Here is a 55,926-nt window from a genome sequence, read left to right as displayed (position 1 = left end):
GGCCTGCTGCAAACCCGCAACCGTCAGGACGTTTCGCAATTGCCCTGGATCGGCTCGGTGCCCGTGCTTGGAGCCCTGTTCAGCAGCAAGTCGTACCAGCAGGAGGAAACCGATCTCGTCATCATCGTGACGCCACGCCTGGTCGCGCCGGCCGCACCCGGTCAGCAACTGGCGTCGCCGCTCGACTCCCGCCTTCCGGCCAATGACGTTGATTTCTTCCTCAATGGCCAGATGGAAGTTCGCAAGCGTTACCATGACTACGTCAACTCCGGAGGCGAGGTGAAGGGACCGTATGGCCACATCATCGCGCCTGAACTCAGGGCCCCCGTCGTCGTCCCGGCCGCGAGTGCCGATCAGACGGTCGTCAAAACTCTAAACTAGAGGACGCGCGAGATGACGATCAGGTATCTGGCTCTGTTTGCGCCCTTCCTCCTCGGGGGATGTTACGGCGTCGCCGGTCATGACGAGGTGGATCGCTACTTTCAGCGTTCCGACACCATCACGATGAGTGCCGGCAATGCCAAGGAGGTCAACGCCGTCACCCATACAATCCATCCATGGCCGCGATACGTCGGCGATCGCCGGATCGCATACGATGCTCGACGCGTGGGCTCCGCAGTGACGCGTTACGGCAATCAGCAACAGCCGGTGGATCAGCTTCCCGACATGGGCGATCCGACCAAACTCATGGGCCAGCGGCCTCCGGTCACGCAGAATGTCAACGTAACTGGATTGGGTGCGGGAGCATCGGCGGGAGTATCGGTGCCAGTCGGCCGGGCAGAGGGCAGGTAGCGGCTTCAGGTAATTGAGTTGGGCGATGGGATATTTTGAGTGCGGTGCAGTGAGTCCGCTGGGCCGGGCGGGGACAAAATTATGCGACGTGCCATTTTACTGCTGACCTGTTGCTGGCTGGCGCCAGGCCTTGCTGCTTGTGACTATACCACGCGGGAGGCTGCCATCGTGGCTCCGGTCGAGCCACCGGGCGGAGACCCCGTGCAGGAGCCGACCGACGTCAAGTACTACCCGTCGGACGAGCCCGTGCGGCTGGGCCTGGAGCATTACAATCGCGGCAGTTACGGACTCTCACAGCGCTATTTCAAGGACGCCGTCGAGAAATCACCCAAGGACGTCACGGCCTGGATTGGACTTGCGGCGAGCTACGACAAGCTGCGTCGTTTCGACCTTGCTGACCAGGCCTATGCCCGAGCGATCCGGCTCGGCGGCGAAACTGTGCAAGTCCTAAATGACCAGGGATATTCGTACATGCTGCGCGGCAATCTGAGTGCGGCGCGCCGAAAGTTTGAGAAGGCCTATTCGCTCGATCCAGGCAACCCGGTTATCGCCAATAACCTCGAGCTTCTCAATGGCAGCCGGCGGTTCATTGAAAGACCACCAAACAACCAGCCTTAAGAGGGCGATCGGCTACTGCGATCGCGGCCAGTTCTCGTCAATTTGGCCCGATCACAGCATCAGCGTGACGGCTGCCGCTGCGGATGATGACAACAACGCCATTGCGAATGGTAAATCTTGCGCCGAGCAGTTTCCGCACCTTCTCCGTGATCGGAGAGGGAAAGGGAACGGTTTCTCCCACGACGGGATCGCCGACCCTTATCGTTTCAGTCGCGGGGCCCGCAACTGGTGCAGGCTTGATATGGTCTCGGATAAGCTGAATCTCTTCACGTGACAGGACAAGCGGAGCCTGGTCAGGTTGGGTCTCCAACGGCGGCCTGGGTGTTCCACTGCTTGCCTTTTCGCGGATCTCATTGGCGCTTGCGATCTGATCGAGGCTGGCTACGCGTAACTTGAGCGCGATGATATCACGTTGCAGTGTTGCGATCTCCAATTTGCGCGCGTTGACCTGCATGATGACAATGATCGCGCAAACGCAACTCACGACGAAGCCGACGCTCAGCAGTGCGATCAACCACCGCTCGAAGTTTCCCATCGACCCTCCGGTCGTCCGGGGGAGTTGATCGCGCTGGAGATGGCGCCGCCAGATGCGACGTGCTCGGTCGATCCAATTGGGAGATCCCGTTACGCCGGTCGCCGCCTGGCCCGACCCAAACTGCGCGGGCGACGAGGCGGCTTGCTCTCGGGCTGGATCAACGACCGACGCCGTGTCGACTTGCTCAAGCCCTCGATTCTCAGGGACGCGATCCGCCGTTGTCAGATGAGCGGCAGGGTGGAAGGGATCCATCTGCTTATCGAGCCGGCCCATCTCCGCTCTCCATGCGGCCATCCATCAACTTCAGCAGTTCCGCCGACGCAGCTAGAATAGGGTACCCGAGGACTCGATCAATCGGAACGGAAAAGGGCTCCAAACCGCCCCGTGAGTTGCTCTTAGAGTAGCTTCAAGAGATAGGCCGCCAACTAGATGCCAGGGTTCACCCCCGCGGATGCTCCGACCACGCGGATGCTGCGACCAGTAAGTTCATTGATTGTTCTCAACCCGAGGCTGCCTCTTAATCAGCGAGTCCCAGGTTCGAGCCCTGGTGCGCCCACCATCACGAAAGCGGTCTTATTCAATTAATTGCGGGAAGAACTGCCGAGCCCGAAACGGCTTTCGTGCGACCTTTCCCGCGGCCAGATTGCCGTGCGAATCTTCCTTCGTTTCATCATTTTCGCCCCTTTCCGATTGAGCAGATCGACCACGTGCTCGTCGTTAGAGGCGGTGTGTGCACAGGCGGCGGACGAGAGCCGGCGCGGTCTCACATGTCCGAAGTCTGTGGTCGCGACACGTCGGTTCGACTATCGCTCTCCGCCATCTTGCCAGCCGCACTCCGGGACCTTTACCTCGGGAAGTCTTGCCAATATTTGATATATCATGTATCAACGTTCGCAGACTATCTGCTCGAGATCTGCGGGACGCATGACGAAGCTTATCTTCGGGGTGGTGGCGGACGATTTGACCGGCGGCATGGAAACGGCCGCGATGCTGGTCGCTGCCGGCATCGAATGCGGATTTGTCACCGACCCCGATCTGGTTCGCGGCTGCGGCGATGTGCCGGCTATCGTGGTCGCGCAGAAGACGCGGGTGATCCCCGCGAGCGAAGCCGTCAGCATGACGGCGAAGGCGGCACGGGCGCTGCTTGCGCGGGGCGCGAGGCAAATCTTCTTCAAATATTGTGCGACGTTCGATTCCACCGACCAGGGGAATATCGGCCCCGTCTCCGACCTGCTGATGCAGCTGACCGGCGCCGAATACACCGCCTTTTGCCCGGCTTCTCCCGCCCTTCGAAGGAGTGTCTACAACGGTCATCTCTTTCTCGGCACCGAGCTGATCTCGGACTCGCCGAAACGCAATGATCCGCTGACGCCGATGACCGATCCCGATCTGGTCCGGGTTCTGCAGCGTCAAACGCGGGCCAAGGTCGGCCTTCTGGCGCATTCGCAGGTCAACGCCGGCGCGGACTCGGCCGGTCGCGCGATCGCGGAAGCGGCGGCTCGGGGTATCCGCTACTTCATTGCGGACACGATCTACGATCGGGATCTCGATACGCTTGCCACGCTCACCTGTGATTGGAAGCTGATGACAGGCAATGCGACGATCGTGCAGCACTACCCGGACATCTGGAAGGCGCGGGGGCTCATCGCCGCGGCCAGGAGACCGCCCAGTTTGCGCGCGGTTGGTGGCGGCGGCGTGGTTCTCGCCGGGAGTTGCGCCGAGCGGACGTTGGAGCAACTTGCTGAATTCGAGAAGAGCCATCCCTTGCTTCGCATCAATCTTCTGAACGCTGAAGATGCGGCGGCGACGGTTGGCGACGCGCTCGACTGGGCGCGGCCGCGGCTGCGGAATGGTCCTATCGGCTTCGCCACTTCGGACACGCCCGAGGCCGTCAAGATGGCTCAGGAGCGATACGGTCGTGAAGGCGCGGCGAAGCTCGCCGAGGCCATTCTTGGTCGATTCGCTGTCTCTCTTCGTAGCGTCGGCGTACGGCGCTTCGTGGTGGCCGGTGGCGAGACCTCTGGTGCGATCGTCGAGCAGCTCGGCATTCGACGTTTGCGGGTCGGTCCCTATGGCGGACCCGGCATCGGCACCGCGGTGACTGAAGACGAGGATCCGTTGGCCCTTTGTCTCAAGTCCGGCAAGCTGGGCCCCGTTGACCTGTTCGCGACGACGCTCGAAGCAATGTTGAATCCGGAGGCAGCCAATTGAACGAACGCGAACTCAGGCAATCCGTGCTGGATATCGTGGCCCGCCTCGAGGCCAAGGGCTTCAACCACGGCAGCAGCGGAAATGTCAGCACTCGCATCGGAGGAGACATTCTCATTACGCCGACCGGCGGCAATAGCAGCAACACGACCATCGACGGTGTCGTCCATTTGAAGCGCGACGGGACGGTGATTGGAGACGGCTTGCCCTCCAGTGAATGGCACATGCATCTGGCGATCCTCAACGCCTATCCGCAAGTGAACGCGGTGGTGCACACCCATGCCGATTGCTGCGTCGCGCTGTCCTGCCTCGCAAAGCCAATCCCGGCATTCCACTACATGGTCGCCAGTTTTGGTGGCAACGATGTGCCTTGCGCACCCTACGCCACGTTCGGCACCAGGGCTCTCGCCGACGGCGCCGTCGCGGCGCTGAAACAACGCAAGGCCTGCCTGCTCGCGAACCACGGGATGATTGCCGTCGGCAAAGGGCTGCAGGCGGCCTTCGACCTCACCGTGAGGCTCGAAACCCTTGCCCGGCAGTATCTGCTCGCCTGTCAGGCCGGCGCACCCGCGATCCTTGCCGACGACGAAATGGCGCGGGTGGTCGAACGCTATGGCAGTTACGGCCGCGCTGCTCTGCCGGCCTGAGAAGGACTAGTCCATGGAGATCACCGGCAAGACCAAGATCATGTTTGTGCTCGCCGACCCGATCGATCATGTGCGGGCGAGTGCGGTCATGAATGCCTATTTCGGATCGATCGGCGAGGATCTGGCGGTGTCGCCGATCCATGTCCTGCCCGGCGATCTTGGCCAGGTCGCCGCAAGCATCAGGCTCATGCGCAACGTCTTCGGCTTCGGCGTCACGATCCCGCACAAGACCGGCGTGATCGAGCATCTGGATGAGATGACGCAGGCGGCACGGTTGATTGGTGCGGTCAATTTCGTCAAGCGGACGGCGGAAGGGCGCCTCGTTGGCGACAATCTGGATGCAAGGGGATTCATCGCCAGCCTCGCGCAGCATGAAATTGCGGTGCGCGATCGGAAAGTGCTCCAGGTCGGTGCCGGTGGCGCGGGACGCGCCACTGCATTCGGTCTGGCGGAGGCCGGTGCGCGCGAACTCACGATCATGAACCGGGATGAGGAGAAAGCTCGTGCGCTTGCGGCTGCCGTGGCGGCGCATTATCCCACCACGAAGGTCAGCGCCGGCCGCGCGGAGGCGCGCGCATTCGATCTCATCGTCAATACGACGTCGCTCGGCATGAAGCCGGATGATCCACTTCCGCTCGACATCGAAGGTGTCGGTCCCGGCGCCACCGTCAGCGACATTATCGTCAATCCAGCAGTAACCCGCCTTCTTGCAAGGGCGGCTGCGCAGGGCGCAAAGGTCGTCGGCGGAAAGCCTATGCTCGTCGCGCAGATGGCCCTTGTCGCAGGGTTCATCGCGCGATAGCCTGATATATCAAATATTATATCGAAGTCGCTGGGGCGGCTTTGGATTGGGTGCAAGGGCCGCCCGAGGGCAGGCGAAAGGGAAGCGAGGCTTCGTGAATATTGCATCGGCCAGGGAATCGGCGTCGGGCGCATCGATCCGCATCAGTCGCTTGGAGAAGCGCTTCGGTGCCGTGTCCGCCGTCGATGGCGTCGATATCGATATTGCTGCCGGTGAGTTCATCGCCCTGCTCGGACCCAGCGGCTCCGGAAAGACGACGATCCTGATGAGCGTTGCGGGATTCGAATTCCCGACCAGCGGCACCATTCACGTCGATTCCGAAGACCTGACCTATGTTCCTTCGAACAGACGCAATCTGGGAATGGTGTTCCAGAACTATACGCTGTTCCCGCACATGTCGATTCTCGACAATGTCGCCTTTCCCTTGAAGATGCGCGGTCTCCGGACGGCTGAACGTCACGCGCGCGCCGAAGCCGCGCTCGCAACCGTGCGTCTGGCAGGCTATGGCCACCGTCGTCCGAATGAGCTTTCCGGCGGTCAGCAGCAGCGCGTGGCGCTCGCGCGTGCGATCGTCTATCAGCCGCGCGTCCTCCTGATGGATGAGCCGCTCAGTGCGCTCGACAAGAATCTGCGCGAAGACATGCAGCTCGAGATCAAGCGATTGCACGCCGAGCTTGGCATCACCGTCATCTTCGTCACCCACGACCAAAGCGAGGCGCTGACCATGGCCGACCGGATCGCCGTCCTGAGGGATGGCAAGATCCAGCAGATCGGGCCGGCGCGCCAGCTGTACGAAAGGCCCGCGAATCTCTTCACCGCCGGCTTCATCGGCGAGATGAATTTCGTCGACGTTGCCGTCCAAAGCGTCGGCGACGGCATCTCTGTGGCGCTGCCCTGGGGTGAAATATGGCGCCTGCCGGCCACGGCGGCCGTCGAGCCGGTTGCAGCCGGCGAGGCGGCGGTGCTGGCCGTGAGGCCCGAGCGGCTGCAACTCGGCGCCAATGCCGCCGGGCAAGTCATCACTGTGACGCTGAGCGACATCGTCTATGCCGGGGCAGCCCTGCTTCTGATCGGACGTCTGCCTGACGGCACCGAGATGCGCGCGCGAATCCCCGGCGCCTCGCAGCTCAGCTCCTTGGCCCCGGGTGACGTTGCGACCTTCACTATCCCTACTGAGGCGATGCTGCTCTACCGGGGAAAGCGGCGATGACGGAGGCGAGGCGATCGCATTTCTGGCATTCCGACGGCCGCCGGCTGAGCGGCCTGTCGACGTTGCTGCTGCTCCTGCCGTTCTTCGCCATCATCGCCTTCGTCTTCGTCTATCCGATCCTGCAGCTCCTGGTGATCAGCATCCTCGAGCCGCATCCGACCTTGGATAATTACGCGCGCGTCGTCGAAAATCCGGTTCACATGCGCGTCCTGATGCGCACGCTCTGGACCGCAACGCTGGTGACCGCCTTGTCGGTGATCCTCGGCTTCCCGGTCGCCTATTACATGAGCCGGGCGAAGGGAACGGTCGCCGCCCTTGTCGCGGTCTGTGTCATCCTGCCGCTCTGGTCGAGCGTCCTGGTACGCACCGCCGCCTGGTCATTCCTGTTCCAGCGCAACGGGCTGATCAATTCGGCGTTGATGTCTCTCGGACTGACGTCACAGCCGTTCAAGCTGCTTTACACCCAGAGCGCCGTCGTCATCGCCATGACCCACGTGCTCTTGCCGTTCATGATCCTGCCGATCTACGGCGCATTGCGCAGCATTCCGAACGACTATGGGCGTGCGGCCGCCGTGCTCGGCGCGACGCGCCTGCGGACCTTTCTGGAAGTCATCCTTCCCCTGAGTCTGCCGGGCGTCGTCTCCGGTTCGCTGCTCGTGTTTCTCACGGCGATCGGCTTCTTCATCACGCCCGCCCTGCTTGGCTCGCCGCAGGAGATGATGATCTCGACGCTCGTTTCGAAGCAGATCCGTGAGGTGCTCGATTGGCCCTTCGCTGCGGCGCTGGTCGGGGTACTGACCGTATTCGTGACGCTGCTGGCGATCGTCTTCAGCAAGACGCTGCGGTTCGACCGGCTGATGGGGAATGCCTCGTGAAACCGCCGACCGACCGCGGATCGCTTGCGCTGGGGGCCTATGTCTATGCCGTGCTGGCCTTCATCATCGTGCCTCTCGTCATCGTCATTCCAATGTCGTTCAGTCAGAACGACTATCTGGCATTTCCGCCGTCCGGCTTCACGCTGAAATGGTACGCGGAATATTTTGACAGCAGGCAATGGCGTGCCGCCACCTGGCTCAGCGTGCAGGTCGCCTTGCTGACCGCTCTTTTCGCGTCGGTCATCGGCACAGCCGCGACCTATGCAATGATCCGCGGCCGCAGCCGGCTGGTCACGGCTTTCCAGATCCTTTTGATCGGGCCGGTCATTGTGCCGCATATCGCGCTCGCCGTCGGCCTCTATCTGTTTTTTCAGACGATCGGTCTCTCCGGCACCGTTCCAGGCTTCGTGCTGGCGCATACGGTGCTCACCTTGCCGTTCGTCGTTTTCACGATGGCCGCCGCCCTGGGAAAGGTCGATGCCAATCTGGAGGCGGCCGCCATGAGCTGCGGCGCGACACGCTTCCAGGCCTTTCGCCTGGTCACGCTGCCACTCGTCCTGCCGAGTCTCGCCAGCAGTGCGCTGTTTGCCTTCATCATCTCCTTCGACGAGCCGGTGGTGTCGTTCTTTCTGTCCGGTGTGCGCCAGAAGACGCTGCCGCGCCGAATGTTCGAGGACATCGAGCAGAACCTGACGCCGGTGATTCCCGCGATCGCGACACTGCTGATCGTCCTATCCATTTTGATTCTGCTGGGGGCCCATGTCCTCCGATCCCGCAGCGTCACCCGATAGCGAGCCAGTGAGAACCAGAGAGAGGAGATCGTCGATGCTGAAAACAGGTTGGATGTGGAATTCGGCAGCTGTCGTGCTTGGTTTGGTTCTTTGTGGAGCGTTGCCGGCTGCCGCTCAAAAACTGGAAGACCAATTGGTGATTGCCACGACCGGTGGCCTGATGGGCAACACCCTCGCGAAATATTTCTACGATCCCTTCAACAAGGCCAAGAATGTCGAAATCGTCCCGGTCGCGATCGAGGTCCCCGACCAGTGGGCGCGCGCCAAGGCGATGCAGCGAACCGGCAAGGTGGAGTTCGACATCGTCACGGCGACGGGTCCCGACCTGGTCGGACGCACCGACATGCTCGAGAAGATCGACTGTGCGAAACTGCCCAGCGTCCAGAAGTTCGGCGTCTCCGACGCCTGTCAGCCCTACGGCGTTGCTCGCACGACCGGCGGCATGCTGATCACCTACAATACCGAAACGTTCAAGAACAAGGCGCCCAAGACATGGGCCGACTTCTGGGACGTCAAGCAGTTTCCCGGGCCGCGCGGGCTGCCAGACACCGGCGACAGCGATTGGTGGGTGCCGGTGGCCGCGCTCCTCGCCGACGGCGTCAAGCCGGAGCAGCTTTTCCCGCTGGACATCAATCGCGCTTACAAGAAGCTGGACGAGATCCGTCCCAATGTCGCGGTGTGGTGGAAGACAGGCGACCAGGTGCAGCAGATCATGCGCAGCCGCGAGGTCGTCATGGCCATGAGCTATTCAGGCCGCGCGCTCGCCGTTGTGAAGGAGGGCGTACCGGTTGCGATGTCTTGGGACCAGGCCATTCGCGACACCGGTTACATGGCTGTTCTCAAGGGTGCGCCTGACCTCAATGCCGCCATGGCCTATCTCGACTTCTTCTATGCAAGCTCCGACGCGCACGTGCCGTTCATGCGCGCTGTCAACTATGCGACGGCCAGCAAGTCGGCCATCGAGCTGTTGAAGCCGGAGGAGCGCAATCTCTACGCGACCTCGCCGGAGAACTACGAAAAGCTGGTCAAGCCCGATTTCGCCTGGATCGGCGAACATCGTAACGAACTGCGGGAGCGGTGGATGGCTTGGCTGACACGTTAAACCGCATTAGCTGCCATTTTGCGCTTGTAAGTGAGGACCGACCATGGATCACACCAGTGACCCCGGCGCGCTGCGCTACGTGATCGATCCCGGAAGGCTCGATCTCGTCAAGGAGTTCCGCGCAAGTCCGCTCGGCGTGCATAGTCCGGAACTTCGCAAGCTGTTGGCGCGGATGCGATGGGGCAAGCCGGAAGGGCGGCTTGTTCTGATCGTGCTCGAGCCTGGCAAGGCCTGGCGGCTGTCGCGCATCCCCAAGCGTCGGGGCGATCCGATGCCTTTCGTCGATGATCGCGTCTTCACCTCACTTGTTGAAGCGGAGTGGCATGTCTTCAAGCTGCGCTGGCAAGAGATGACGGGAACGACGCTGCCTGCGGAGATTTCCGGTGATCTATAAGACCAACGAGTATCTCGGCTATCCGGATCGCATCAGTGTCCCGGCAGGCGAGGCCGTCAGATTCCAGCTTAGCAGCAAGCGCCCGAGCGTGAAGGTCGAGGTGCTCAGGCTGCGCTGCGGCGATGTCGACACCAACGGCCCGGGCTTCAAATATGAGGTAATGACGAGCCCCATTGACGGTGAGCATGCCTGCCTCGACCAACCGATCCGCCCGGGATCCAATGCCGTCATTGACCACGACGGTGCACTGGTCCCGACCGGCGCGCATTGGTGTTTCGGAGCCTATGTGTACCCGACGCGGATCGCGGACAATGCCAAGGCCTTGATGGGAAATTGGTGCGAGCGTTCGGCGCGCGGCTATGCGCTCGAGCTCGACGAGGAGGGGCAACTGGTCCTGGTGCTGGGCCAGGTGAGCGGTACGCCGGCGCGTTTTGCCCTCGACGTCAAGCTACGGCAGCGCGTCTGGGTATTCGTATCGTGCGCGCTTGACCTTGCGCGGGGATCGGCCTCCTTGTCGCTGATCGTTCCGGCAGACGGCGTTCGGCCGTCCGCTGCCTATTCGAAATCGTTCGCGCTGCCGCAAGCGCCCGCGCTCGATTCCGGCCTGGCGTTCCTGATCGCGGCCCATCACGCGAATGGTGATCGCCAATATACCTCGCACTTTGACGGCAAGATCGAAGCTCCGCGCGTCTTTTCGTGTCGGTTGGACGCAGAGGCGCTGCGGGTATTCGACGGCCGGCAGCGAACGGGAGCAAGCGATGCAGGGCTTGTCGCCTTCTGGGATTTCTCGAACGGAATCTCGTCGCTGTCGATCAAGGATCTTTCGCCGAACGGCCTGCATGGCAGCCTCCGCCAGTTGCCTCGCCGGGGCGTCACCGGCTTTCACTGGTCTGGCTCCGTTCACGACTGGCGGCTGTCGCCGCAGGAATATGCGGCGATTCATTTCCACAGCGACGACATCTACGATTGCGAGTGGCAGACCACTTGCAGGCTCGATGTGCCGGCCCACTGGCGATCCGGCGTCTATGCGCTCCGGCTGACGTCAGGTGGCGACAATCCCGACCGGGACTGCGAAAGCTACGTCACCTTCTTCGTGACGCCGGGCAAGGCGTCCAGACGCGCGGATCTCGTCCTGGTCGCTTCGGTTGCGACATATCTGGCTTATGCCAACAGCGCGCTGCGTCTCTATCAGGTTCACTTCGAAACGCTAATGGAGCACGTTCTGTGGTTGCCGCAAGATGACGTCTTCATGCAGGAGAACCCGGAGATCGGCCAGTCGACCTATGATTGCCATGTCGACGGCTCGGGGCGGGCGTACAGCTCCTGGCTGCGGCCCGTCCTCAACATGCGTCCGCGCGGCTACTGGTTCAATTTGATCAACGACACCCACATCCTCGACTGGCTCGAGGAGAAGGGGATCGCCTACGATCTGATCACGGATGTCGAGCTTGACCGGGAAGGAACGCGGGCGCTCGCCCCTTACCGGGTCATGATGACGCCGACCCATCCCGAATATTACAGCTTCAACATGATGAACGCGATCATGGCTTATCAGAATGCGGGCGGGCGGCATATCTCGATGGGAGGCAACGCATTCTATTGGCGCTGCGGCTTTCATCCGGCCGCGCCCGCCGCGCTGGAAGTTCGCCGCGGCATGGCCGGAACGCGCACCTGGGAATCGGAGCCGGGCGAAGTGCATCTTGCCGGCACCGGCGAGCCGGGCTCGCTGTGGCGGCATTCGGGCTTTGCGCCGCAAAAGCTGGTCGGCGTCGGGTTCTCGGCCATGATCAACGATACCTGCGGCTACTATCTGCGCACCGCCGAAAGCGACGATGCGCGCGTCGCGTTCATCTTCGAGGGCACGGGCCGTCACGAGAAGTTCGGTGATTTTGGATTTCGCTACAATGGTGCCGTCGGCAGCGAGATCGACCGGTACGATCTTGAGCTCGGAACGCCGCCGCATGCGCTGCGGATCGCGACGTCGGAAGGATTGGGCGCGGGCGCGCTGCCCACGCCGGAGGAGTTTCGCACCGTGGTCGACGGACTCGACGGCACGCAGAATGCGCTGGTGCGCGCCGACATGGTGTTCTTCGAGACCGCCCATGGCGGCGCCGTCTTTGCGACGGGATCGATCACCTACGGCATGTCGTTGGGTCACAACAATTACGACAACAACATCAGCACCATCACGTTGAACGTCGTGAATCGCTTTCTCGATCCAAGGCCGTTCGTCATGCCTGCCAAAGCCTAGACTGCGGCCTCGATTTCGGCCCAACATGCAAAATTACCATCTCGTTGTCAGAGATGGCTTCTCGAACCAGGGAGGCTGTCATGTCGGACAAGCCTGAGTTTCACCCGCCGGAATTGGGATCCTTCAACGTCGCTCCCCGGAAGGCGCGCCCGATGCATGCGGACGAGCACTGGGCCAGCCAGCCCTGGTATGAGGCTCCGCGCGGCGATCCCGCCGTCGCGGAAGTCTACACCTACACCGATGCGATGTCTTACGACCCGGGAGACGAAGTCGTCTTTCGCTCCTCCGCGACCGCAAAGGCCTGGCGGTTGCAGATCTATCGCGACGGTCTCGAGCCCGAGATGGTGCATGAGGTCGATGCGCTTGACGGCGTGTTCGCGGCTACGCCGTCCGATGCCTATCGCAACGGCTGCAACTGGCCCGTCGCTCATCGCTGGACGTTGCCGCCGGATCTGCGATCGGGCTTTTATCGCGTGGTCTCGTCGTGCGAGCGAGCGAACGGGGCGCGCTTCATCCAGCATCATTTCTTCGTCGTGCGCCCGACCGAGAAAACGCGGCGCGCGAAGATACTGATGATCCTGCCGACGGGCACCTGGACCGCCTACAATGATTTCGGCGGTGCCAATCATTATTTCGGCGTCGAAGGTCCTGAGCGGGACGAGCCGTCGCCGGTGTTGTCGCTGCAGCGGCCATGGACGCGCGGCGTGGTCTGGCTGCCGCCCGGCGCACCGCGCATCTGCGCCAATCCCGCGCCCGAGATGGGCGACGCGCCACGCTATCAGATGAAGGAGTGGGCGTTCTCCAACGGCTTTGGCCAATATTACGCGGCAGCGGGCTGGGCCCAGTTCGATCGGCATTTCGTGCTCTGGGCGCAGAAGGAAGGCTATGCCCTCGACATGATCACCCAGACCGATCTTCACTACCGGCCCGAGCTGCTCGAGGCCTATCCTTGCATCACCATCATCGGCCATGACGAGTACTGGACATGGGAGATGCGCGAGGCGATCGAGCGCTATGTGGAGGGCGGCGGGCGGCTCGCGCGCTTCGGCGCCAACTTCCTGTGGCAGATCCGGCTCGAGGACGATGGCAAGCGCCAAGTCTGCTACAAGTTCAAAGCCATCCACAAGGACCCGATCGTCGGCACGGACCGCGCGCGTCTGATGACGTCTGCCTGGGAAGATCGCAACGTCCGTTGGCCCGGCGCCTCGACGGTCGGCGTGAACGGTGCGCACGGCCTCTACGCGTCCTGGGGCGGATTCGCGCCGAACGGCCAACGAGGCTTTACGGTCTATCGCCCGGAGCATTGGGCATTTGCCGGCACAGGGCTGCACTATGCCGACATCTTCGGCGACAAGCAGCACATCTTTGCCTACGAGGTCGACGGGCTGGACTACACGTTCCGCAACGGGCTTCCTTTTCCAGTCCCGGCCGAGGGGCAGCCCGAGACCATTCAGATTCTGGCGATGGCGCCGGCCGTCCTGGCCGAAGACGAGCCGCAGGGTGAGGGCTTCCGCTATTACATCCGCAATAGCGACCACGAAGGTCTGGTAGAGTGCATCAACGGTGAGGTCACGCCCGAGGGTCTGGCCCGCTACAAATACGGCTCTGGCATGATGGTGCACATGACCCGCGGCAAGGGCGAGGTGCTGACAGCCGCGACCTGCGAATGGGTGATGGGGCTGAAGCGCGGCGATCCGTACACGCAGCGGATCACCCGCAACGTCCTCGATCGCTTCACTGCGCCTCGCTCCGCGTGAGCAACTTTCAGCGACGCCTGGATTTCGCGCGTGCTGCCTTGGCAGGTGGTGCAGCGCGTGTCTTCGTCGCTTCAATATCGACGTCTTCGTCGATGGCCGTCTCGGGTGTCATGAAGCGCGTGCCGCCATGCTTTTCCAGCAACCGAACGAGATTCTGGCCGCCCTCCATCATGTCCGCCTGGATCGACTCGCGAACCTTGTCCGGCCGGCGCTGCCGCAGATTCTTGAGAACGGACAGGTGCTGATGTTCGTTTGGATAGGTTGGGGGGGCGTGCGGATAATGGAAATTCAACAAGGGTCCGTTCCGCATCCAGATATCGTCGAGGATGGCGAGTACTTCGGGAAGCCCCGATCCATCATAGAGACCGCGGTGGAATTGCCAGTTGGCGCGAACCGCGTCGGACCATCTGTGCTCTTTCTCCGCGCTGATCAGCTCGCGGTGAGTGGCCTCCATCCTGTCGATATCGGCGTCCGAGATGCGCGTGGTTGCGTGCTCGGCGGCAAGTCCCTCGAGAAACAGCCTGACGGTCCTGAGCTCGATATACTGCTTGGCGGTCATGTGGGCGACCATGATCGAGCGTCCCGCCTGCATCTCGAGCGCGCGGCCGCGCACGAGCTGCATCAGGGCTTCGCGAATGGGCGTCTCCGACACGTTCATGGTCGCAGCAAGGTCGCGAATCTTGAAGCGATGGCCCGGCCAGAACCGGCCTTCCATCAGCGCCTGACGCAGATTGTTGTAGACCAGGCTTGTCAGGCTGTCGCGAGCCACCGGGCCCACAGCGCCCTCGCCATGTCTCTGTTCAACGTCAACCATTCTCGGTCCCCGCAAGGTCTGGGCTGTTTCGGCAATCCGCGCCGATACGGGGTCGGATCCGGACCCTAGCCTTTGATACGAGGTCTACGGGTCCGGGCCGGCAAAGCAACAATTCCCTTGTATCCGACAACATAATATATGATATATCAGCTGGAGAAGAGAGAGCATGCCGGAGATGATCAGGACAAGGGATGCTGCCCTGCGGGCGCGGGCCGAGAAGGTCGTGCCAGGCGGGATGTGGGGACATCTCCACGCGGCCAAGTTGCCGGAGACGTATCCGCAGTTCTTCAGCCGCGGCGAGGGCGGCGTGCTCTGGGATGTCGATGGTCATCGCTACGTCGACTTCATGTGCAGCTGGGGTCCCAACCTGCTTGGCCATCACCATCCCGAGGTGGAGGAAGCCGCCGAGCGTCAGCGGCGCGACGGCGACTGCCTCAATGGTCCGGCCGAAGTCATGGTCGAGTTGGCCGAGCTTGTCGTCGATATGGTGGGACATGCCGATTGGACGCAGTTTCAGAAGAACGGCACCGATGCGACGACGACGTGCGTCACGATCGCAAGGGCTTGCAACGGGTCGACGAAAGATCCTCGTCGCCAAGGGCGCCTATCATGGTGCCGTGCCGTGGTGCTCGCCGTCGCTTCTCGGCGTGACCGCGGAGGATCGCGCCCATCTCGGATATTTCACGTTCAACGACGTCGAGAGCCTCGAGGCGGCGGCCAGGGCGGCGGGCGATGATCTTGCCGGAATCCTGATTTCGGCGTTCCGCCACGATCTCGGGTGCGACCAGGAACTTCCCACCGCAGAGTTCGCGCGTGCGGCGCGTCGCATCTGCGACAGCAAGGGGGCCGCGCTGCTCATCGACGAAGTTCGCGCCGGCTTCCGCCTGAATGCCGCGGGTAGCTGGGAAGGCCTTGGTGTTCGGCCCGACTTGTCGGCCTGGAGCAAGGCGATCGCCAACGGTCATGCCCTGGCGGCTGTGACCGGAGCCGATTGGCTGCGCCGTGCCGCGTCCCAGGTCTTCGTCACGGGCTCATTCTGGGCCGGCGCCGTCGCCATGGCTGCTGCCGTCGCGACATTGAAGATCGTGCGCAGGGACGATGTTCCGACCCGCCTCGCGCAGCTTGGGCAAACGCTGCGCGATGGCCTCGACACGCGTTCCCGTCAGTTCGGTCTTTCGATCCGTCAATCGGGACCGGTGCAAATGCCGACGCTTTTGTTTGAAGCGGACCCGGACTACCGGAAAGGTTCGGCCTTCTGCAGCGCGATGCTCGCAAGGGGTGTCTACTTCCACCCCAAGCACAACATGTTCCTCTGCGCCGCCCATACCGAGGCCGACATCGCCGCCGCGCTCGAGGCCGCAGAGCACGGCTTTGCAACGGTGGCGGCGCTATGATGTCACGTGGTCAGGCCCGAGCTCGGACGCGCGTTGCACGAATGCTCGCTATCGCTGACGATCATCCGTATCGGCTAGATGCCGATGGCGGCCGCGGCATGGTCGAAGTGCCACATGCCGAGATCCTGATCGACGCGACGGTCTACGCTCAGCGCCAGCGGCGGCGCATCATTCGTAAGGCAGCGCAGCGACCGGTACCTCTGAGGGTCGCGCTCCTTTGATACAACGTTCATAATCAGGTCGTCATTTGAAAGGCCCTCGGGCGGTCTCTAAGGACAAGTCCCCGGCGCCGGCTTGCGCTTGAGCGCGCGGCCGCTGGCCGCCGTCGTCAGTTGGCCGTCCTGGATCGCCGGCGCGCCGTTGACCAACAGCGTCTGCACACCGACGGTTAGCTCGCGCGGGCGCACATAATCCGCCTTCGGCGCGTAGCGGGCCGGGTCGAACACCACGACATCGGCGAAATAGTCCGGCCGCAGATAGCCGCGGCGGTCGAGCTTGAAGATGTCGGCCGACAGCCCGGTGGACTGACGGATGAACGTCTTCAAATCGATGACCTGGCGCTCCCTGACGTAGACGGCGTATTTGCGCGGAAAGGTGGCGAATTGCCGGGGATGGCCGTCGGTGCCGTCGGAGCCGGTGACGACCCACGGCTGCTTCATCACGAGGTCGACATCGCTGTCGATCATGTTGAAGGAAGCGATCGAGTCGCGCGGGTTGGCGCGCAGGATGCGCACCGCGGCGTCGACCGGCTCGACCTTCCACGCCTCGGCCATTTCCGACAGCCGCTTTCCCGTCCATTCCCGATCGACGCTGGTCAGCAGGATCGAGTCCGGGCCGCCGCGGCGGCGCAAATTCTCGATCATCTCGCCGCGGATTTTCGCCATCTGTGGCGCATCGTCGAAACGTTTGATCATCGCCGCATAGCCGCCATCGACCGCCCAGCGCGGCACCAGCGCCGCATCGAGGCTCGTGCTCGACGCCAGCCACGGATATTGATCCGCCGTCACCTTCTGGCCCGCCGCGCGCGCCGCCTCGATCAGGCCGATCACCTCCGGCACCTGGCCCTGCAGGTCGACGCCGAGCGCCTTCAGATGCGCAAAATGCACCGGCATCTCCGCCTCACGGCCAATCTGGAGCACCTCCTTCGCGGAGTTCATCAGACCAATGGAATACGAGCTCTCGTCGCGCTGGTGGGTGTCGTAGATGCCGCCGCGGCGCGCGGCTTCCTTCGCCACCGCCACCACTTCGTCGGTCCTGGCAAAACTCTGCGGCGCGTAGAACAGCCCGGCGGAAAGGCCGATGGCGCCCTCGCACATCGCTTTGGCAACCAGCGCCTTCATGCGTTCCAGTTCATCAGGCGAAGGCGCGCGGGCATCATGGCCCAGCACCGCCTCGCGAACCGCACCGAAGCCGACATAGCTGACGATGTTGGTGCCGACCTTTTGCGCCTCGAGCTCGGCCTGATCGGCCGCGACGTTGGGCGTACCCCTGCCGTCGACGCCGATGAAGATGGTCGAAACGCCCTGCGTCAGCCATGGCGCATTCAGCCGCTTGGCCGCATCGCCCGAGCGAATATAGCTTTCGGGATGGGTGTGGACGTCGATGAACCCGGGCGCGACGATCATGCCCTGTGCGTCGATGCTGGCCTTTGCCGCCGGCGCGCCGGCATGCGGGCCGACATAGACGATCTTGTCGCCGCTCACCGCGACGTCGCCGACGAACGGCGCCTCGTCGGCGCCGGTGTAGATCGTCCCTCCGCTGATGAGGAGATCGGCCGTGTCGGCGGCGAACGCAGCGGCAGTCGGGACGAGACCAAAGCAAATGGCGGCAAGAAGGGCAGGCAGGCATTTCATCTGAAAAGTCTCCGTCATGCGCGCAGCAGGCTAGTTCGCGTTCTCCCGGCCAGCCAATGCAAAATTTGCATTGGAGGAGCGTCTGCCGGGCACCCAAGAAGTTCTTCCTCGCCAACAGCCGACCCTTGCGCTCATGGCGGACCTGTTCTGGGATCTCGGCGACAAAGGAAAACGTATCTCACAGAACCTTCACGCCGCGCGCCGCACCGCAAACGCGCCGGCTTCGATCGCTGCCGGCTTGCCGTCGATCAGGTCAGCGGTGAGGCGGGCGCTGCCGCAGGCCAGCGTCCAGCCGAGCATGCCGTGGCCCGAATTGATGAACAGCCCGGAGAGCGGCGACCACCCGATGATCGGCCGGCTATCGGGCGTCATGGGGCGTAGCCCGCACCATGGCTCGACGTCGCCGCCAGTCGCCATCCCCAGCATTTCCGCCGCCGCGCGGCGCAGGATGTCGAGACGGCCCGGATCGAGGCTTGCATCATTGCCGTCGAGATCGGCGATCCCGGCAACCCGGATCGCCGTGCCTTGGTCGCGCGCGAGCGGCGCGAACACCAGCTTGCGTTCGAAGTCGGTGACGCTGTGGCGAAGCGCGCTGGCGTCGCGCGCGGGCTGCAGCGTGATGCTGTAGCCCTTGACCGGGTAGATCGGCAGGTAGAATCCGCAAGCTCTTGCAAAGGCGCTCGAGGATGCTCCCATGCAGAGAACGAAGCGGTCGGCTTGCACGCGCCCCTTGGCGGTGTCCACGCCAACGAGACGGCCGCCGGACCGGACCGGTCCGGTCACAGGCGTGTCGAGCAGCCACTCGACATTGTTTCGCTGCGTCAGCCGGTCGGCAAGCGCGGCGCAGAACGCGGCGCAATTGCCGACCTGTTCGGAGGCGGTGAAAATGCCGCCGGCGAGTTCGCGTGCTCCGAGCTTGAGCGCGGGCTCCAGTGCGAGGCACTCGGCCGGCGTGAGCACCTGCTGCGCATGATCAGCGCCGGCCTCGCCGGTGACGGCGCTTCGCGCGGCGTCGAATTCGCTGGGCGATCGGAACAGCACCAGCTTGCCGGCGGTTCGCAATCCAAACGCGAGATCGAGCGTCTGCGACAGGCGTGTCAATTCGTCCCGGCTGATGGCGGCAAGCGCGAGCTGCGCGGCAACGGTGTCGCGCACGGCGGCCGAGCGGCAGGCGAGCAGGAAGCGCACGCCCCAGGATATCAGCTGCGGATCGAGGCCGGGGCGAATACGCATCGGCGAGCCTCTGGCGATCAGCAGCGAGGGCAGCTTCAACAGTGTTGCAGGCGATGCCAGCGGGGTCACGAAGGCATAGGACAGCTGGCCGCCGTTGGCTGCGCTGGCATCGGCGCCGGTCTCGGCATGGCGGTCGACAATGATCACGTCATGTCCGGCCTCGCTGAGGCACCATTGCCGTCGTCAGTCCGATGACGCCGGCGCCGAGGACACAGATTTTCATGGCAGGACTCATTCTGGGCTGCCGCCCGATGCGGCAAGAGCGCCGATCGGGACGAGGAGTGGCGTTGCGGCCGCCAATCTAGGGCGGCCTGATCGCCGCCGGCGATGCCATGTCTGCATCATGCAAAACTTGCATGATTGGCCCCGCCGTAGCACGCTGGGAGCAGTCGGGCGCTATCGGGCGAATGCGGATCGGCGCATGAAAGGCCGGGATTTGAAGCGAATTGGGCGGGGATCGGCGTCGGAAGGCCCTGATGCAAGGCTTGCATTGGTCAGGCCATATGCCGCTTCGCTAGGTTGCGCGCCATGGGGCAACCAATACCGTGGCAGCAAGCAATGCCGGTCGACGCGCGCCGTCCCGCGCCGTCGGGAGCAGGGTATCGCGGGGGATCTGCCGCAGCGTCCCGCATCAAGACAGGTCGCGTGATGGAACTGCGCTGGCTGCAGGATTTTCTGATGGTGGCCGAGACCGGCAACTTCACCCGTGCGGCCGAGCGGCGGAACACGTCGCAGGCGGCGTTCAGCCGCCGCATCAAGTCGCTGGAGGCCTGGCTCGGCTTCGATCTGATCGATCGCAGCGTCTATCCGACGCAATTGACGCCGCAAGGCGAGCGCTTTCGCGAGCATGCCGGCGAATTGCTGCGGCAAATGCTCGATAGCCGCGACGAGCTTGGCGGCAAGCCGCTGCGCTCGCATGAGCACATCAGGATCGCACTGCCGTTCGCGATGGCGACGGCGCAGCTGCCGCAGTGGTGGCAGGCCTGGTCCGCCGAGCGGCGCATGAGCTGTTCGGTCGTGGTCGGCAACATCCACGATCTCGTCACCTCGTTGGTGTCGGGCAACGCGGACCTGATGATCTGCTATCACCACGCCCAGCAGCCGATCCATCTCGATCCGGACCGCTACGAGCGCGTGAGCCTCGGCACCGAATATTTGCGGCCCTATGTCAGCGAGGCGCTGGCCGGCAAGGGAGGCATATCGCTGCCGGGCAAGGCGTCGCATCCGGTGCCGCTGCTGATGTATTCGCCCGGTGTCTATTTCGCGCGCCTGGTCGATCTCATCCTGGAGAATGCCCCGATCGCCGGCCAGCGGGTGATCGAAAGCGACATGTCCGATGTGCTATGCGAGATGGCGCTGGCCGGCCGCGGCGTCGCCTGGCTTACGGAAGGCACCGCCGCGGCGCATGGCCGCAAGGGATTGGCGGCCATCGGGGGCAACAAATGGGCGTTGCCGCTATCATTAGTCGCATTCAAGGACCGGACGAATAGCCAGCGCTCGCTAAATCTCTTTTGGTCCGAATTGTGCAGGAATAATCCGGCCCATGCCGCAGGCGGGCGTGCGGAGCAGGTTGCGAAAGTACGGGTCAAATCGCCTGCCAGGCCTTCGAGATCGAGTCGCTGAAGTATCGTTAGTCAATCACCAAAAGAGGGGGAATTTCGTGAAACACCGTCGGATCAGCTTCTGTCTGCTTGCTGGCGCGTTGTCCGCCGGGCCGGCGATGGCATAGGAACTCACGGGAACGCTGAAGAACGTCAAGGAGACCGGCGCAATCACGCTCGGCTTCCGCGACTCCTCGATCCCCTTCTCCTATCTCGACGACAACCAGAAGCCGATCGGCTACGCCATGGGTAGCGCGTCCTCATGCAGGACGGCGGCCGTCAGCTGATGCTGGTCAATGCGTGGCCAATGGCAGCAAAGATATCGGCGATCTGTTCCTCGGCGATGATCAGAGGCGGCGAGATCAGCAGCGTATCACCGCTGCCGCGGATCAGGAAGCCATCCTCATAGCAGCGATTGGCGCATTCGCTGCCGCGCGCGCCCGGCGCACCCTCGCGCGGCTTCAGGTCGATCGCGGCTAGGAGCCCGATGTTGCGGATGTCGACGACATGGGGGAGCTCGCGCAAGCCGTGCGCATGGTTCTCCCACACCGGCGCGAGGCGGCGCGCCCGCTCGAACAGGCCGAGATCCTGATACACGTCGAGCGCGGCAAGACCGGCCGCGCAGGCCAGCGGATGGGCCGAATAGGTGTAGCCGTGGAACAGCTCGATCGCGTTGTCCGGCCCCTGCATCAGCGCGTCATAGACCTTGCCGCTGACGACGACGCCCCCCATCGGCACGGCGGCATTGGTCATGCCCTTGGCGCAGGTGATGAGGTCGGGCGTCACGCCGAAGGCGTTGGCGCCAAACGCTGCGCCCAAGCGGCCGAAGCCCGTGATCACCTCGTCGAAGATCAGGAGAATGCCGTGCTGATCGCAGATCTGGCGCAGCCGCTCGAGATAGCCGACCGGTGGCGGCAGCACGCCGCCGGAGCCGGTCACGGGCTCGACGATGACGGCGGCGACGGTCGAGGGATCGTGCACCTGCAGCAGCTTTGACAGCTCGTCAGCGAGATGCGCGCCCCATTGCGGCTGCCCGCGCGAGAACGCCGCGTGCTCGGGACTATGCGTGTGCGGGAGGTGATCGACCTCGGGCAGCAGTGGGCCGAAATCCCTGCGGTGGCGGACGATGCCGCTGACCGACAGGCCGCCCCAACCCATGCCGTGATAGGCTTTTGCGCGCGAGATGAAGCGGATGCGGCTGGCTTCACCGCGGGCGCGGTGATAGCCGCGTGCGATCTTCAGCGCGGTGTCGACCGATTCCGAGCCGGAATTGGTGAAGAAGACGTGGTCGAGCCCGGCGGGCGCGATCTCGGCGATGCGGCGGGCGAGCTCGAAGGCGGCCGGATGGCTCATCTGGAACGAGGAGACGAAGTCGAGCTTGGCCGCCTGCGCCTGGATCGCTTCGACGATGCGCCTTTGCGCATGTCCTGCGTTCACGCACCACAGCCCCGCCATGCCGTCGAGAATGCGCCTGTTGTCGTCGGTGATGTAGTGCATGCCCTCGGCGCCGACGAAGATGCGCGGCTTCGACTTGAACTGGCGGTTCGGCGTCATCGGCAGCCAGAACGGCTCCATGGCCTCGCGGGTGAGGGGGCTGTTGGAGGAGAAGGCATTCATGTTCATGGCAACTCTTGCAAAGGTCAGGAGGCTTTGGATGGCGTGTTGGAATTGGCCGGGCTGCGCTTGAGCTTTGCTGCGCCTTCGAGATGCCGGCGCAGGAGCGCAGCTGCGGCCTCGTTCTGGCCGGCTTCGAGCTGGTCGAGGATGGCGAGATGCTCGCGGCAGTTCACGATCACGCGCTCGTGGCCGAAGGTCCAGTCGTAGTTGCCGAAGCGCCGTAGCCGGTTCTGCTGTTGAACCGCGACCAGCAGATAGCGGTTGCCCGATGCGGCGGCGAGGCCTTCGTGGAAGGCCGCGTTCATCTCGTAGAGCGCGATGCTGGCGGTGTCGCTCCATGGCATCGCCAGCATCTCCTGATGACGGCGGCGCATCTCGGCGGCCCAGGCCGGATCGAGCTTGAAGCCCGGCTCGAGCAGGCCGGCCGGCTCGATCAGGAGGCGATAGCGATAGCTCTCGTCGCGCGCCTGCGTATCGGCGAGCGTCGGCTGGAAGCGCCAGCCATGGCCCGGCTTGCGCTGGACTGCGGCCACCTCCGCAAGCTTGCTGAGTACGCGCTGCACGATCGGCCGTGTCGCGTCATAGCGCTGCATGAGGTCGCGCTCGGAAACGTCCTCCGGCAGCCGGCCGGCGCGGCGATCGCGCGCGATGGCGAGGAACAGCCGGTCGGTATCGTCGGGGCTGGGCTTTGGCGGGGTCTTGTGCGCGGCGGGGGCGGCCTCAGCGACGAAATAGCCGCGGCTGGCGCCTGCATGCACGAGCTTGCGCCGCGCGAGCAGCTTCAGCGCGGCGCGCACAGGCGTGCGCGAGACCTGCAGGCGCTCGGCAAGCGCGACTTCGGCTAGGCGCGTGCCGGGCGCGAGCCCTTCGCTCCGGATCAGGTCCATGATCCCGGCCGATAGTTCGCGCTGGAGCCGGCTCGGCGCCGCTTTTTCCACGGCGGATTTCGCGGTCAAAGATTTTTGTTTCATGTCATCACAAAATACATTAGCCTTCAGGAGAAAGCAAAAGGAACTTCAAGAAGGAATTTGGCGTCCCATGGTCGAACCCTTTCCGCTGATCGAAATCTCAGGTCCTCCGCGCGAGCGTGGCCGTCAGTACGGGCAGAAGGCGGCGGCCCGCATCAAGAAGGGGACGACGCATTACTTCGCGCAGCTGAAGGAGCTCTCGCTCGACTCCAAGGGAATTGCCGAGCTGGTGCGCGAATATCTGCCGGTCATCCAGGATTTTGATCCGAGCTATATCGAGGAGATGCGCGGCATCGCCGAGGGCGCCGACGTTCCGTTCGAGGACGTCGTCCTGCTCAACGCCCGTACCGAAATCATCAAGCTTGCAAACCCTGCGATCCGCGCGCGCCTGAAGACGCCGGAAGATCCCGATGGCTGCACCGGTGTCGTCGTGATGCCGCAGGCGGCCGCCAGCGGCCGCCTGATCCACGCCCAGAACTGGGACTGGAAGCGCGAATGCGCGGAGACGGCGGTGGTGCTGAAGGTGCGGCGCGACGACGGGCCTGACCTCATGACCTTCACTGAAGCCGGCGCGCTTGGCCGCTGCGGCTTCAATTCCGTCGGCATCGCGATCACCGCGAACTATCTGGAAAGCGACCGCGACTATCGCCAGGCCGGCGTGCCCTTGGCGCTGATCCGCCGCAAGGTGCTGGAGAACGAGCATCTCGCGCTGGCGATGCGTGCGGTCTATTGCACGAAGAAGTCGGCGGCCAACAACATGATCGTCAGCCATCGCGAGGGCGTGGCGATCGATTTCGAGTGCGCGCCCGACGAGACCTTCCAGGTGCATCCGCAGAATGGCCTTTTGGTCCACGCCAACAACTTCCTCAGCCCAGTCGCGCTCAGCAAGCTGAAGGACACCGGCATCTTCAATACGCCTGACAGCCTGTACCGCGACATTCGCGTCCGCGATCTGCTCCAGCCGCACATCGGCAGCATCACCTTCGACACCGTCAAGAACGCCCTGTTCGACGAGTTCGCCTATCCCTGGTCGGTCTGCCGCCCGCCGCGCCGCAATCTCAGTAACAATCTCAGCGCCACCGTGGCGATGATCCTGATGGAGCCGGCGAGCGGATTGATGCAGGCGGCGCCGCTGCCGGCGCTCAACCGCGAGTTCACCGAGTACCGGCTCGAGATCGACGAGATCGGGCGGGCCGCGTTCGAGCGGTCTGCCGCCGCGGGGGCTGCGTGATGCGGCGGCGTCAGCCATCGCCGGCTTGGGCGGTCGGTCTGGCCGCGCTGGTCTTGCTGGCCATGCCGGAAAGGGCCGGCGCCGAAACATTGCTGCGGACGCGGCTCAACGCCGACATCCGCTCCACCGATCCCGGCACCAATCGCGATGCCAACACCGACGGCGTGATCGCGCATGTGGTGGAGGGCCTTGTCGCTTTCCGTGACGACACGGCGATCGGCCCGATGCTGGCCGACAGCTGGACCGTTTCGAACGAAGGCAGGACCTACACGTTCCGCCTGCGCCAGGGCGTCAAGTTCCACAACGGCGCCTCCGTGACGGCGGACGACGTGGTCTGGTCGCTGAAGCGCTGGCTCGACCCGGCGACGCAATGGCGCTGCCTCTCCGAGTTCAGCGCGACAGGCATTGCGCGCATCGAGAAGATCGAGGCGCCGGATCCGCTCACCGTCGCCATCACGCTGGATCAGCCGACGGCACTGTTCCTCCCGACGCTGGCGCGGCCCGATTGCGGTCAGACCGCCATCGTCCACCGCGATTCCGTCGGACCCGATGGCAAATGGATCGCCCCTGTCGGCACCGGCCCGTTCAAGCTCGGCGAATGGAAGCGCGGACAATATGTCGATGTCGTTAAGTTCGACGGATATGTCTCGCGCAGCGAGCCGCGCACCGGCTACACTGGCGCCAAGGACGTCAAGGTCGACCGCGTGCGCTTCAACGTGATCCCGGACAGCTCTGCGGCGAAGGCTGGGCTGCTCAGCGGCTCGCTCGACGTCATCATGAGCCTGTCGATTCCCGATCTGGAGGAGCTTAAATCGCGCTCCGACGTGCAGCTCAGCATCACGCCCGCGCTCGGCCTCACCGGCATCCTGTTCCAGACCAAGGACCCGCTGCTGAAGGACGTGCGGATCCGCCGCGCCATCGCGCTTTCCATCGATACCGCCCAGATCGTCGACGCCGTGATGATGGGCACCGCGCGGGCGAACAATTCCGCTTTGCCGCTCGGCAGCCCCTTCTACAGCGAGGCGCAGTCGCACGGCTACACGCAGAATATCGCGGAAGCCAAGAAGCTGCTGGCGGAAGCGAGCTACCGCGGCCAGCCGATCAAGATGATCACCAACAAGCGCTACAGCTTCGTGTTCGATTCCTCTGTGCTGGTGCAGGCGATGGCGCAGACCGTCGGGATCAATATCGAGCTCGAGGTGATGGACTGGGCGGCGCAGCTCGACCGCTACAATCGCGGCGACTACCAGTCGATGGCTTTCGTCTATTCGGCGCGGCTAGATCCGTCCTTGAGCTTCGAGATGCTGACCGGGCCGAAGGCCGCGCAGCCACGCAAGGTCTGGGACAATCCGGAGGGCCAGGAGATGCTGCGCCAGTCGATGATGATCGACGACGCGGCGAAGCGGCAGGCGCTGTTCGACGAGATGCACAAGCGCTTCATCGCCGATGTGCCGATGATCGTGCTGTTCAACGGCGCCGAGCTGACGGCGCTCCGCAAGGGCATCAAGGACTATGCCGACTGGCTCTATCCGCAGCCGCGCTTCTGGGGCGTCACGGTCGAGTAGGGCGTCGGGATGTTGAGTTACCTCGCAAGACGGCTGGCCATGACGATCCCGACGCTGCTGCTGGTCGCCGTCGCGGTCTTCGCGCTGGTCCGGCTCATTCCCGGCGATCCCGTTCAGGTGATGCTGGGCGATGCCGCCGATCCCGCGCAGGCGGCGCAGCTCCGCGCCGAGCTGGGGCTCGACCAGCCGATCCCGGTTCAGTTCATGCACTGGATCGCCAGGCTCGCAGCCGGGGATTTCGGCCACTCCATCACCAACAACCTGGCGGTGCTGCCGCTGATCCTCGATCGCTTCCAGGTCAGTGCCGTCATCGTGCTGGTGGCGGTCGGGCTTGCTGCCTGCATCGCCGTCCCGGCCGGCCTCGTCGCCGCCTGGAAGCAGAACAGCCTGCTCGATCTCTCCGTGGTCGGCGGCGCCACGCTGCTGCTGTCGATCCCGAGCTTCTGGCTCGGCCTGCTGCTGCTGCTGCTGTTCGGCCTCAAGCTGAAATGGCTGCCGGTGATCGGCTATGTGCCGTTCGCGGAGAATTTCTGGCAGGCGGCGACCTTCATCGTGCTGCCGATTGCGACGCTGACCATGGTGGAGATCGGCGTGCTCACGCGCATGGCGCGCGCCGCCTCGATCGAGGTGCTCAGGCTCGAATATGTCACCCACGCACGCGCAAAGGGCGTGCCGGAATGGCGCGTCCTTGCCCGCCACGTGCTGCCCAATGCGTTTGCGCCGACCTGGACCCTGATCGGCCTCGTGCTCGGACATTTGCTGGGCGGCATCGCCGTGATCGAGACAGTGTTCACGCTGCCCGGTCTCGGCCGGCTCCTGGTCGATTCCATCTTCGCCCGCGACTATCCCGTGGTGCAGGGCTGCCTCCTGTTCACGGCGGTGATCTATGTCGTGGTCAATCTGGTGGTCGATCTCTGCTATCCGCTGTTCGATCCGAGGGTGACGGTGGCATGAGGATGCGCGCCAACACCGCGATCGGCGGTACCTTGATCGCGCTCCTGCTCGGTGCGGCGCTCACGGCTGCATTCTGGACGCCGTTCGACCCGCTCCGCATCAATCTGCGCGCGCGCCTGCAGGCGCCGTCGTCACTGCATTGGTTCGGGACGGACGAGTTCGGCCGCGACGTGCTCAGCCGCATCATGGTCGGGGCCGGCGCGAGTGTCGTGATTGCCCTGATCACGGTGCTGCTTGCGGTGACCGCCGGCATGGCGATCGGCTGTGCGGCCGGTTACATCCGCGGCTGGATCGATCGCATCATCATGGCGGTCAACGACGCGCTTCTGGCGTTCCCCGGCATATTGCTGGCACTGGCGGTGATGATCGTGGTCGGCGCCAACAAGGCCGGGCTGATCCTGGCGCTTGGGCTCGCCTACATCCCCTCGGTGGTCCGCGTCGTGCGCGGCACCGTGCTGTCGATCCGCGAGAAGGAATATGTCGAGGCCTCGCGCGTCATCGGCAATTCTGAAGCCTATTCGATGTTCCGCCACGTGATGCCGAACGCGATCGCGCCGGTTGCGGTGCTCGCGACCAGCATGTTCGGCTGGGTGCTGCTCGCCGAGAGCGCGCTGAGCTTCCTCGGTCTCGGCGTGCCGCCGCCGGCGCCGACCTGGGGCAACATGCTTGCAGCGAGCCGTCCGTTCATGGAGACCGCGGCCTGGCTCTCGATCGCGCCGGGCCTCTGCATTGCGCTGACGCTGCTCGGCATCAACCTGCTTGGCGATTCTCTGCGTGATCGCCTCGACCCCAGGATGGCGCACGGATGACGCTGCTGTCGGTCGAGAATCTGCGCATTGAGGCCTCCGCCAGCAAGGGGGCGATCATCGAGGATTTGTCCTTTGCCGTCGAGCGTGGCGAGTTCCTCGCCGTCGTCGGCGAATCCGGCAGCGGCAAGACGGCGGCGGCGCGCGCCGTGCTCGGCTTGTTGCCGCCAGGGCTGTGCACGGCCGGCGGCCGCGTCGTGCTCGACGGCATCGACCTTGCGAATGTCTCTGCGCGCCAGATGCGGACGCTGCGCGGCCCTGTTGTCGGCATGGTGTTCCAGGAGCCGATGGTCTCGCTCAATCCCGCCATCAGCGTCGGCGCGCAGATGGCCGAAGGCCTCGGCCTGCACGAGCGGCTCAGCCGGCGAGAGATCAAGCGCCGCTGCCTCGACATGCTGGCGCGCGTGCAGATTCGCGATCCCGAACGGACCTTCGACGCCTATCCGCACGAATTCTCCGGCGGCATGCGCCAGCGCATCATGCTGGCATCGGTGATGCTGCTGAAACCGAAGCTGCTGATTGCGGACGAGCCGACCACGGCGCTCGATACATTGACGCAGCGCGAGGTGCTCGACCTCATGGTCGGGCTCGCCCGCGACCACGGCACCTCGGTGATGCTGATCACCCACAATCTCGGCCTCGTGTCGCGCTACGCGCAGCGCGCGCTGGTGCTGCGCCAGGGCAAGATGGTCGAAACAGGCACGACTCAGCAGATCCTGTTCTCGCCGCGCGAAGCTTATACCAAGCGTCTGGTCGAGGCCCTGCCGCGCCGCGGCGCCGCGACCAAGGCGCGGCAGGGCGGCGAGCCTCTCGTCAGCGTGCGCGGGCTCAAGGTCGGCTTTGCCGGGCGGCAGCGGTTGTTCCGCCGCGATAACGGCGTCTCCGCCGTCAATGGCGTCGATCTCGATATCGCCATGGGCGAGACCGTCGCCGTCGTCGGCGGCAGCGGTTCGGGCAAGACCACGCTCGGCCGCGCCATGCTGCGGCTGATCCCGACCTCCGGCGGCGAGATCAGGTTCCGGGGCAGGGACGTGACCGCGACCGTCGATCGCGATTTCCGCCTGGCTTCGCAGCTCGTGTTCCAGGATCCTTATTCCTCGCTCGATCCACGCATGCGCGTCGGCGAGATCGTCGCCGAACCGTTGCGCCACGTGCCGAAATTGACGTCGGCTGAACGCGACAGGCGCGTCGAGACGATGCTGGAGGAGGTCGGGCTTGCCGGTTTGGCTGCGCGCTGGCCGCACGAACTGTCCGGCGGTCAGCGGCAGCGCATTGCGATTGCGCGCGCCATCGTGCGCGAGCCGGCCTTCGTCGTGGCCGACGAGCCGGTATCGGCGCTCGACATGACCATCCAGGCGCAGGTGCTCAAGCTGTTCGACCGGCTGCAGGCGCAATACGGTTTTGCCTGCCTGTTCATCAGCCATGATCTCGCCGCGGTCGAGCAGGTCGCCGACCGCGTCGTGGTGATGCAGGGCGGCAAGATCGTCGAGCAGGGCTCGCGCGACGACGTGTTCGATCGCCCCCGGCATGACTACACCAAGGCGCTGCTCGCGGCCGCGCCCGTCCTGGATTTCGCCGGGGCGACGGCGGAGCGCGCCTCGGGCTGAACGGGATCTTGCTGGACAGGCTCTTGTCGTGGCTACGAGATCTACCCGGTATCTCGTTTCTGACCTGCGAGGAGATGGCGGGTCAGTACGATTTGAAATCGTAGAGCAGAGGCTTGCAGCATCGTTCTCACGAGATCCGGGCAATCCGGGGAAATGGGGCCGGTCACGAAAGCGCGGCTTACGGCTGCACCTCGCGCGGCCTTCGTTTCCGTGGCCGACCGGAACGATGCAGGCCCCGCACGTCCTGCTGTTGAAACAGCTCTCCGCATAAATCACGCAACCACTGGCTCGCCGGGTCGTGATGGAAGCGGGCGTGCCAATATTGCTTGACCGTAAAGCCGGCGATCGCCAGCGGGCAATCGAGCACGCGCAGTCCGTAATAGTGAGCCAACGTTTCGCCGATGTGCCTTGGCAGGGTGGCGATCAGGTCGGTCGTTGCGACGATTGCGGGTAACCCCAGAAAGCCGGGGAGCTCCAGCGCAACATCGAGGATCATCTGCTGCTGCTGCTTTAGCGCGTCCGCGAGCAATTGATGTCCGGTGCCGGAGCGAATGAGGACGTGCGCCTCACGCCTGAAATCCTTCATCGTGATGCGGTCGCGGATCCGGGCATGTCCTGCGTTCGCCAGGCAGACCCAATCCTGCGGAAACAGTGCTTGTTGGAAGTGTCCGGCGTCGAGATCCGAGATGTAACCGAGCGCCAGATCGGCCTCGCCGGACTGCAGCATTCGTGGCGTATCGCTGCCGATCTGCGCTGCCTCGATGCGGATACCGGGCGCAGCACGGCGAACGTGGGCGAGTATGGCGGGAAGCAGCGTGATGTGGCTCGCATCCGTCATGCAGATGACGAAGCGGCGCTTTGCAGTCGCCGGATCAAACTCGGTGCGAAGCTCCGCCAGACGCCGCAGCATCTCCAGCGCCTGTCTGGCCGTGCCGATGAGAGCCTCGGCGCGCGGCGTCGGCAGCATTCCCTCCGCAGACCGGATGAAGAGCGGATCGTCCAATTCTTTCCGCAGGCGCGCGAGCCAGATCGAAATGGTCGGCTGACTTTGGCCGAGCTTCTCGGCTGCTTTGGTGACGCTGCCGGTGGTGAACAGGGCGTCAAACAGCCTGAGCAGGCGCGGCTCCAAAAGGTTCGCCTCGGAGAGGTCCAGGTGCTTCATTGCGTTTCGCAATAATGGTTATAAGGATCATAGCATATCCAAATATCAAGCGGCTTGCTAGCACGCTTCCAACGCCAAAATGGGCGAGGGAGAAGCGTTCGGATGAGGATCTGCTTTATCGGAGCGGGAGCCTTGGGCTCGACCATCGGTGGCGCGCTGGCGCGCGGTGGTGCCGAAGTTTGGCTGATCGATCCGTTTCAGGCCCATATCGACGCGATCAACGCCAGCGGTCTGCGGATGCTCGAAGGTGACGCCGAGACCGTCGTGAAGGTCTCCGCCTGTACCTCGGCGACCCAGGTCGGCATCGTGGCGGACCTCGTCGTCGTCCTCGTCAAATCCTACCACACGCGGGATGCGATCCGATCGGCCGCGCCGATCATCGGGCCGCAGACGGTTGTGATGTCGCTCCAGAACGGTCTTGGCCACGAGGACATCCTTTCGGAGGAAGTCGGTCGTAACCGCGTGATGGCAGGCAAGACCTATGTTGGCGGCGTGCTGCTCGGCCCCGGTCATGTTCGCTCCGGGGTCGTCGGCAAGGAAACCATCATCGGCGAGCTTGATGGACGCTTGACGGAACGCGCACAGCGGATTTCCGAGACCTTCAATCGTGCCGGCATTCTCACGCTGCTCAGCGACAACATCATGGGCACGATGTGGGACAAGTTGTTCATCAACGTCGCCGGAGGAGGAATCACCGCCGTGACCGGTCTCACCTATGGCGGCCTCTATTCGCTGCCGATCCTGGAAGATTGCGCGCTGGCCGCAATCTCGGAGGGCATCGCGGTCGCGCAGGCTGCCGGCGTGAAGATCTCGATTGCCGATCCGCGCCGTGCCTGGACGATGGCGTCCGCTGGACTGCCGCCCGAATTCAAGACGTCGATGCTGCAGAGCTTGCAGTCCGGCAATCTGACCGAGGTCGATTACATCCACGGCTCGGTCGTGCGCTGGGGCGCCAAGCTCAACGTGCCGACCCCCGTCAATTCCACCCTCGTCGCATTGGTCAAGGGGCTTGAATACGCCCGCAGCGATTATCCAGGAAAGGCCTGAGGCGATGTCGCTACCGCGGGCCTATGTCGAACATATCGCGATCCGCGTGCCGGACGTTGATCGTCACGTCGACTTCTTTCGTGAGGTGCTTGGTCTCACTATCCGAGACGAGCAACCCGCCGATGGTGCCCGGCCGCGTCAGGTCTGGGTGCTCGGAAGCGTGCAGCTCATCGACGACCCGAATTTCGTCGGACCGGAGGGGCGTCTCGCCCATCTCGGCATCATGGTCGACGATTACGAAGGCGTACTCGCCCGTGCTGCCGCGTGGGGCGCCAAGGCGTTGCCTGCCGGACCAAACTGGCTCGAACTGCCGGGCGGCCTGAACATCGAGATCTTGCAAGCCAGCGCAGGCGCCGTGGAAGCGGCCCTTGCGATCAATCCACGAGCCTAAGGAAGACACGATATGACCGTCGAGCGCTATTGGGACGATGCCAAGGTCGGTGACGAATGCGTCACACCCTCGGTGACGGTCACCGAGGCGATGGTGAATGCCTATGCCGAGCTGACGGGTGATTTCACGCCGGTCCACGTCGACGAGGAATACGCCAAAACCACACCATTCGGTACGCGCGTCGCGCACGGGCTATTTGGTCTGTCGCTGGCCGACGGTTTGAAGACCCGTGCCGACTACCGCTTCCTTCCGGGAATGTCGCTGGGCTGGACATGGGATTTCAAGCTGCCGATCAAGCTCGGCGACACTGTCCACGTCAAGTTTCGCGTCGGTTCAATGCGAACCACCAAGCGCGAAGGGTGGGGCATCGTGGTGCTTCCCTCGGAGTTGATCAATCAGCGCGGGGAGGTGGTGCAGCTCGGTGAGCATCGGCTGATGATTCCGATGCGCTCTAAGGCCAAGGCCGCAGGAGAGCAGGCATGACCGCGCAAGATCTACCCCTCAAAGGCATCCGCGTCATCGACTACAGCCATTTCCTGGCAGGGCCCTTCATGGGCCGCTGCCTCGCCGCGATGGGCGCGGAAGTCATCAAGGTGGAGCGTCCGAAGGCAGGCGATGCGGGCCGCGCCCACGGCTATTTCAAGGACGGACAATCCGGCTACTTCCTGCAGCAGAACATGGGCAAGCAGGGATTGTGCATCGATCTGCGCGATAAGCGCGGTCTCGACATGATGATGATGCTCATCGACACGGCAGATGTATTCATCGAGAATTACCGCCCCGGCGCACTCGAGCGCCTCGGGCTCGGTTACAAGGCGCTGTCGGCGCGGAATCCCGGACTGATCTATTGCTCGGTTTCCGCCTATGGCCACACCGGTCCCTATGCCGACCGTCCGGGCTTCGGCCTGATCGCGGAGGCAATGTCGGGCGCCCTGGCACAACTGGGCTCCCCCGGTGAAGCGCCGCCGCTGCTGCGGATGCCGCTGGCCGACATGTATACCGGCATTCACGGTGTGGCTGCCATCAATGCCGCGCTGGTTGGCCGCGTGTCGTCCGGACGCAGCCAGCATATCGATCTCGCACTGTACGACTGCATGGTCTCGATGCACGACTATGCGGTGCAGCGCTATTTCCTCTCCGGCGGTGCCGACCTGCCGAAGCAGACCGGCAGCGGACAGCCGGACTCGACCGTCTACGGCGTCTTTCCGGCCAGGGACGGCAATCTCGTCATCGCGGCGCAAGTCGACGATGCGTGGCGGCGCTTGGCGATGCTGATCGGAGGAAGCAGCTTGTCATCCGACCAACGCTTCACCACGCCTGCCGCGCGGAACGCCCATTATGCCGAAGCGATGGACATCGTGCGCAATTGGACGCTGTCACAGCCGTCCCGGGATGCCTGCCTCGCGGCCCTCGACGAAGCAGGTGTGCCGTCGGCTCCCGTGCAGACCATCGAAGAGGTGGTGAAGGATCCGCAGATCCACGCGCGCGGCATGCTGGTCGAGCAGGAGCATCCTGTCCTCGGCAAGGTGACGTTGCCGAACCTGCCATTCCGGTTCTCCGATTGCGACACCACGGTGCGCAGGCCGGCACCACTGCTCGGCCAGGACAATCGCCGCATTGCAGAGTCGCTGGGTCTGTCGGCCGAGCTCGTCGAGGCGATGGTGCGTGACGGTGTCCTCTACAACGAAGCCGCAGTGCAGGAGTGAGCCATGAGCGATCGTTATGCGGTGATCGGCAATCCGATCGGCTTCAGCAAATCACCCCTCATCCATGGCACGTTCGCCAAGATGACGGAACAGGACCTCGTCTATGAGGCGATCGAGGCACCGCTCGACGGCTTCACCGAACGGGTTGATCAATTCCGGACAGAGGGCGCCAAGGGGCTGAACATCACCGCTCCGTTCAAGCTCGATGCGTTCGAATACGCCAACGAGCTCTCGGAAAGCGCCGAGCGAGCTGGCGCCGCAAACTGCCTGAAGTTCGTCGGTGATCGGATTATTGCCGAGAATTTCGACGGGATCGGCCTCGTGCGTGACATCACGGCCAATCTCGGTCTCAAACTCGCCGGCCGCCGCGTCCTGATGCTCGGCGCCGGAGGAGCGGCGCGCGGCGCGTTGCTGCCGTTCCTGCGCCAGGAGCCGTCCGAGCTGGTTCTGGTCAACCGAACGCTGTCGAAAGCGGTGGCATTGGCCGAAGAGTTTGCCGGCTGTGGTCCCCTGATCGTCAGCGGCTATGCCGAACTGGCCGACCTTGCCGAAGGCTATGACGTCGTGGTCAACGCGACATCGGCCAGCCTGCGCGGTGAAATGCCGCCGCTTCCAGGCAATGTCTTCCGTGGTGCGGAGCTGGCGTACGAACTCGCCTATGGCAAAGGACTGACGCCCTTTCTGCAAGCGGCCCGCGCCGAAGGTGTCGCCAGGCTGGCTGACGGCGTCGGCATGCTGGTGGAACAGGCGGCCGAAGCTTTCGCCTGGTGGCGCGGCGTCAGGCCGAGCACGGCTCAGGTCATCGCCGAACTGACCGTCCCCCTGAGCTGACCGGCGATGCCGAGCATGCATCCGAAATCCAGCTTCCTCGTCGGCCTGATCGGCAGCGGCATCGCGGCGTCCCGCACCCCGCCGATGCACGAAGCGGCCGCTGATGCCGCGGGCATCCGCTATCTCTACAAGAAGATCGACCTGACGGAGCTGAAACTCGGTGCAGAAGCGCTGCCGGAATTGCTCACGGCGGCAAAGCGGATGGGCTTTGACGGGCTGAACGTGACCCATCCCTGCAAGCAGGCGATTCTCCCGCTCCTGGACGAGCTTGCGCCGGACGCCGAGGCTCTTGGTGCCGTGAACACCGTGGTCATCAGGGACGGTCGAATGAGCGGCCACAACACCGATTGGTTCGGCTTCGCGGAGAACTTTCGCCGCAACATGCAAGGTGCGCCGCTCGGCCGCGTCGTCCAATTCGGCGCGGGCGGTGCGGGCGCAGCGGTCGTGTTCGCGCTGATGAAGCTCGGCGTGCGGGAATTGACCATTGTCGACGTCGACGTGGCCAAGGCGCAGAGCCTGGTCGACAGCTTGTCCCCGCGATTTGCAGAAGGGCGCTTGAAGGTCGGCCAGAATATCGCGGCCGCCGTTGCTGCCGCAGACGGAATTGTCAACGCGACGCCGATCGGCATGGACAAATATCCGGGCACGCCGCTGCCGACTTCCCTGCTGCGTCCCGATCTATGGGTCGCTGAGATCGTCTATTTCCCGCTGGAAACCGCATTGCTGCGCGCGGCGCGCGCCCTCGGCTGCCGCACCGTCGACGGCGGTGGCATGGCGATCTTCCAGGGCACCGAAGCATTCCGCCTATTCACGGGCATCTCACCTGATCCGGACGTCTTCTTCGCGACCTTTGCATCCCTGGGAGGGTGACACCCGGCCGATGGGCGAGCGGCACGTACAACGCCCGAGAGGAAACGCAAGATGGGCTATACGCTCGATTTCTCGGTGGTTTGGCATGCCATGCCCGCGCTGCTGTGGGGGTGCGTGGGTACGCTGGGCCTGGCGCTTGCCGGCATGACACTCGCAATGTTGATCGGTGTCGCCGGCGTCGCGGCACGCGATTCGAAGGCGGCCTGGTTGCGTGCTCTCGTGATCGGCTTCGTCGAGATCGTGCGCAATACGCCGTTTCTGGTGCAGATCTTCTTTCTGTTCTTTGCCCTGCCGCTCGTCGGATTGAAGCTCAATCCGACAGTCACCGCCATCATCGCGCTCGGCGTAAATGGCGGCGCGTACGCCATCGAGATCATCCGCGGCGGGGTGCAATCCATCCATAAGGGACAGGTCGAGGCCGGCTACGCGCTGGGACTGCACAAAGGGCAGGTGTTCCGGTTCATCGTGCTCAAGCCCGCGCTTCGCGCGATCTACCCCTCGCTGACGGGCCAGTTCATCATGCTGACGCTGACCTCGTCGATCTGTTCGGCGGTATCGGCCTACGAATTGACGTCGGTTGCGCAGCGCATCGAAAGCGACACGTTCCGCAGCTTCGAGGTCTACTTCTCCGTCACCTTCCTCTACCTCGCGATCTCCTGGCTGTTGATGCTGGGCTTTGCGATCATCTCTCACCGCTTCTTCTCATATCCGACACGCTGAGGGAGGCGATCATGACACCGCATTTTGGTCTTCCCGAGTTCGGCTTCCTGCTGCGTGGTCTGCAATGGACCGTGCTGCTGACGCTGGTCGCGTTCGTGGGTGGCTGCACGGCGGGGCTCGCTATCGCTTTGCTGCGCACCTGCGGCCACAGGGGCGTGGAGTGGATTACCCGCATCTATATCGGGATATTCCAGGGCACGCCGCTGCTGCTGCAGCTCTTCGTCGTGTATTACGGATTGGCGCTGACCGGCTTGAAGCTCGACGCGTTCGTCGCGGTGGCGATCGGTTTTACCGTAAATGCCTCCGCCTTCCTCGGCGAGATCTGGCGCGGAGCGATCCAGGCCGTGCCGCGTGGCCAGACCGAGGCAGCGATGGCGCTCGGTCTGCACTATTCGTCGCGCATGCGCGACATCGTGCTGCCGCAGGCGATCCGCATCTCGCTGCCGGCGACCATCGGCTATCTCGTGCAGCTCATCAAGGGCACCTCGCTCGCTGCCATCGTCGGCTTCATCGAACTCGCTCGCGCCGGCCAAATCGTATCGAACCAGACCTTCCAGCCGTTGCTCGTCTTCGGCGTGGTCGGCGCAATGTATTTCATCCTCTGCTGGCCACTCTCGTGGTGGGGCAGCCGGATGGAAGCCAGGCTCGCCCTGGCCAGTCAAAGGTAGGAATGGCGCACCTGCTCAATCAATACAGCCATTACAAGGAGGAGGAATTTCATGTTGTTTTCACTCAATCGTCGCCGGCTCGGCGTTGCGCTTTTGACTCTGGGGGCCATCGCTGTCGCAGGCGAATCGCAGGCGGGCACTCTGGAAGACGTGAAGAAGAAGGGCGTCGTCGTCATCGGCATTCAGGGCGACAATCCACCGTGGGGCTATGTGGATAGCTCGGGAAAGCAGGATGGCATCGATGCCGACATGGGGCGTGCCTTCGCTGAATATCTCGGCGTGAAAGCCGAGTTCGTCCCGCTGGCGGTGGCCAATCGTATTCCGGCGCTGACCACGGGCCGCGTCGACATTCTCTTCGCAACCATGGCCATGCTGCCCGAGCGCGCGAAGGCGGTGCAGTATTCCAAGCCCTACGTCGCCAACGAGATCACGCTGGTCGCCGCCCAGGCAACGCCGATCAACAGCAATGCCGACATGAAGAAGTTCGTCATCGGCGTTCCCAGGTCGTCCACGCAGGATACTCAGGTGACCAACAACGCGCCGTCCGGGACCGAGATCCGCAGGTTCGACGATGATGCCGCCACCATCCAGGCACTGCTCTCCGGCCAGGTCCAGGCAGTCGGCGCGAACCTGTTTTATCCGCAGCGCCTCAACGCCGCAAAGCCGGAACTCGGCTTCGAGCCCAAGCTTCACTTCACCGCGCTTTACAACGGCGCTTGCACCCGCCTGGGCGACAAGGAATGGAACGAGACGGCCAACAAGTTCATCGACCAGATCAAGTCGAACGGCAAGTTGGCCGCTTTCTACGCCAAATGGATGAAGGTCCCGGTCCCGGTCTTTCCGGACTCTGTCCCCGGCGTTCCCTTCACCGTCCAATAGGCACTGCGAGCGGCCGAGGCGATCCGCGTCGGCCGCCGCTCAACGGCGGAGACCAGCATGCAGGACCAGATCCTGATTGAAATGAAGGGCGTCCAGAAGTGGTACGGCGGGTACCAAGCTCTCCGCGACGTCGATCTCACCGTGCGCAGAGGTGAAAAGATCGTGCTCTGCGGTCCGTCCGGCTCGGGCAAGTCGACGCTGATCCGCTGTATCAACCGCCTGGAGCCGATCCAGCAGGGCAGCATCGTGGTGAACGGCCATCGGCTGGACGACAGCATCAAGGCCATCGATGTCGTACGTCAGGACGTCGGCATGGTCTTTCAGAGCTTCAACCTTTTTCCGCATATGACGGTGTTGCAGAACTGTATGCTCGCGCCCATCCGCGCGCGCCGGATCAGCAAGACCGAGGCGGAGGCGACCGCGCGAAAATACCTCGAGCGCGTGCGCATCGGTGACCAAGCCGAGAAATATCCGGCTCAGCTTTCCGGCGGTCAGCAACAGCGCGTCGCGATCGCGCGGGCGCTCTGCATGCAGCCGAAGGTGATGCTGTTTGACGAGCCGACCTCGGCGCTCGACCCTGAGATGGTCAAGGAGGTGCTCGATACGATGATAGGCCTGGCCAATGATGGCATGACCATGATCTGCGTCACCCACGAGATGGGCTTCGCCCGCCAGGTTGCCGATCGCGTCATCTTCATGGCTGAAGGCCAGATCATCGAGGAAGGCGCGCCCGACGCCTTCTTCCGCAATCCTCAGCATGCCCGCACCAAGCAGTTCCTCGGCGAGATCCTTGCCCATCATTGAACGGAGTTATCTCATGAGTCGTCTTGTCTACGTCCTGAACGGGCCAAATCTGAACCTGCTCGGCAAGCGCCAGCCCCAGATCTACGGCCACGAGACGCTTGCGGACGTGGAGCGCGATTGCCGAACGCTGGCCGGGGAGCTTGGCCTGGAGCTTCGCTTCCATCAATCCAACAGGGAGTACGAGCTGATCGACTGGATCCACGAGGCGCGCGAGACGGCTGCCGGTATCGTGATGAATCCGGCGGCGTTCACCCATACGTCGGTCGCCATCCTGGATGCCTTGAATACGTTCGAGGGGACAGTGATCGAGGTGCACATTTCCAACGTGCACAAGCGCGAGGAATTCCGCCACCACTCGTTCGTCTCTAAACGAGCCGATGGGGTCATCGCAGGGTTCGGCACTCAGGGTTATCTGCTTGGTTTGCGTCGTGTGGCCAAGCTGCTTGATGAGAAGAAGGGGTAGCATCGGATGGCGGCGCGCGTCCGCCTGACGGTGATGGGAGCGGGTGAAGAGACAGCGGTGATCCTCCTGGACTTCGCCTCCGGCGCGTTCAGCTCTCGTCGTCAGGTGGCGCAGTCCTTGAGTTGCTGCCGAAGCCATTGATGGCCGCGATCGTTGTCGAATCTGGCGTGCCAAGTGGCGTGCAGCGTAAAGGGCCTCGTATCGAAGGGCAGGGGCAGAGATTGCAAGACGTCCTGGTAGCGGCTGAGAAAGCGCTGCGGAAGTGTGCAGACGAGGTCGGTCGACTGCAGCAATAGCGGCACGACGCTGTAGTGCTGAACCGACACAGCGACGCGGCGCGTCAACCCGTCCTTCGCCAGGACATCGTCGATGAAGCCGCGAAAGCCGCCGCCTTCTCCCGAAACGATGACATGCTCCAGGCGCGAGTACTCCTTCATCGTAGGCCGTCGCGATCCGCGCGGATGATCCTTGCGCTGGGCCATCATGAATCGTTCTTCGAGCAGCGGCTGGGACGGCATTCCGTTTGGTGCTGCATTTTTGGAAACCAGTGCGACATCCAGATCTCCCGCCTCGAGCTGGCCGGCCAATTTCGTCAAATCGATCGACCGGAAAGCGAACCGGATGCCCGACAAGCCGTCCCGCCGCGAGAATGAGACCAGCCGCGATCCGACAATGGCGGTTGCGTTGTCGTTCGCGCCGATCGTGAAAGTGCGATCCGATGTCTTCGGGTCGAAACCAGACGGTGTGCCGATAACGTCTTGCACATTCTGAAGCGCGAGTCGCAGGGGCTCTCTGAGCTCGTTTGCCCGCGGGGTGAGAACCATGCCTTTCCCCGATGCGGCAGGCGTCAGCAGCTGATCCTCGAATAGATCGCGCAGCCTCGCCAGCTGGGCGGAAAGTGCCGGTTGACTGATGCCGAGCCGCGCTGCCGCACGGGTGATGTTCCGCTCATCGAGCATCACCGTGAGCGACACGAGCAGCGGCATATCATGCCCCCTGATATTCATCAGGATTATACCCCCTATCTCATCTATCGATTTCAAATATCACACGGCAGCGGTCATCAACGCAAGCCGGGTCATATGTGCCGCGAAAGCGGACAAGACAGCTGCGGGGGTAATGATGAGGAATCTACCAAACGCCGGTCCTGGTGCGGCAGAGCCCACCATCGAGTTGCAGCGAAGGGTCATGATCGCGGCGACCGTCGGTACGGTCATCGAGTGGTACGATTTCTTCATGTATATCTCGGTGGCCTCGGCCATCTCGGTCAACTTCTTCTCGGGCGACAACCCGGTTTGGGCCAACGTCTTCGCGCTTCTCACCTTCGGCACCGGGTATCTCGTTCGGCCGTTTGGAGCGCTGGTGTTCGGTCGCATCGGCGATATGATCGGACGCAAGCAAACCTTTCTCACCACGATCCTGATGATGGGATTTGCAACCGTTGCGGTCGGCCTGGTGCCGAGCTATGCGTCGATCGGCCTGTGGGCGCCCTCGATCTTGATCTTGCTGCGAATGATCCAGGGATTGGCGCTCGGCGGTGAGTATGGCGGTGCCGCGACCTACATCGCAGAGCATGCCCCGCAGGGTCGCCGTGGCTGGCTGACGTCCTGGCTGCAAACCTCAGCACCGATCGGCTTCGTTCTCTCGATGCTCTCCGTGTATCTCATGCGCGCCAGCATGACGACCGAGGCCTTCAATGACTGGGGCTGGCGCATCCTGTTCATCAGCTCGGTGTTGCCGCTCGCGATCTCTGTCTGGATTCGGTTGAAGCTGCAGGAATCGCCGCTCTTCCTCAAGATGAAGAATGAGGGGACGCTCTCCAAGTCTCCGATCTCCGACACGCTCCGGGCGTGGCCGAATCTGAAGCGCGTGCTGATCGCGATGTTTGCGATGGTGGTCCCCCAGAGCGTGCTGCTGGTCGGTGCTCAGATCTATTCTCTGGTGTTTCTCACCGGCACGGCCAAGGTCGATCCGCAGATCGCGAGTCTCCTGGTCGGTGCGGCCCTGATGCTGACGCTGCCGGTGATGATTTTCTTCGGCTGGCTGAGTGATCGCTACGGCACCAAGATATTCATCCTGGCTGCCTGCGTCATTGGCACCTTCACCTACCTTCCCCTCTACAAGGCGCTCACCTTCTATGCCAACCCCGCGCTGTATACGGCGCAAGCCGTCGTCCCTGTCACCGTGGCAGCCGATGCATCGGAGTGTTCCTTCCAATTCAATCCGGTCGGGACGGCGAAATTCACCACGGGGTGCGACATCGCCAAGAACGCCTTGATACGGTTCGGCGCACCTTATTCCACCAGGTCCGAAGCAAAAGGCGCGGTCGCGACGGTTTTCGTCGGCGCCAGGGCCATTCCGGTTGCCACGGCAGGGCACGCTCCGGACGTCGCGGCGTTCACCGGCAAGCTGAAGCTCGCGCTCGAGGAGGCTGGATATCCGAACCGTGCCGATCCAGGTGCGATGAACTTCGGCATGATCATCCTGGTGCTGGCGGCGCTGAGCACGGTCGCGGGCATGATCTTTGGTCCGCTGGCATCGGCGATGACCGATCTGTTTCCGCCCCAGGTGCGCTACACGTCGGTCTCGTTCAGCTATCACGTGGGCAACGGCTATTTCGGTGGCCTCTTGCCGGCGATTGCCGCGGCCTTCCAGATTGCGAGCGGCGATATATACGCTGGCCTGTACTACGTGATGGTCGTTTCGGCGATCTCGTTCTTTCTCGGCTTGTTCTGGCTTCGATCCGGGCCGGCAGCGGCCAAGGTCCAGTCAATCGCGACGGCGGCGGCGTAGCGGTCGCGTTTCAATCTGCACAATGCAAGAAAGTCTGTTTCAAATGACCGCAGTGCACGCGATCGGCAACGTTGCCATTCGTCAGGTTATCGAAATGCGAGGTCCGGGTTTCACCCCGGACTTCCTCTTCCCGAATTGGGATCCGTCGGTTCTGGAGACGCACCGAGCGCTGATGATACCGGATTGCTTCGACGAGGCGGAGGGCCGCTTCATCGCCAGCATCCACACCTGGGTTCTGAAAACGCGGCACCACACGATCCTGATTGACAGTTGCGCGGGTAACGACAAGGACCGTCCGATGCTGCCGCGCTTTCATCAGCTGAATCTGCCCTTCCTCGACCGGCTGGCGGAAGCGGGCATCTCACCCGAACAGGTCGATTATGTCTGCTGTACCCACCTGCACGCCGATCATTGCGGCTGGAACACGCGACTCCTCAACGGCCGCTGGGTGCCGACGTTCCCGAATGCCAAGTACGTCTTCTCCAAGGCCGAGTACGATCATTGGTCCGGCCCGGCTGGCAAGGAAGGATTCAGCGCCGGCGTATTCGAGGACAGCGTTCTTCCTGTCATCCAGAGCGGACAGGCTGAAATCGTCGATGGCGAGGCCGCGATCGGAGATGGTCTTACGTTCCATCCAACCCCGGGGCACAGCCCTGGTCACGTCGCTGTCCAGCTCTCCGACCAGGGACAGAAGGCGCTCTTCAGCGGCGATATCATGCATCAGCCGCTTCAGATCTATCGTCCGGACTGGAATAGCGCGTTCTGTGAGCACGGCGAGCGTGCCCGCGCATCGCGCCGCTGGCTTCTCGAGCAGGCAGCGGAAGATCGAGCGACCGTATTCACGGCTCATTTCGCCGACACGTCGGCCGGGCGGGTCACGCGCAGCGGCGATAGGTTCGACTGGCGGTTCGTGTAACCTGAGAGGACACCGAGATGCAAAAATCGATCGCCGACAGCATCATCAGCGAAGAGATGATGATCCCGAGCGACACCTCTGGGATCGAACTCTTCGTTCGCAACAAGCGACGGTCCGACCTGGTCCGGTTTTCGGTCGAGAAGACCGTGTTGTTCGTCGCAGGATCGACCTATCCGGCGTCGACTTCGTTCGATCTGCGTCTGGATGGCGTGTCCTGGATGGATCATCTGGCCCAGCAGGGCTATGACGTCTATCTTGTCGATGTCCGTGGCTACGGCAGGTCGACCCGTCCGTCAGAAATGGAAGAACCGGCGTCCGACAATCAGCCGATCGTGCGCACGCCTGTCGCTGTGCGCGACGTTGCGAGTGCTGCTGCGTTCATCCGGTCACGGCGAAGTGTCGACAGAATCAACCTGATCGGGTGGTCGTGGGGCACGACGCTGATGTCACGCTATGCCTCGGAGAACCTGGCGCACGTCAACAAGCTCGTTCTGATCGCGCCGCAATGGCTCCGGACCACCCCGAGCGCGGCTGATTCCGGCGGACCCCTCGGCGCCTATCGCGTTGTCGAGCGATCGGCGGCCAAGAGCCGTTGGCTCAACGGCGTTCCCGATGACAAGAAGAACGCGATATTGCCGCCGGCCTGGTTCAATGCGTGGGCGGAGGCAACTTTTGCCAACACGGGTCTTGGGTCGGACAAGCTGCGGGCGCCGAACGGAACGGTTCAGGACAGCCGCGAATATTGGGCATCCGGCAAGCCGCTTTATGATCCTTCCTTGCTCACGATGCCGGTCCTGATCGTCCATGCCGACCTGGATCGCGACTGCCCGATGGATATGGCGCAAACGGTGTTCAGCAAGCTATCGGCAGCGCCGTATCGCCGCTGGATCGAGATCGGCGACGGCACGCACTCGGTATTCATGGAGAAAAATCGCTGGCAGGTCTTCGCTGCGGTCGACGGTTTCCTTGACGAACGAATGCCAGCGTAGGACGCACGCCGCGATGAACGCGCGAGGTGGTTTCCTCTCGAAGGCGCTTGCAAGCTTGGACTTTGGGGCTAGTCTACTTCGAGGCGGAACCGGCCGACAAATGAGAACTTTGCAAGCATCGGTGAGCGGCATTCACCTGTTGTCGAGGCCGCTCGGAAGCAAGACGGAGTGCGGATCTGAACGACCCGCCTCACGCAAGCTGCGGGCGAGCCCTGGTGCGCCGCGGAGCCGGGGCACGTCTATCCTCATGCACGGCAGGAACACTTTCGGCGGCGCTCCGTTAGCGCAGCAAACGCCGGGAGTTGTCCATGATCGATTATCCAAAGCCGCCTTATCCTGCGCAGCAGCAGCCGATGCCGGGCTCGACGCGAGCGATGCAGCCGCGACCGGATCACGGCGAAGAGAGTTACAAGGGCGCCGGCCGTCTTGCCGGAAAGAAGGCCATCATCACGGGCGGCGACAGCGGCATCGGCCGCGCGGTGGCGATCGCCTATGCGCGTGAAGGCGCGGACATCGTCATCTCCTATTTGAACGAGGACGAGGATGCGGCCGAGGTCAAGGCGCTGGTGGAGCGGGAGGGACGCAAGGCCGTCCTGATCCCGGGCGATATCAGCAATCCCGAGCATTGTCGCGCCATCGTGCGTCGCACCGTCCAAGAGCTCGGCGGCATCGACATCCTCGTCAACAACGCCGCCCATCAGGCGACGTTCAAGGACATCGCAGATATCAGCGACGACGAATGGCGGCGGACGTTCGAGACCAACATCCACGCCATGTTCTATCTGGCCAAGGCTGCCGTCCCCCACATGCGGCCGGGGTCCGCGATCATCAACACGGCCTCGGTGAATTCCGACATGCCGAACCCGAGCCTTTTGGCTTACGCCACGACGAAGGGTGCCATCCAGAATTTCACCGGCGGGCTCGCGCAGATGCTGGCCGAGAAGGGCATCCGGGTCAATGCGGTGGCCCCGGGGCCGATCTGGACGCCGCTGATTCCCTCGACCATGTCGGAGGAAAGGGTCAAGAACTTCGGCAAGCAGGTGCCGATGCAGCGCGCCGGTCAGCCGGCCGAGCTCGCGACGGCCTATGTCATGCTGGCCGATCCGCTTTCGAGCTACACGTCGGGGGCGACGTTGGCCGTCACCGGTGGCAAGCCGTTCATCTGACCGGAGGTATCTGTTCGCAGCGGAGATCAGGATGGCCGCGCCGCGGGCGCCGCCATCGTCTTGCTCAGCCTGCCTCGATCACGCGGCGTTGGACGCCTTGGCGTTGACGCCTTTGCGCAGGGCCACCGTGTTGAGCTTGGTGTTGGCGGCCTTCTCTTCGTTCAGATTGGTGGTGAGGAAGCGCACGATGTCGTCGTGGCCGAGCTCTTCCGCCCAGGCGATCAGCGTGCCGTACCGGCACATTTCGTAGTGCTCCACCGCCTGTGCGTTGGCGACGATCGCAGCGTCCAGCACGGCCTTGTCCTCGATCTCCCCGGCGGTCTCGTCGGCTTCCTTGATCAGGCCGTCGATGGCCGGACAATGCATGCCGCTCGGCTCCTTGCCGAGCTTGGCGAAGACCTTGTCGAGGCGCTCGACCTGCTTGTTGGTCTCTTCCAGATGCGCCTTCAGCCCGGCGACGAGATCCCTGTGGGTCGCCTTGTCGATCATCTTCGGCAGCGCTTTCAGAATCTGCTGTTCTGCGTAATAGATGTCCTGGAGCCCGTGCAGCAGCAGGTCTTCCATCGATTTGATGTCCTTGGTGAAGAATCCCATAAAAGACGTCTCCTTTTCACAATGATGGCATTGGAACGCGGCGCGGCCGCCGCTGTTCCATTCCCGTGTGCAGATCGGGAGAGCCGAATGAGCGATGGAGTGGATCATTTTGCGGACCTGCTCGGGCGTGCGGCGATGGACGTGTGGGGCGACATGCCTCGCGACATCCAGGAAGCACTGTTCGAGACCGCGATGAAGGGCCGCGACACCGAGCGTGAGGAGCTCGCGCGATTGCTGCACGAGCGGCATCCGCGCACGCTGCATCCGGCCCGGCCAGGCTGACGCAGCGGGTTCTGGAACCAACATGCGATCTCCTGATTGGTGAATCGGGTGGCGCGCCACACGGGCTCCAATGAGCACCGCGCGGGGCGCATCGCCCGAGCCTGTCAATTTGTGAGTCGACCGTCGTGACTGAGATGAATATCGGCAAATGGTACGACCCGATTTCGGAGCGGTGGATCGTGCCTCGCCAACCCCCCACTATCGCCGCGCTTGATCGGTCGAGCGCGGAGAACGTGCCGGAGGCGAACAAGAGAGAAGAGACGCAGCGGATCTGGAATCTGCTGGTCGATTGCTGCGCACGCGGATGATGCAGCGTCGGCGCCATAACGCGCTCGATGACACTCGGGAGTGTCAACAGCCCTGAGGCTGGCTTTGCGCGGGGCAGGTCAGCGTTCCCGTCAACCCTGATCTCGACGACGTCCGGAGCGGATCGGTATATTACCACCCTTTGCCGACGCCGCCGGAACAAGGATCAGAGATGGACGATACGATTGGCTTCCCCGACCCCGGTCTTGACCTGTCGGACGGCTTCAAGCCGCACACCTCGCATTGGGGCGTGTTCTCCGCGCGCCAGGGCGTGGCCGGGCTGGAGGTCAGGGCCTATGCGGGCGATCCCGATCCGAACGGCATCATCGACAATTTTCCCGGCGCGCTCCGCCACCAGGCGCGCATCGCCCAGCCGGCAATCCGCCGCGGCTGGCTCGAGCGCGGGCCGGGCCCCGACGATCGCCGCGGCCGCGACGAATTTGTCTCCGTCAGCTGGGACAAGGCGCTCGATCTCCTCGGCGACGAGCTCGGCCGCATCCGCGACGCGCGCGGCCCCGGCGCCGTGTTCGGCGGCTCCTATGGCTGGTCGAGTGCCGGGCGCTTCCATCACGCCCAGAGCCAGGTGCATCGCTTCCTCAATATCGCGATGGGCGGCTATGTGCGCTCGGTCAACACCTATTCCTCGGGTGCGTCCTCGGTGCTGCTGCCGCAGATCCTGGCCGGCTACGAGGACATCACCAAGCGCAACGTCACCTGGGAGCAGATTGCGACCGAGACGGACATCGTGCTGGCCTTTGGCGGCATGGCGCTGAAGAACTCCATGGTGGCGGGCGGCTCGATCAGCAAGCATGTCGAGCGCGGCGCCATGGCGGCGGCGCGGGCGCGCGGCTGCGAGTTCATCCTGGTCAGCCCGCTGCGCGACGATCTGCCGGTCGAGGCCGGCGCCGAATGGATGGCTTGCGTGCCCGGCACCGACACCGCGTTGATGCTCGGCATCGTCCATACGCTGGTCGGAGAGAACCTGCACGACCAGGCCTTCCTCGATCGCTACACCGAGGGCTGGCCAATCTTCCTGCGCTATCTCAACGGCGAGAGCGACGGGCAAGCCAAGCACGCCGAATGGGCCGCCGCGATCTGCGGCGTCGAGGCGGATGCGATCCGCAAGCTGGCGCGGCGTCTTGCCGGAAAGCGCGCGCTCGTCACCGTCTCCCATTCGCTGCAGCGCGCCGAGCATGGCGAGCAGCCGGTGTGGATGGGCATGGTGCTGGCGGCGGCCCTCGGCCAGATCGGCCTTCCCGGTGGCGGCTATGCCTATTCGCTGGGGGCGATCGGCTATTACGGCCGCCGCGTCAACGACGTGCCGGGGCCGACGCTGGGGCAGGGCCGCAACGGCGTTGCCGATTTCATTCCGGTGGCGCGCATCGCCGACATGCTGCTCAATCCCGGCGGCACGTATCGCTACAACGGCGAGACGCGCACCTATCCGGACATTCGTCTGGTCTACTGGGCGGGCGGCAATCCGTTCCATCACCATCAGGACATCAATCGCCTGCGCAAGGCGTTCGCGAAGGTGGACACGCTGGCCGTGCACGAGCTCGCCTGGACCGCCACCGCCCGCCACGCCGACATCGTGCTGCCTTCCACGATGACGCTGGAGCGCGAGGACATCGGCTATTCCACCAACGACCCGCTCATGGTCGCCATGCACCGGATCGCCGAGCCGTTCGGGCTGGCGCGCGACGACTACGACATCTTTGCCGATCTCGCCGAACGTCTCGGCGTGCGCGAGCCCTTCACCGAGGGACGCACGTCGCGGCAATGGCTGGAGCATCTCTACGAGCCAACCCGCGCCTCGCTGGCGAAGCGCGGCCTGGAGGCGCCTGACTTCGACGAGTTCTGGGCGCGCGGCAGCCTGGTCGTGCCGCAGCAGCCCGACGACGGCGGCCGGCTGCGCCGCTTCCGCGAGGACCCCGTCAATCACGCTTTGCCGACGCCGAGCGGACGGATCGAGATCTTCTCGGCCAAGATCGCAGCGCACGGCGATGCGGATTGTCCGGGCCATCCGGTCTGGCTCGACAAGACCGACATTCCCAAGCCGGGGGCGCCGTGCTTCCTCGTCGCTAACCAGCCGGTGACGCGCCTGCACAGCCAGCTCGATTTCGGCGGGCATTCGCTCTCCGCAAAGCATCGCGGCCGCGAGGTCGCGCGCATGAACCCGGTCGATGCACAGGCGCGCGGCATCAAGGACGGCGACATCATCCGCCTGTTCAACGAGCGCGGCGCGTGCCTCGCCGCGGTCCACGTCACCGACGGCATCGCGCCCGGGGTGGTTCAGCTTCCGACCGGCGCGTGGTACGATCCGATGGATCCCGAAGACGAGGCGCCGCTCTGCGTTCACGGCAATCCGAACGTGCTGACCCGCGACGTCGGCACCTCGTCCCTGGCGCAGGGCTGCACCGGCCAGTTGACGACCGTCGAGGTGGAGAAGTTCACCGGCAATCTGCCGCCGATCCGCGCGTTCGATCCGGTTTAGGCAAGCAAGGAGAGCTGAGATGATCCGCAAGGCAACAGCAGTCTGGAAGGGCACTGGCCGCGATGGCACGGGCCAACTGTCGAGCGAATCCGGCGTGCTTGCCGCGACGCCCTATTCGTTCAAGACCCGCTTCGAGAACGAGAAGGGCACCAATCCCGAAGAGTTGATCGCCGCAGCCCATGCCGGCTGTTTTACCATGGCGCTTGCCTTCGGCCTCCAGATGGCGGGTTTCACGCCTGACGAGCTCTCGACCGAAGCCGCCGTCACGCTCGAGCCCGAAGGCAAGGGTTTCAAGATCAGCAAATCCGCGCTGACCCTGCGGGCGAAAGTGCCTGGTCTCGACGATGCCGGCTTCGCCCGGTTCGCCGGCGAGGCCGAGAAGAACTGCCCGGTGTCCAAGGTGCTCAACGCCGCCATCACGCTCGACGCCAAGCTGGTCTAGGGCAAGCGTTTGCTTCCGGTCCGTCCGGTCCAGGCACCGGGTGGACCCGCGTCAATGCGTGGCTTTCGGCCGGGAGGCCGAAAGCCTATATGATGCACGAGCTGTTTGGCGATCATTGGGAGCACATCACATGACGACGGAACGCGCAGTTTTGGCCGGAGGCTGCTTCTGGGGCATGCAGGATCTGATCCGCAAGCAGCCGGGCGTGATCTCCACCCGCGTCGGTTACACCGGCGGGCACGTCAAGAACGCCACCTACCGCAACCATGATGGCCATGCCGAAGCGATCGAGATCGTGTTCGACCCAGCCAGGACCAGCTTCCGGACCATGCTGGAGTTCTTCTTCCAGATCCATGATCCGACCACGCTCAACCGTCAGGGCAACGATGTCGGCACGAGCTATCGCTCGGCGATCTTCTACACCAGCGAGGAGCAGAAGCGGATTGCCGAAGACACCATTGCCGACGTCGAGGCGTCCGGCCTGTGGCCCGGCAAGGTGATGACCGAGGTCGCGCCCGCGCGCGAGTTCTGGGAAGCCGAGCCCGAGCATCAGGATTATCTCGAACATTATCCGGATGGCTACACCTGCCACTTCATCCGGCCCGGCTGGAAGCTGCCGCGTCGCGCTGCGGCGGTCGGAGGCTAAGGCCCGGTCGGGCGCTGCTCCGCGGTGACGATCTGCGCCGTCAACGTGACGAGACCCATCAAGGCGGCGAGCAGCCAAAATGCCATCGGCAGTCCGCCGAGCTGTGCGACGAAGCCGACGCCGGCAGGGCCGAGCAGGACGCCTGCGTAGCCTGCCGTCGTGATCGCCGCGACCGCAAGTCCCGTGGGCATCACCTTTTGCTGCGCCGCCCGGCGGAACAGCACAGGCACGAGGTTCGAGGCGCCGAGCCCGATCAGCAGGAATCCGCCGATGGCGACCGCTGCCACGGGGGCGGTGAGCAGCACCACGAAGCCGGCGATCGCAATGAGGCTGCCCCACAGCAATGTCGTGCGGTCTCCGATGCGCGCAACGACCGCGTCGCCGCCGAGCCGCCCGATCGTCATCGCGATCGAGAACACGATGTAGCCGACGCCGCCTTGCGCCTCGCTGACGAGCCCGGCGCCGATCACGAGCAGCGCGCCCCAATCGAGCATCGCGCCTTCGACCAGGAAGGTGATGGCGCCGAGCAGCGCCAGCAGCAGCACCGATCCGTGCGGCAGCACGAACAATGGGCCTTCCTGCACCTGCACCGAGCGAAGCAGGCGCGGCCAGGTTACGAGCATCGCGATCAGCATCAGCACGGAGCAGATCAGGGTACAGGCGAGCGCCCCGAGCTGCAGCGAGAGCAGCGCCGTCATCAGCGCGGATCCGGCGAAGCCGCCGATGCTGAACAGGGCGTGGAACCCGGACATCAGCGGGCGTCCCGCGGCGCGCTCCACCTCCACGGCGTGGATGTTCATGGCGACGTCGATCGAACCGAGCGCGGCGCCGAACGCAAGCAGCGCCAGCGCCAGCGACAGCGGCGAGCTTGCGATCGCCAGCAGCGGCAGCACCAGTGTGAGACCAAGCCCGCCCGCGACGATGACCGGCCTGCTGCCGTAGCGCGCGCTGAGAACGCCTGTGAGCAGCATCGCGACGACCGAGCCGATGCCGAGGCTGAGCAGGAGCAGCCCGAGAACCCCGTCGTCGACGGCGAGCCGCGCCTTCGCGAACGGCACCAGCGGTGCCCAGCACGCGATGCCGAAGCCCGCGACGAGGAAGGCAAGCCGAGTGGCAAGACGGGTCGCCGGCCGATCGGCAGAAGACATGGGAACTCCGGGGAAGTACAGGCGGGACGGTGGAGAAAGCGGAGAAATGCCGCAGCTTTGTGTCGGTACCGCGTTCAGATTGTCGCAGCTCGTGCCAGCTGCGAGCAACTTGTCGCGATTGCGGGTGGCCGGTTGCCCGGATGGAGCGAGGCGAATCTGCGTGTGACAAGCTCAAATATCGTAGGGTGGGCAAAGCGCAGCGTGCCCACCATTCTCGCTTACTGCCAAGGTTGGTGGGCACGGCGCTATGCGCCTTTGCCCACCCTACGGCACTGAAAGAGCAATGTAGTTGCGTCATACTCCGTCATTGCGAGCGCAGCGAAGCAATCCAGAATCTTTCCGCGGATAGATTATGGATTGCTTCGTCGCATCTGCGCAAAATTGCTACGCAATTTTGTCGCGAGCTCCTCGCAATGACGGGCGGAGAGAGCAGACGCCAAACTCTCGGTCGCGCTCCGGACGCAGCGCTAGCCGCCAAGGATCCGCCGGCACGCCTCGACGAACACCTCTGCGCCCGTCACGATGTCGGCATCCGCCGTGTTCTCGGTCCAGTGATGGCTGATGCCGCCGATCGACGGCACGAACAGCATGCCGGCGGGCATGACGGTTGCCAGCATCTGCGCATCGTGGCCGGCGCCGCTGGGCATGCGGATGGATCGGCCGCCGGCGACGGCCTTGCTCGCGGCCTCGATCGCGTCCTGAAAGCCCGCATTCATCATCGCGGGTGCGCCGGTGCGCAGCTTCGTCACGCTGACGGTGCAGGGGCCCTTGGCACTGGCCTCGTCCGCCATGGTCCGGAGCAATTGCTCCAGCCGCGCGATGACCGTCGGATCGTCGTCGCGAATCTGGAACAGCATCTCTGCGCCACCGGGGATGATGCTCGGCGCGCCCGGATCGAGCGTGATGCGGCCGGTGGTCCAGACCGTGCGCGGGCCGCAGGCTTTCGGAAAACGTTCCTCGATCGCGACGCAGAATTTCGCCAGCGCGAGGCCGGCATCCTTGCGCACCGCCATGCGCGTGGTGCCGGCATGGTTCTGCTCGCCGGTGAAATTGATCTGGTACTGCCAGATGCCGACGATGGACGTCACGACGCCGATCGCGAGGCGCCCGCTTTCGAGCGTGTCGCCCTGCTCGATATGCGCCTCGAGATAACCGACGTGCCGTCCCGGCTCGGCGGTGATGCGCGGACGCCCCGCGAGCCCCATGTCGGCAAGGGCATCGCGCATGGTGCGGCCGCTGGTGCGGTCGCGGGCGGCTTCGATGTCGGCCTCGGCAACCTGTCCGACATAGGAGCGCGAGCCGAGGAAATGACCGAAATGTCCCTCCTCGTCGCACCAGGCGGCGACCTCGACCGCGCCGTTCACGGAAGCGTCGGCGTTCAGGACGCGCGCGGCCTCGAGCGCATAGACGACGCCGAGCGGGCCATCGAGCCAGCCGGCATAATTCTGGCTTTCCAGGTGCGATCCCGCCAGCAGCTTCGGCCCGGGCTTCGTAGTCGTCCCGAAGACATTGCCGATGCCGTCGATCGTCGCGGAGAGGTCGGCCTCGGGCAGCTTCTGGACGAGCCACTCCAGCGACAGCTTGTGCGGTTCGGAGAAGGTCGGCTTGTGCACGCCGGTCTTGTAGGCGCCGATGGCGCGCAGCGCATGGAGGTCGGCGAGGACGCGATGTCCGTCGGCGCGAGTTTCAGGCATGTTCGGCAACCTTCAGTGCCTCGGTGCGGATCTCCTCGACCAGCCGTTCCTTCAGCTGGACGAATTCCGGCGTGGTCTTGATCTTGTAGGAGCGGGGATGCGGCAGGTCCACATGGATTTCGGCCTTGATGCGTCCGGGGCGTGCGCTCATGACGATGACGCGGCTGCCGAGGAAGATGGCTTCCTCGATGTCGTGGGTGACGAACAGCACCGTCTTCTGGTCGCGCTCCCAGATCCCGAGCAGCATCTCCTGCATCAGGGCGCGGGTCTGGTTGTCGAGCGCGCCGAAGGGCTCGTCGAGCAACAAGATCTTCGGGTCATTGGCAAGCGCGCGTGCGATCGCCGTGCGCTGCTGCATGCCGCCGGAGAGCTGCTTCGGCCAGTGATTTTCGAAGCCGGACAGTCCAACCTGGCGGATGAAGGCATCCGCGATCTTGTGTCGCTCCGCGTCGGACACGCCACGCTCGCGCAGGCCGAAGGCGATGTTCTCGCGGACCGTCAGCCAGGGGAAGAGCGTGTAGGACTGGAACACCATGCCGCGATCGGCGCCCGGGCCGGTCACCTCGCGCCCGTCCAGCGTGACGCGGCCACCGGTCGGACGGTCGAGGCCCGCGACGATGCGCAGCAGCGTGGACTTGCCGCAGCCGGAGGGGCCGAGGATGGTGACGAAGTCGTTGTTGCCGATGGTGAGGTCGGTCGGCTCCAGCGCCCTGGTCGGCGCGTTGCCGTGGCGCGCGGGGAAGGTGCGCGAGACCTGTTCAATCTTGAGAATGGTCATGCGAGCTTCCAGGGAAACAGCCAGGCGTTGAACGCCTTGAACAGGAAGTCGGAGATCAGGCCGATCAATCCGATCACGATGATGCCGAAGATGATCTGGCCGGTGTTGAGCAGCGCCTGGCTGTCGGTGATCATATGACCGATGCCCGAGGACGAGCCGATCAGCTCGGCGACGATGACGTAAGTCCAGGCCCAGCCCAGCACCAGCCGCAGGATTTCTGCGATCTCCGGCGCGGAGGAGGGCAGCAGCACGCGGCGGATGATGCCGCGGTCGCTGGCGCCGAGCGTGTAGGCGGCCTCGACCAGATCGCGCCGCGTGGCGCCGACCGTCACCGCGACCATCAGGATGACCTGGAACACCGAACCGATGAAGATGACGAGCAGCTTCTGCAATTCCCCGATGCCGGCCCACAGGATCAGCAACGGGATGAAGGCGGAAGCGGGCAGATAACGTGCAAATGAGACGAACGGCTCGAGGAAGGCTTCGACCGGCTTGTAGGCGCCCATCAGCACGCCGAGCGGCACCGCAATGACGGCCGCGAGTGCAAAGCCGCCGACGACGCGCCAGATCGTCATGCCGATGTCGAACAGGAAGCCGTGCTTGGCGAGCAGCTCGAGGCCCTCCTGCACCATGGTGAGCGGATTGGCGAGGAAGGTCTTCGACACATGGCCGCCGAACGTCGCCCACGACCAGAGGGCGACGAACAGCACGAAGAACGCCAAGCCGTACGCCGCACGCTGCTTCGATGTCACGGGATCCAGGGGACGCATCAAACTGTATCCGAATGGTGCGCCGGCTCCGCCCGAGGCGGAACCGGCATCTTGGAGAACGTTACTTGATGAAGCTCGCGTCGTAGAGGTCCTCGACCTTCGGCGCGGCCTTGATGATGCCGATCTCGAGCAGCAGCTCGGCGGCCTCCTTGTTGAAGGTCAGGAAGTCGCCGGCGAAGAACTTCTGGTTCGCAGCCTTGTCCTGCCAGCGCAGATATTTCGCCGAGTTGCCGAACTGCTCGCCGGTCTGCTTCACGTCGGCGCCCATGATCTCGTAGGACTTGGCCTGGTCCTTGGCGATCATCTCGATCGCCTCGAAGTAGCTGTCGGCGAGGGCCTTGGCGGCCTTGGGATTGTCGGTGAGGAACTTCGGCGTGCAGCCGAACGTGTCCATCACCATCGGATAGTCGAGCGTGGTCGCGATGATCTTGCCCTTGTCGGGCGCGGCACGCACCGTCGACAAATAGGGCTCATAGGTCATCGCGGCATCGTTCTGACCGGAGACGAAGGCCTGCGCGGCCGCAGCGGGCTCGAGGTTGACGATCGTGACGTCCTTGGTGGTGAGGCCGTTCTTCTTCAGCATCCAGGCCAGCGCGAAATAGGGCGAGGTGCCCGGCGCGGAGGCTGCGACGGTCTTGCCCTTGAGGTCCTTGATCGCGGCGACGTCGTTGCGCACGGCCATGCCGTCGGCGCCGTAGCTCTTGTCGAGCTGGAAGATCTGCTTGGTCGCGACGCCGTTGGCGTTCCAGGAGATCCAGGTCTCGACCGTGGTCGCCGCGCACTGGATGTCGCCGGAGGCGATGGCGAGATGGCGGTCCTTCTGGGGGATCTTCTTGATGGTGACGTCGAGGCCGTTCTTCTTGAAGATGCCCGCCTCCTTCGCCAGCGTCAGCGGCGCGAATCCGGTCCAGCCGGAGATGCCGACGCCGACCTTGACGTCGTCGGCGAGCGCGGGGGTGGCCACCGCGAGGGCAATGATTGTCGCAAATACTTTCGAACTACGCATGATTTTCGTCCTCTTGCCGATCGATGGTTTGACGTCCTGTTGATCACTCTCGGCCCACCTGGACCGTTGCCCGACGCGTTGCACGAATTGTGCCGACATATCCTCTCAGCCTCCCTTGAATCGGGCGACAAGGCGGTGAGAGTCACCGGGATAGAGCAGGCGCACCGCGGTGATGGTGCGTGCGCTGCGCCAGGTGTAGCGGTCGATCACGAGGCAGGGGGCGCCGACGGCAATGTCGAGCGCTTCCGCCGTGCGGTCGTCCGCAACGATGGCACTGATCGTATGCTCGGCCTCGGTCCATGGGACATGGTGAAGCAGCCACGAGCCGGGCGGCTCGCGCGAGAAATCGGCGGCCGCGGCATCGGGCACGGACGAGAGATCGATCAGCCTGTCCTCGACTGCGAAGGGCACGTTGTCGGCGCTATGCCGGCAGGTGATCGCGACCACCTTGCCGGCCTTCTTCACGCCGAGGCGATCGCGGTCGGCGGCCGTCGCCGCGCGCAGCTTGCGGCCGATCAGCTCGTAGCCGTAGCTGCGTCCAAGCGCGGAGATCTCGGCGCGGATGTCGGCGATCTTGAGCACCGCCGACTGATGCTGCGGCCGGCGCACGAACGAGCCGGCGCGCCGCCGCCGCTCGATCAGATCGGCTTGCGCGAGCTCCGACAACGCCTTGTTCACGGTCATACGCGAGCAGCCGTAGCGCGCCACCAGCTCGTGCTCGAAGGGAATGCGGTGG

At 63.9% G+C, this 55,926-nt stretch carries 53 protein-coding genes and 4 pseudogenes (2 of these 57 cut by a window edge); 41 read left to right on the top strand and 16 right to left on the bottom strand.

The window, feature by feature from the left end; all coding sequences use genetic code 11:
* The 3 genes from AB7M16_RS09865 to AB7M16_RS09855 form a co-directional block, all read left to right on the top strand.
* Positions 1–381 carry the 3' portion of a type II and III secretion system protein family protein gene (locus AB7M16_RS09865; protein WP_172785648.1) on the top strand. The gene continues 1,275 nt to the left of window position 1, outside the view, so the window shows 381 of its 1,656 coding nt (coding positions 1,276–1,656); its start codon lies beyond the left edge, outside the window; its stop codon occupies positions 379–381.
* A 12-nt stretch (positions 382–393) separates the two neighbouring features.
* The gene (locus tag AB7M16_RS09860; protein ID WP_172785647.1) at positions 394–792 is read left to right on the top strand and encodes a hypothetical protein; all 399 of its coding nucleotides are present in this window, start codon (positions 394–396) and stop codon (positions 790–792) included.
* Positions 793–873: 81 nt separating this feature from the next.
* Positions 874–1,410 (top strand): tetratricopeptide repeat protein, encoded by a 537-nt coding sequence (locus AB7M16_RS09855; RefSeq protein ID WP_135166076.1) that lies wholly within the window; start codon positions 874–876, stop codon positions 1,408–1,410.
* 37 nt (positions 1,411–1,447) lie between these two features.
* Here AB7M16_RS09855 and AB7M16_RS09850 read toward each other — a convergent pair whose 3' ends face one another.
* A complete protein-coding gene (locus AB7M16_RS09850) occupies positions 1,448–2,218 on the bottom strand; it encodes a hypothetical protein (protein ID WP_453943775.1) in 771 nt (256 codons plus the stop codon).
* 651 nt (positions 2,219–2,869) lie between these two features.
* On the opposite strand from AB7M16_RS09850, the gene otnK reads away from it, so the two are divergent.
* The 10 genes from otnK to AB7M16_RS09800 all read left to right on the top strand — a co-directional run bounded on the left by otnK (position 2,870) and on the right by AB7M16_RS09800 (position 13,982).
* Complete coding sequence (otnK, locus tag AB7M16_RS09845; RefSeq protein ID WP_453943774.1) at positions 2,870–4,156, top strand: 3-oxo-tetronate kinase; 1,287 nt, start codon at positions 2,870–2,872, stop codon at positions 4,154–4,156.
* Positions 4,153–4,800 (top strand): class II aldolase/adducin family protein, encoded by a 648-nt coding sequence (locus tag AB7M16_RS09840; protein ID WP_453943773.1) that lies wholly within the window; start codon positions 4,153–4,155, stop codon positions 4,798–4,800. The genes otnK and AB7M16_RS09840 overlap by 4 nt, the downstream gene beginning before the upstream one ends.
* Before the next feature lie 13 nt (positions 4,801–4,813).
* Positions 4,814–5,602 carry a shikimate dehydrogenase family protein gene (locus AB7M16_RS09835; RefSeq protein WP_453943772.1) on the top strand — a complete coding sequence of 263 codons (789 nt, stop codon included), beginning with the start codon at positions 4,814–4,816 and terminating at the stop codon, positions 5,600–5,602.
* A 100-nt stretch (positions 5,603–5,702) separates the two neighbouring features.
* The gene (locus AB7M16_RS09830; protein ID WP_453947149.1) at positions 5,703–6,812 is read left to right on the top strand and encodes an ABC transporter ATP-binding protein; all 1,110 of its coding nucleotides are present in this window, start codon (positions 5,703–5,705) and stop codon (positions 6,810–6,812) included.
* Positions 6,809–7,687 carry an ABC transporter permease gene (locus AB7M16_RS09825; protein ID WP_246570736.1) on the top strand — a complete coding sequence of 293 codons (879 nt, stop codon included), beginning with the start codon at positions 6,809–6,811 and terminating at the stop codon, positions 7,685–7,687. Before AB7M16_RS09830 ends, AB7M16_RS09825 begins: the two co-directional genes overlap by 4 nt.
* Positions 7,684–8,478, top strand: a complete 795-nt coding sequence (locus tag AB7M16_RS09820; RefSeq protein ID WP_172785641.1) for an ABC transporter permease — start codon at positions 7,684–7,686, stop codon at positions 8,476–8,478. Before AB7M16_RS09825 ends, AB7M16_RS09820 begins: the two co-directional genes overlap by 4 nt.
* 52 nt (positions 8,479–8,530) lie before the next feature.
* Entirely contained in the window at positions 8,531–9,580 is a 1,050-nt protein-coding gene (locus AB7M16_RS09815; RefSeq protein ID WP_373569538.1) for an ABC transporter substrate-binding protein, read from the top strand.
* 43 nt (positions 9,581–9,623) lie between these two features.
* On the top strand, positions 9,624–9,974 hold the full coding sequence (locus AB7M16_RS09810) for a hypothetical protein (RefSeq protein ID WP_172785639.1): 351 nt from the start codon (positions 9,624–9,626) through the stop codon (positions 9,972–9,974).
* On the top strand, positions 9,964–12,225 hold the full coding sequence (locus AB7M16_RS09805) for a N,N-dimethylformamidase beta subunit family domain-containing protein (RefSeq protein WP_453943771.1): 2,262 nt from the start codon (positions 9,964–9,966) through the stop codon (positions 12,223–12,225). Before AB7M16_RS09810 ends, AB7M16_RS09805 begins: the two co-directional genes overlap by 11 nt.
* 80 nt (positions 12,226–12,305) lie before the next feature.
* The gene (locus tag AB7M16_RS09800; protein WP_453943770.1) at positions 12,306–13,982 is read left to right on the top strand and encodes a N,N-dimethylformamidase beta subunit family domain-containing protein; all 1,677 of its coding nucleotides are present in this window, start codon (positions 12,306–12,308) and stop codon (positions 13,980–13,982) included.
* Between the two features lie 109 nt (positions 13,983–14,091).
* On the opposite strand, the pseudogene AB7M16_RS09795 reads toward AB7M16_RS09800, so the two are convergent.
* A pseudogene (locus tag AB7M16_RS09795) lies at positions 14,092–14,796 on the bottom strand (GntR family transcriptional regulator); the annotation flags it as partial.
* 307 nt (positions 14,797–15,103) lie between these two features.
* Here AB7M16_RS09795 and AB7M16_RS09790 point away from each other — a divergent pair.
* Positions 15,104–16,190: pseudogene (locus AB7M16_RS09790) on the top strand (aminotransferase class III-fold pyridoxal phosphate-dependent enzyme).
* 74 nt (positions 16,191–16,264) lie between these two features.
* On the opposite strand, the gene AB7M16_RS09785 reads toward AB7M16_RS09790, so the two are convergent.
* From AB7M16_RS09785 to AB7M16_RS09775, 3 genes and pseudogenes are all read right to left on the bottom strand, one after another.
* On the bottom strand, positions 16,265–16,423 hold the full coding sequence (locus AB7M16_RS09785) for a hypothetical protein (protein ID WP_172785636.1): 159 nt from the start codon (positions 16,421–16,423) through the stop codon (positions 16,265–16,267).
* Positions 16,424–16,459: 36 nt separating this feature from the next.
* Positions 16,460–18,043 (bottom strand): N-acyl-D-amino-acid deacylase family protein, encoded by a 1,584-nt coding sequence (locus tag AB7M16_RS09780; RefSeq protein ID WP_453943769.1) that lies wholly within the window; start codon positions 18,041–18,043, stop codon positions 16,460–16,462.
* A 189-nt stretch (positions 18,044–18,232) separates the two neighbouring features.
* Positions 18,233–19,438 (bottom strand): annotated as a pseudogene (locus AB7M16_RS09775) (FAD-dependent oxidoreductase); the annotation flags it as partial.
* A gap of 486 nt (positions 19,439–19,924) precedes the next feature.
* On the opposite strand from AB7M16_RS09775, the gene AB7M16_RS09770 reads away from it, so the two are divergent.
* Entirely contained in the window at positions 19,925–20,899 is a 975-nt protein-coding gene (locus AB7M16_RS09770; RefSeq protein WP_172785683.1) for a LysR family transcriptional regulator, read from the top strand.
* A 97-nt stretch (positions 20,900–20,996) separates the two neighbouring features.
* A pseudogene (locus AB7M16_RS09765) lies at positions 20,997–21,125 on the top strand (amino acid ABC transporter substrate-binding protein); the annotation flags it as partial.
* Positions 21,126–21,156: 31 nt separating this feature from the next.
* On the opposite strand, the gene AB7M16_RS09760 reads toward AB7M16_RS09765, so the two are convergent.
* Entirely contained in the window at positions 21,157–22,500 is a 1,344-nt protein-coding gene (locus AB7M16_RS09760) for an aminotransferase class III-fold pyridoxal phosphate-dependent enzyme (RefSeq protein WP_453943768.1), read from the bottom strand.
* A gap of 17 nt (positions 22,501–22,517) precedes the next feature.
* The gene (locus AB7M16_RS09755; protein WP_260380196.1) at positions 22,518–23,465 is read right to left on the bottom strand and encodes a GntR family transcriptional regulator; all 948 of its coding nucleotides are present in this window, start codon (positions 23,463–23,465) and stop codon (positions 22,518–22,520) included.
* Between the two features lie 67 nt (positions 23,466–23,532).
* On the opposite strand from AB7M16_RS09755, the gene AB7M16_RS09750 reads away from it, so the two are divergent.
* The 5 genes from AB7M16_RS09750 to AB7M16_RS09730 are packed head-to-tail and all read left to right on the top strand — an operon-like array spanning position 23,533 to position 29,625.
* On the top strand, positions 23,533–24,693 hold the full coding sequence (locus AB7M16_RS09750) for a C45 family autoproteolytic acyltransferase/hydolase (RefSeq protein ID WP_453943767.1): 1,161 nt from the start codon (positions 23,533–23,535) through the stop codon (positions 24,691–24,693).
* Positions 24,693–26,258 carry an ABC transporter substrate-binding protein gene (locus AB7M16_RS09745; RefSeq protein ID WP_453943766.1) on the top strand — a complete coding sequence of 522 codons (1,566 nt, stop codon included), beginning with the start codon at positions 24,693–24,695 and terminating at the stop codon, positions 26,256–26,258. The genes AB7M16_RS09750 and AB7M16_RS09745 overlap by 1 nt, the downstream gene beginning before the upstream one ends.
* Positions 26,259–26,267: 9 nt before the next feature.
* Positions 26,268–27,212: an ABC transporter permease gene (locus tag AB7M16_RS09740; protein WP_453943765.1), complete on the top strand. Its 945-nt coding sequence runs from the start codon at positions 26,268–26,270 to the stop codon at positions 27,210–27,212.
* Positions 27,209–28,021 carry an ABC transporter permease gene (locus AB7M16_RS09735; protein WP_453943764.1) on the top strand — a complete coding sequence of 271 codons (813 nt, stop codon included), beginning with the start codon at positions 27,209–27,211 and terminating at the stop codon, positions 28,019–28,021. The genes AB7M16_RS09740 and AB7M16_RS09735 overlap by 4 nt, the downstream gene beginning before the upstream one ends.
* Positions 28,018–29,625: an ABC transporter ATP-binding protein gene (locus AB7M16_RS09730; RefSeq protein ID WP_453943763.1), complete on the top strand. Its 1,608-nt coding sequence runs from the start codon at positions 28,018–28,020 to the stop codon at positions 29,623–29,625. The genes AB7M16_RS09735 and AB7M16_RS09730 overlap by 4 nt, the downstream gene beginning before the upstream one ends.
* Before the next feature lie 178 nt (positions 29,626–29,803).
* On the opposite strand, the gene AB7M16_RS09725 is transcribed toward AB7M16_RS09730, so the two are convergent.
* Positions 29,804–30,787: a LysR family transcriptional regulator gene (locus tag AB7M16_RS09725; RefSeq protein ID WP_453943762.1), complete on the bottom strand. Its 984-nt coding sequence runs from the start codon at positions 30,785–30,787 to the stop codon at positions 29,804–29,806.
* Positions 30,788–30,889: 102 nt separating this feature from the next.
* Between AB7M16_RS09725 and AB7M16_RS09720 the strand changes: the two genes are divergently transcribed.
* The 11 genes from AB7M16_RS09720 to aroQ are packed head-to-tail and all read left to right on the top strand — an operon-like array spanning position 30,890 to position 39,166.
* Entirely contained in the window at positions 30,890–31,834 is a 945-nt protein-coding gene (locus tag AB7M16_RS09720; RefSeq protein ID WP_453943761.1) for a ketopantoate reductase family protein, read from the top strand.
* A gap of 4 nt (positions 31,835–31,838) precedes the next feature.
* Positions 31,839–32,225, top strand: a complete 387-nt coding sequence (locus AB7M16_RS09715; RefSeq protein ID WP_453947148.1) for a VOC family protein — start codon at positions 31,839–31,841, stop codon at positions 32,223–32,225.
* A gap of 12 nt (positions 32,226–32,237) precedes the next feature.
* A complete protein-coding gene (locus AB7M16_RS09710; protein ID WP_453943760.1) occupies positions 32,238–32,708 on the top strand; it encodes a MaoC family dehydratase in 471 nt (156 codons plus the stop codon).
* Entirely contained in the window at positions 32,705–33,931 is a 1,227-nt protein-coding gene (locus tag AB7M16_RS09705) for a CaiB/BaiF CoA transferase family protein (RefSeq protein WP_453943759.1), read from the top strand. The genes AB7M16_RS09710 and AB7M16_RS09705 overlap by 4 nt, the downstream gene beginning before the upstream one ends.
* Before the next feature lie 3 nt (positions 33,932–33,934).
* Positions 33,935–34,762 (top strand): shikimate dehydrogenase, encoded by an 828-nt coding sequence (gene aroE, locus AB7M16_RS09700; RefSeq protein WP_453943758.1) that lies wholly within the window; start codon positions 33,935–33,937, stop codon positions 34,760–34,762.
* 15 nt (positions 34,763–34,777) lie between these two features.
* Positions 34,778–35,632 (top strand): shikimate dehydrogenase, encoded by an 855-nt coding sequence (locus tag AB7M16_RS09695; protein WP_453943757.1) that lies wholly within the window; start codon positions 34,778–34,780, stop codon positions 35,630–35,632.
* Between the two features lie 51 nt (positions 35,633–35,683).
* Positions 35,684–36,352, top strand: coding sequence for an amino acid ABC transporter permease (locus AB7M16_RS09690; protein WP_172785620.1), 669 nt, complete (start codon positions 35,684–35,686; stop codon positions 36,350–36,352).
* A gap of 11 nt (positions 36,353–36,363) precedes the next feature.
* Positions 36,364–37,020, top strand: coding sequence for an amino acid ABC transporter permease (locus tag AB7M16_RS09685; RefSeq protein ID WP_271506113.1), 657 nt, complete (start codon positions 36,364–36,366; stop codon positions 37,018–37,020).
* A gap of 51 nt (positions 37,021–37,071) precedes the next feature.
* A complete protein-coding gene (locus AB7M16_RS09680; protein WP_453943756.1) occupies positions 37,072–37,899 on the top strand; it encodes a transporter substrate-binding domain-containing protein in 828 nt (275 codons plus the stop codon).
* Positions 37,900–37,956: 57 nt separating this feature from the next.
* A complete protein-coding gene (locus AB7M16_RS09675) occupies positions 37,957–38,703 on the top strand; it encodes an amino acid ABC transporter ATP-binding protein (protein WP_246570748.1) in 747 nt (248 codons plus the stop codon).
* A 13-nt stretch (positions 38,704–38,716) separates the two neighbouring features.
* Positions 38,717–39,166, top strand: a complete 450-nt coding sequence (aroQ, locus tag AB7M16_RS09670; protein WP_439366430.1) for a type II 3-dehydroquinate dehydratase — start codon at positions 38,717–38,719, stop codon at positions 39,164–39,166.
* 101 nt (positions 39,167–39,267) lie between these two features.
* Here the strand turns inward: aroQ and AB7M16_RS09665 are convergent, their stop codons facing one another.
* Entirely contained in the window at positions 39,268–40,152 is an 885-nt protein-coding gene (locus AB7M16_RS09665; protein ID WP_246570750.1) for a LysR family transcriptional regulator, read from the bottom strand.
* Positions 40,153–40,354: 202 nt separating this feature from the next.
* Here AB7M16_RS09665 and AB7M16_RS09660 point away from each other — a divergent pair, with 202 nt between their 5' ends.
* The 4 genes from AB7M16_RS09660 (at position 40,355) to AB7M16_RS09645 (ending at position 45,030) form a co-directional block, all read left to right on the top strand.
* The gene (locus AB7M16_RS09660; RefSeq protein WP_453943755.1) at positions 40,355–41,959 is read left to right on the top strand and encodes an MFS transporter; all 1,605 of its coding nucleotides are present in this window, start codon (positions 40,355–40,357) and stop codon (positions 41,957–41,959) included.
* A 43-nt stretch (positions 41,960–42,002) separates the two neighbouring features.
* The gene (locus AB7M16_RS09655) at positions 42,003–42,875 is read left to right on the top strand and encodes an MBL fold metallo-hydrolase (RefSeq protein ID WP_453943754.1); all 873 of its coding nucleotides are present in this window, start codon (positions 42,003–42,005) and stop codon (positions 42,873–42,875) included.
* A 17-nt stretch (positions 42,876–42,892) separates the two neighbouring features.
* Complete coding sequence (locus AB7M16_RS09650; protein ID WP_453943753.1) at positions 42,893–43,864, top strand: alpha/beta hydrolase; 972 nt, start codon at positions 42,893–42,895, stop codon at positions 43,862–43,864.
* A 308-nt stretch (positions 43,865–44,172) separates the two neighbouring features.
* Positions 44,173–45,030 (top strand): SDR family oxidoreductase, encoded by an 858-nt coding sequence (locus AB7M16_RS09645; RefSeq protein WP_172785611.1) that lies wholly within the window; start codon positions 44,173–44,175, stop codon positions 45,028–45,030.
* A gap of 78 nt (positions 45,031–45,108) precedes the next feature.
* On the opposite strand, the gene AB7M16_RS09640 is transcribed toward AB7M16_RS09645, so the two are convergent.
* Entirely contained in the window at positions 45,109–45,624 is a 516-nt protein-coding gene (locus tag AB7M16_RS09640) for a YciE/YciF ferroxidase family protein (protein WP_453943752.1), read from the bottom strand.
* Between the two features lie 87 nt (positions 45,625–45,711).
* Between AB7M16_RS09640 and AB7M16_RS09635 the strand changes: the two genes are divergently transcribed.
* From AB7M16_RS09635 to msrA, 5 genes are all read left to right on the top strand, one after another.
* Positions 45,712–45,906: a hypothetical protein gene (locus AB7M16_RS09635; protein WP_172785609.1), complete on the top strand. Its 195-nt coding sequence runs from the start codon at positions 45,712–45,714 to the stop codon at positions 45,904–45,906.
* A 134-nt stretch (positions 45,907–46,040) separates the two neighbouring features.
* Positions 46,041–46,214, top strand: coding sequence for a hypothetical protein (locus AB7M16_RS09630; RefSeq protein WP_260380180.1), 174 nt, complete (start codon positions 46,041–46,043; stop codon positions 46,212–46,214).
* Between the two features lie 170 nt (positions 46,215–46,384).
* Positions 46,385–48,706 (top strand): molybdopterin guanine dinucleotide-containing S/N-oxide reductase, encoded by a 2,322-nt coding sequence (locus AB7M16_RS09625; protein WP_453943751.1) that lies wholly within the window; start codon positions 46,385–46,387, stop codon positions 48,704–48,706.
* 19 nt (positions 48,707–48,725) lie between these two features.
* Positions 48,726–49,148, top strand: a complete 423-nt coding sequence (locus AB7M16_RS09620) for an OsmC family protein (RefSeq protein ID WP_172785607.1) — start codon at positions 48,726–48,728, stop codon at positions 49,146–49,148.
* Positions 49,149–49,278: 130 nt separating this feature from the next.
* Positions 49,279–49,794: a peptide-methionine (S)-S-oxide reductase MsrA gene (gene msrA / locus AB7M16_RS09615; RefSeq protein ID WP_453943750.1), complete on the top strand. Its 516-nt coding sequence runs from the start codon at positions 49,279–49,281 to the stop codon at positions 49,792–49,794.
* Here msrA and AB7M16_RS09610 read toward each other — a convergent pair.
* The 6 genes from AB7M16_RS09610 to hutC form a co-directional block, all read right to left on the bottom strand.
* Positions 49,791–50,942, bottom strand: coding sequence for an MFS transporter (locus tag AB7M16_RS09610; protein ID WP_439402936.1), 1,152 nt, complete (start codon positions 50,940–50,942; stop codon positions 49,791–49,793). The genes msrA and AB7M16_RS09610 overlap by 4 nt on opposite strands.
* A 467-nt stretch (positions 50,943–51,409) precedes the next feature.
* The gene (locus AB7M16_RS09605) at positions 51,410–52,636 is read right to left on the bottom strand and encodes a hydantoinase/carbamoylase family amidase (protein WP_453943749.1); all 1,227 of its coding nucleotides are present in this window, start codon (positions 52,634–52,636) and stop codon (positions 51,410–51,412) included.
* On the bottom strand, positions 52,629–53,414 hold the full coding sequence (locus AB7M16_RS09600; protein WP_453943748.1) for an ABC transporter ATP-binding protein: 786 nt from the start codon (positions 53,412–53,414) through the stop codon (positions 52,629–52,631). The genes AB7M16_RS09605 and AB7M16_RS09600 overlap by 8 nt, the downstream gene beginning before the upstream one ends.
* Positions 53,411–54,184 carry an ABC transporter permease gene (locus AB7M16_RS09595; RefSeq protein WP_172785602.1) on the bottom strand — a complete coding sequence of 258 codons (774 nt, stop codon included), beginning with the start codon at positions 54,182–54,184 and terminating at the stop codon, positions 53,411–53,413. Before AB7M16_RS09595 ends, AB7M16_RS09600 begins: the two co-directional genes overlap by 4 nt.
* A gap of 61 nt (positions 54,185–54,245) precedes the next feature.
* Positions 54,246–55,190, bottom strand: coding sequence for an ABC transporter substrate-binding protein (locus AB7M16_RS09590; protein ID WP_212255240.1), 945 nt, complete (start codon positions 55,188–55,190; stop codon positions 54,246–54,248).
* A 105-nt stretch (positions 55,191–55,295) separates the two neighbouring features.
* On the bottom strand, positions 55,296–55,926 hold the 3' portion of the coding sequence (hutC, locus tag AB7M16_RS09585) for a histidine utilization repressor (protein ID WP_212255242.1). 95 nt of this gene lie beyond the right edge of the window; 631 of the gene's 726 nt are visible here — the last part of the coding sequence; the start codon falls outside the window, past its right edge; its stop codon occupies positions 55,296–55,298.

Source organism: Bradyrhizobium sp. USDA 372 (assembly GCF_053629095.1).
The sequence above is the reverse complement of the archived record's forward strand: the minus strand, read 5'-3'. Positions and strand labels throughout refer to the sequence as shown.

Excerpts from the sequence above, each read along its gene's own strand:
- AB7M16_RS09695 (WP_453943757.1), top strand. The coding sequence starts at position 34,778 with ATGCATCCGAAATCCAGCTTCCTCGTCGGCCTGATCGGCAGCGGCATC.
- AB7M16_RS09705 (WP_453943759.1), top strand. The coding sequence starts at position 32,705 with ATGACCGCGCAAGATCTACCCCTCAAAGGCATCCGCGTCATCGACTAC.
- aroE (WP_453943758.1), top strand. The coding sequence starts at position 33,935 with ATGAGCGATCGTTATGCGGTGATCGGCAATCCGATCGGCTTCAGCAAA.
- AB7M16_RS09745 (WP_453943766.1), top strand. The coding sequence starts at position 24,693 with ATGCGGCGGCGTCAGCCATCGCCGGCTTGGGCGGTCGGTCTGGCCGCG.
- AB7M16_RS09715 (WP_453947148.1), top strand. The coding sequence starts at position 31,839 with ATGTCGCTACCGCGGGCCTATGTCGAACATATCGCGATCCGCGTGCCG.
- AB7M16_RS09740 (WP_453943765.1), top strand. The coding sequence starts at position 26,268 with ATGTTGAGTTACCTCGCAAGACGGCTGGCCATGACGATCCCGACGCTG.
- AB7M16_RS09785 (WP_172785636.1), bottom strand. The coding sequence starts at position 16,423 with ATGAACGTTGTATCAAAGGAGCGCGACCCTCAGAGGTACCGGTCGCTG.
- AB7M16_RS09635 (WP_172785609.1), top strand. The coding sequence starts at position 45,712 with ATGAGCGATGGAGTGGATCATTTTGCGGACCTGCTCGGGCGTGCGGCG.
- AB7M16_RS09640 (WP_453943752.1), bottom strand. The coding sequence starts at position 45,624 with ATGGGATTCTTCACCAAGGACATCAAATCGATGGAAGACCTGCTGCTG.
- AB7M16_RS09855 (WP_135166076.1), top strand. The coding sequence starts at position 874 with ATGCGACGTGCCATTTTACTGCTGACCTGTTGCTGGCTGGCGCCAGGC.
- AB7M16_RS09690 (WP_172785620.1), top strand. The coding sequence starts at position 35,684 with ATGGGCTATACGCTCGATTTCTCGGTGGTTTGGCATGCCATGCCCGCG.
- AB7M16_RS09625 (WP_453943751.1), top strand. The coding sequence starts at position 46,385 with ATGGACGATACGATTGGCTTCCCCGACCCCGGTCTTGACCTGTCGGAC.
- aroQ (WP_439366430.1), top strand. The coding sequence starts at position 38,717 with ATGAGTCGTCTTGTCTACGTCCTGAACGGGCCAAATCTGAACCTGCTC.
- AB7M16_RS09645 (WP_172785611.1), top strand. The coding sequence starts at position 44,173 with ATGATCGATTATCCAAAGCCGCCTTATCCTGCGCAGCAGCAGCCGATG.
- AB7M16_RS09755 (WP_260380196.1), bottom strand. The coding sequence starts at position 23,465 with ATGAAACAAAAATCTTTGACCGCGAAATCCGCCGTGGAAAAAGCGGCG.
- AB7M16_RS09605 (WP_453943749.1), bottom strand. The coding sequence starts at position 52,636 with ATGCCTGAAACTCGCGCCGACGGACATCGCGTCCTCGCCGACCTCCAT.
- AB7M16_RS09660 (WP_453943755.1), top strand. The coding sequence starts at position 40,355 with ATGATCGCGGCGACCGTCGGTACGGTCATCGAGTGGTACGATTTCTTC.
- AB7M16_RS09655 (WP_453943754.1), top strand. The coding sequence starts at position 42,003 with ATGACCGCAGTGCACGCGATCGGCAACGTTGCCATTCGTCAGGTTATC.
- AB7M16_RS09595 (WP_172785602.1), bottom strand. The coding sequence starts at position 54,184 with ATGCGTCCCCTGGATCCCGTGACATCGAAGCAGCGTGCGGCGTACGGC.
- AB7M16_RS09850 (WP_453943775.1), bottom strand. The coding sequence starts at position 2,218 with ATGGGCCGGCTCGATAAGCAGATGGATCCCTTCCACCCTGCCGCTCAT.
- AB7M16_RS09730 (WP_453943763.1), top strand. The coding sequence starts at position 28,018 with ATGACGCTGCTGTCGGTCGAGAATCTGCGCATTGAGGCCTCCGCCAGC.
- AB7M16_RS09620 (WP_172785607.1), top strand. The coding sequence starts at position 48,726 with ATGATCCGCAAGGCAACAGCAGTCTGGAAGGGCACTGGCCGCGATGGC.
- AB7M16_RS09760 (WP_453943768.1), bottom strand. The coding sequence starts at position 22,500 with ATGAACATGAATGCCTTCTCCTCCAACAGCCCCCTCACCCGCGAGGCC.
- AB7M16_RS09650 (WP_453943753.1), top strand. The coding sequence starts at position 42,893 with ATGCAAAAATCGATCGCCGACAGCATCATCAGCGAAGAGATGATGATC.
- AB7M16_RS09725 (WP_453943762.1), bottom strand. The coding sequence starts at position 30,787 with ATGAAGCACCTGGACCTCTCCGAGGCGAACCTTTTGGAGCCGCGCCTG.
- AB7M16_RS09810 (WP_172785639.1), top strand. The coding sequence starts at position 9,624 with ATGGATCACACCAGTGACCCCGGCGCGCTGCGCTACGTGATCGATCCC.
- AB7M16_RS09860 (WP_172785647.1), top strand. The coding sequence starts at position 394 with ATGACGATCAGGTATCTGGCTCTGTTTGCGCCCTTCCTCCTCGGGGGA.
- AB7M16_RS09630 (WP_260380180.1), top strand. The coding sequence starts at position 46,041 with ATGAATATCGGCAAATGGTACGACCCGATTTCGGAGCGGTGGATCGTG.
- AB7M16_RS09835 (WP_453943772.1), top strand. The coding sequence starts at position 4,814 with ATGGAGATCACCGGCAAGACCAAGATCATGTTTGTGCTCGCCGACCCG.
- AB7M16_RS09800 (WP_453943770.1), top strand. The coding sequence starts at position 12,306 with ATGTCGGACAAGCCTGAGTTTCACCCGCCGGAATTGGGATCCTTCAAC.
- otnK (WP_453943774.1), top strand. The coding sequence starts at position 2,870 with ATGACGAAGCTTATCTTCGGGGTGGTGGCGGACGATTTGACCGGCGGC.
- AB7M16_RS09825 (WP_246570736.1), top strand. The coding sequence starts at position 6,809 with ATGACGGAGGCGAGGCGATCGCATTTCTGGCATTCCGACGGCCGCCGG.
- AB7M16_RS09610 (WP_439402936.1), bottom strand. The coding sequence starts at position 50,942 with ATGTCTTCTGCCGATCGGCCGGCGACCCGTCTTGCCACTCGGCTTGCC.
- msrA (WP_453943750.1), top strand. The coding sequence starts at position 49,279 with ATGACGACGGAACGCGCAGTTTTGGCCGGAGGCTGCTTCTGGGGCATG.
- AB7M16_RS09600 (WP_453943748.1), bottom strand. The coding sequence starts at position 53,414 with ATGACCATTCTCAAGATTGAACAGGTCTCGCGCACCTTCCCCGCGCGC.
- AB7M16_RS09720 (WP_453943761.1), top strand. The coding sequence starts at position 30,890 with ATGAGGATCTGCTTTATCGGAGCGGGAGCCTTGGGCTCGACCATCGGT.
- AB7M16_RS09780 (WP_453943769.1), bottom strand. The coding sequence starts at position 18,043 with ATGAAATGCCTGCCTGCCCTTCTTGCCGCCATTTGCTTTGGTCTCGTC.
- AB7M16_RS09815 (WP_373569538.1), top strand. The coding sequence starts at position 8,531 with ATGTGGAATTCGGCAGCTGTCGTGCTTGGTTTGGTTCTTTGTGGAGCG.
- AB7M16_RS09680 (WP_453943756.1), top strand. The coding sequence starts at position 37,072 with ATGTTGTTTTCACTCAATCGTCGCCGGCTCGGCGTTGCGCTTTTGACT.
- AB7M16_RS09685 (WP_271506113.1), top strand. The coding sequence starts at position 36,364 with ATGACACCGCATTTTGGTCTTCCCGAGTTCGGCTTCCTGCTGCGTGGT.
- AB7M16_RS09590 (WP_212255240.1), bottom strand. The coding sequence starts at position 55,190 with ATGCGTAGTTCGAAAGTATTTGCGACAATCATTGCCCTCGCGGTGGCC.
- AB7M16_RS09750 (WP_453943767.1), top strand. The coding sequence starts at position 23,533 with ATGGTCGAACCCTTTCCGCTGATCGAAATCTCAGGTCCTCCGCGCGAG.
- AB7M16_RS09710 (WP_453943760.1), top strand. The coding sequence starts at position 32,238 with ATGACCGTCGAGCGCTATTGGGACGATGCCAAGGTCGGTGACGAATGC.
- AB7M16_RS09735 (WP_453943764.1), top strand. The coding sequence starts at position 27,209 with ATGAGGATGCGCGCCAACACCGCGATCGGCGGTACCTTGATCGCGCTC.
- AB7M16_RS09770 (WP_172785683.1), top strand. The coding sequence starts at position 19,925 with ATGGAACTGCGCTGGCTGCAGGATTTTCTGATGGTGGCCGAGACCGGC.
- AB7M16_RS09665 (WP_246570750.1), bottom strand. The coding sequence starts at position 40,152 with ATGCCGCTGCTCGTGTCGCTCACGGTGATGCTCGATGAGCGGAACATC.
- AB7M16_RS09675 (WP_246570748.1), top strand. The coding sequence starts at position 37,957 with ATGCAGGACCAGATCCTGATTGAAATGAAGGGCGTCCAGAAGTGGTAC.